The 57,671-nt window shown below is 41.4% G+C and carries 48 protein-coding genes (2 of these 48 cut by a window edge); 34 read left to right on the top strand and 14 right to left on the bottom strand.

Annotated features, from left to right (window positions below; genetic code table 11):
- On the top strand, window positions 1–64 hold the 3' end of the coding sequence (locus ACNKW3_RS15465) for a sialate O-acetylesterase (RefSeq protein ID WP_427400224.1). 1,862 nt of this gene lie to the left of the window's left edge; the window shows 64 of its 1,926 coding nt (coding positions 1,863–1,926); the start codon falls outside the window, past its left edge; its stop codon occupies window positions 62–64.
- Between the two features lie 274 nt (window positions 65–338).
- Here ACNKW3_RS15465 and ACNKW3_RS15460 read toward each other — a convergent pair whose 3' ends face one another.
- Both ACNKW3_RS15460 and ACNKW3_RS15455 read right to left on the bottom strand, forming a co-directional pair.
- Window positions 339–1,367, bottom strand: a complete 1,029-nt coding sequence (locus ACNKW3_RS15460) for a glycoside hydrolase family 43 protein (protein WP_427400223.1) — start codon at window positions 1,365–1,367, stop codon at window positions 339–341.
- Between the two features lie 23 nt (window positions 1,368–1,390).
- Entirely contained in the window at window positions 1,391–2,866 is a 1,476-nt protein-coding gene (locus ACNKW3_RS15455) for an MFS transporter (RefSeq protein ID WP_427400222.1), read from the bottom strand.
- 322 nt (window positions 2,867–3,188) lie between these two features.
- On the opposite strand from ACNKW3_RS15455, the gene ACNKW3_RS15450 reads away from it, so the two are divergent.
- From ACNKW3_RS15450 to manD, 8 genes are all read left to right on the top strand, one after another.
- Window positions 3,189–4,916, top strand: coding sequence for a glycoside hydrolase family 9 protein (locus ACNKW3_RS15450; RefSeq protein WP_427400221.1), 1,728 nt, complete (start codon window positions 3,189–3,191; stop codon window positions 4,914–4,916).
- A gap of 94 nt (window positions 4,917–5,010) precedes the next feature.
- The gene (locus tag ACNKW3_RS15445; RefSeq protein ID WP_427400220.1) at window positions 5,011–7,917 is read left to right on the top strand and encodes a glycosyl hydrolase 115 family protein; all 2,907 of its coding nucleotides are present in this window, start codon (window positions 5,011–5,013) and stop codon (window positions 7,915–7,917) included.
- Window positions 7,918–8,274: 357 nt separating this feature from the next.
- Complete coding sequence (locus ACNKW3_RS15440; protein WP_427400219.1) at window positions 8,275–11,601, top strand: TonB-dependent receptor; 3,327 nt, start codon at window positions 8,275–8,277, stop codon at window positions 11,599–11,601.
- A 93-nt stretch (window positions 11,602–11,694) separates the two neighbouring features.
- Complete coding sequence (locus tag ACNKW3_RS15435) at window positions 11,695–13,251, top strand: tryptophan halogenase family protein (RefSeq protein ID WP_427400218.1); 1,557 nt, start codon at window positions 11,695–11,697, stop codon at window positions 13,249–13,251.
- The gene (locus tag ACNKW3_RS15430) at window positions 13,248–14,510 is read left to right on the top strand and encodes a hypothetical protein (protein ID WP_427400217.1); all 1,263 of its coding nucleotides are present in this window, start codon (window positions 13,248–13,250) and stop codon (window positions 14,508–14,510) included. The genes ACNKW3_RS15435 and ACNKW3_RS15430 overlap by 4 nt, the downstream gene beginning before the upstream one ends.
- A 1-nt stretch (window position 14,511) precedes the next feature.
- On the top strand, window positions 14,512–16,017 hold the full coding sequence (locus ACNKW3_RS15425; RefSeq protein ID WP_427400216.1) for a tryptophan halogenase family protein: 1,506 nt from the start codon (window positions 14,512–14,514) through the stop codon (window positions 16,015–16,017).
- Window positions 15,989–16,693 (top strand): DUF6445 family protein, encoded by a 705-nt coding sequence (locus ACNKW3_RS15420; protein WP_427400215.1) that lies wholly within the window; start codon window positions 15,989–15,991, stop codon window positions 16,691–16,693. Before ACNKW3_RS15425 ends, ACNKW3_RS15420 begins: the two co-directional genes overlap by 29 nt.
- 168 nt (window positions 16,694–16,861) lie before the next feature.
- On the top strand, window positions 16,862–18,067 hold the full coding sequence (gene manD / locus ACNKW3_RS15415) for a D-mannonate dehydratase ManD (RefSeq protein WP_427400214.1): 1,206 nt from the start codon (window positions 16,862–16,864) through the stop codon (window positions 18,065–18,067).
- Between the two features lie 28 nt (window positions 18,068–18,095).
- On the opposite strand, the gene ACNKW3_RS15410 is transcribed toward manD, so the two are convergent.
- Complete coding sequence (locus ACNKW3_RS15410; protein WP_427400213.1) at window positions 18,096–20,276, bottom strand: alpha-glucuronidase family glycosyl hydrolase; 2,181 nt, start codon at window positions 20,274–20,276, stop codon at window positions 18,096–18,098.
- Window positions 20,277–20,795: 519 nt separating this feature from the next.
- Here ACNKW3_RS15410 and petA point away from each other — a divergent pair.
- The 5 genes from petA to ACNKW3_RS15385 all read left to right on the top strand — a co-directional run bounded on the left by petA (window position 20,796) and on the right by ACNKW3_RS15385 (window position 24,610).
- Entirely contained in the window at window positions 20,796–21,428 is a 633-nt protein-coding gene (gene petA, locus ACNKW3_RS15405; protein ID WP_427400212.1) for a ubiquinol-cytochrome c reductase iron-sulfur subunit, read from the top strand.
- Window positions 21,428–22,693: a cytochrome b gene (locus ACNKW3_RS15400; RefSeq protein WP_427400211.1), complete on the top strand. Its 1,266-nt coding sequence runs from the start codon at window positions 21,428–21,430 to the stop codon at window positions 22,691–22,693. The genes petA and ACNKW3_RS15400 overlap by 1 nt, the downstream gene beginning before the upstream one ends.
- Entirely contained in the window at window positions 22,690–23,424 is a 735-nt protein-coding gene (locus ACNKW3_RS15395) for a cytochrome c1 (RefSeq protein ID WP_427400210.1), read from the top strand. Before ACNKW3_RS15400 ends, ACNKW3_RS15395 begins: the two co-directional genes overlap by 4 nt.
- 97 nt (window positions 23,425–23,521) lie before the next feature.
- The gene (gene sspA / locus ACNKW3_RS15390; RefSeq protein WP_427400209.1) at window positions 23,522–24,154 is read left to right on the top strand and encodes a stringent starvation protein SspA; all 633 of its coding nucleotides are present in this window, start codon (window positions 23,522–23,524) and stop codon (window positions 24,152–24,154) included.
- A gap of 36 nt (window positions 24,155–24,190) precedes the next feature.
- On the top strand, window positions 24,191–24,610 hold the full coding sequence (locus ACNKW3_RS15385) for a ClpXP protease specificity-enhancing factor (protein ID WP_427400208.1): 420 nt from the start codon (window positions 24,191–24,193) through the stop codon (window positions 24,608–24,610).
- A gap of 22 nt (window positions 24,611–24,632) precedes the next feature.
- Here the strand turns inward: ACNKW3_RS15385 and ACNKW3_RS15380 are convergent, their stop codons facing one another.
- Genes ACNKW3_RS15380 through ACNKW3_RS15365 form a run of 4 tightly spaced genes read right to left on the bottom strand, consistent with a single transcriptional unit; the run spans window position 24,633 to window position 28,103 of the window.
- The gene (locus ACNKW3_RS15380) at window positions 24,633–25,211 is read right to left on the bottom strand and encodes a BON domain-containing protein (protein WP_427400207.1); all 579 of its coding nucleotides are present in this window, start codon (window positions 25,209–25,211) and stop codon (window positions 24,633–24,635) included.
- Between the two features lie 5 nt (window positions 25,212–25,216).
- A complete protein-coding gene (locus ACNKW3_RS15375) occupies window positions 25,217–25,810 on the bottom strand; it encodes a phosphoheptose isomerase (protein WP_427400206.1) in 594 nt (197 codons plus the stop codon).
- A gap of 45 nt (window positions 25,811–25,855) precedes the next feature.
- Window positions 25,856–26,212 carry a YraN family protein gene (locus ACNKW3_RS15370; RefSeq protein ID WP_427400205.1) on the bottom strand — a complete coding sequence of 119 codons (357 nt, stop codon included), beginning with the start codon at window positions 26,210–26,212 and terminating at the stop codon, window positions 25,856–25,858.
- Entirely contained in the window at window positions 26,202–28,103 is a 1,902-nt protein-coding gene (locus tag ACNKW3_RS15365) for a penicillin-binding protein activator (RefSeq protein ID WP_427400204.1), read from the bottom strand. The genes ACNKW3_RS15370 and ACNKW3_RS15365 overlap by 11 nt, the downstream gene beginning before the upstream one ends.
- A 133-nt stretch (window positions 28,104–28,236) precedes the next feature.
- Between ACNKW3_RS15365 and rsmI the strand changes: the two genes are divergently transcribed.
- Window positions 28,237–29,073, top strand: coding sequence for a 16S rRNA (cytidine(1402)-2'-O)-methyltransferase (gene rsmI, locus ACNKW3_RS15360; RefSeq protein WP_427400203.1), 837 nt, complete (start codon window positions 28,237–28,239; stop codon window positions 29,071–29,073).
- 31 nt (window positions 29,074–29,104) lie between these two features.
- Here rsmI and argR read toward each other — a convergent pair whose 3' ends face one another.
- The gene (gene argR / locus ACNKW3_RS15355; protein ID WP_427400202.1) at window positions 29,105–29,569 is read right to left on the bottom strand and encodes a transcriptional regulator ArgR; all 465 of its coding nucleotides are present in this window, start codon (window positions 29,567–29,569) and stop codon (window positions 29,105–29,107) included.
- 196 nt (window positions 29,570–29,765) lie between these two features.
- Between argR and mdh the strand changes: the two genes are divergently transcribed.
- From mdh to ACNKW3_RS15340, 3 genes are all read left to right on the top strand, one after another.
- The gene (gene mdh / locus ACNKW3_RS15350; RefSeq protein WP_427400201.1) at window positions 29,766–30,704 is read left to right on the top strand and encodes a malate dehydrogenase; all 939 of its coding nucleotides are present in this window, start codon (window positions 29,766–29,768) and stop codon (window positions 30,702–30,704) included.
- A 149-nt stretch (window positions 30,705–30,853) separates the two neighbouring features.
- Window positions 30,854–32,740 carry a M1 family metallopeptidase gene (locus ACNKW3_RS15345; protein WP_427400200.1) on the top strand — a complete coding sequence of 629 codons (1,887 nt, stop codon included), beginning with the start codon at window positions 30,854–30,856 and terminating at the stop codon, window positions 32,738–32,740.
- 257 nt (window positions 32,741–32,997) lie between these two features.
- The gene (locus ACNKW3_RS15340) at window positions 32,998–33,726 is read left to right on the top strand and encodes a hypothetical protein (RefSeq protein ID WP_427400199.1); all 729 of its coding nucleotides are present in this window, start codon (window positions 32,998–33,000) and stop codon (window positions 33,724–33,726) included.
- Window positions 33,727–33,791: 65 nt separating this feature from the next.
- Here ACNKW3_RS15340 and ACNKW3_RS15335 read toward each other — a convergent pair whose 3' ends face one another.
- Both ACNKW3_RS15335 and ppc read right to left on the bottom strand, forming a co-directional pair.
- On the bottom strand, window positions 33,792–34,304 hold the full coding sequence (locus ACNKW3_RS15335; protein ID WP_427400198.1) for an RNA methyltransferase: 513 nt from the start codon (window positions 34,302–34,304) through the stop codon (window positions 33,792–33,794).
- Window positions 34,305–34,307: 3 nt separating this feature from the next.
- Window positions 34,308–36,923 (bottom strand): phosphoenolpyruvate carboxylase, encoded by a 2,616-nt coding sequence (ppc, locus tag ACNKW3_RS15330; protein ID WP_427400197.1) that lies wholly within the window; start codon window positions 36,921–36,923, stop codon window positions 34,308–34,310.
- Between the two features lie 196 nt (window positions 36,924–37,119).
- On the opposite strand from ppc, the gene ACNKW3_RS15325 reads away from it, so the two are divergent.
- The 12 genes from ACNKW3_RS15325 (at window position 37,120) to nqrM (ending at window position 48,623) form a co-directional block, all read left to right on the top strand.
- Complete coding sequence (locus ACNKW3_RS15325) at window positions 37,120–37,740, top strand: FKBP-type peptidyl-prolyl cis-trans isomerase (protein WP_427400196.1); 621 nt, start codon at window positions 37,120–37,122, stop codon at window positions 37,738–37,740.
- A 168-nt stretch (window positions 37,741–37,908) separates the two neighbouring features.
- The gene (locus ACNKW3_RS15320) at window positions 37,909–38,433 is read left to right on the top strand and encodes a TRAP transporter small permease subunit (protein WP_427400195.1); all 525 of its coding nucleotides are present in this window, start codon (window positions 37,909–37,911) and stop codon (window positions 38,431–38,433) included.
- Window positions 38,433–39,806 (top strand): TRAP transporter large permease, encoded by a 1,374-nt coding sequence (locus ACNKW3_RS15315; protein WP_427400194.1) that lies wholly within the window; start codon window positions 38,433–38,435, stop codon window positions 39,804–39,806. The genes ACNKW3_RS15320 and ACNKW3_RS15315 overlap by 1 nt, the downstream gene beginning before the upstream one ends.
- A 20-nt stretch (window positions 39,807–39,826) precedes the next feature.
- Window positions 39,827–40,912, top strand: coding sequence for a TRAP transporter substrate-binding protein (locus tag ACNKW3_RS15310; protein WP_427400193.1), 1,086 nt, complete (start codon window positions 39,827–39,829; stop codon window positions 40,910–40,912).
- Window positions 40,913–41,451: 539 nt separating this feature from the next.
- A complete protein-coding gene (locus ACNKW3_RS15305; protein WP_427400192.1) occupies window positions 41,452–42,792 on the top strand; it encodes a Na(+)-translocating NADH-quinone reductase subunit A in 1,341 nt (446 codons plus the stop codon).
- Window position 42,793: 1 nt separating this feature from the next.
- Window positions 42,794–44,014, top strand: coding sequence for an NADH:ubiquinone reductase (Na(+)-transporting) subunit B (locus tag ACNKW3_RS15300; protein ID WP_427400191.1), 1,221 nt, complete (start codon window positions 42,794–42,796; stop codon window positions 44,012–44,014).
- Window positions 44,004–44,774 carry a Na(+)-translocating NADH-quinone reductase subunit C gene (locus ACNKW3_RS15295; protein WP_427400190.1) on the top strand — a complete coding sequence of 257 codons (771 nt, stop codon included), beginning with the start codon at window positions 44,004–44,006 and terminating at the stop codon, window positions 44,772–44,774. Before ACNKW3_RS15300 ends, ACNKW3_RS15295 begins: the two co-directional genes overlap by 11 nt.
- 9 nt (window positions 44,775–44,783) lie before the next feature.
- Entirely contained in the window at window positions 44,784–45,416 is a 633-nt protein-coding gene (locus ACNKW3_RS15290; protein WP_427400189.1) for an NADH:ubiquinone reductase (Na(+)-transporting) subunit D, read from the top strand.
- Between the two features lie 5 nt (window positions 45,417–45,421).
- Window positions 45,422–46,030 carry an NADH:ubiquinone reductase (Na(+)-transporting) subunit E gene (nqrE, locus tag ACNKW3_RS15285; protein WP_427400188.1) on the top strand — a complete coding sequence of 203 codons (609 nt, stop codon included), beginning with the start codon at window positions 45,422–45,424 and terminating at the stop codon, window positions 46,028–46,030.
- 13 nt (window positions 46,031–46,043) lie between these two features.
- A complete protein-coding gene (gene nqrF / locus ACNKW3_RS15280) occupies window positions 46,044–47,276 on the top strand; it encodes an NADH:ubiquinone reductase (Na(+)-transporting) subunit F (protein WP_427400187.1) in 1,233 nt (410 codons plus the stop codon).
- A gap of 69 nt (window positions 47,277–47,345) precedes the next feature.
- Complete coding sequence (locus ACNKW3_RS15275) at window positions 47,346–48,380, top strand: FAD:protein FMN transferase (RefSeq protein WP_427400186.1); 1,035 nt, start codon at window positions 47,346–47,348, stop codon at window positions 48,378–48,380.
- A gap of 9 nt (window positions 48,381–48,389) precedes the next feature.
- On the top strand, window positions 48,390–48,623 hold the full coding sequence (nqrM, locus tag ACNKW3_RS15270; protein ID WP_427400185.1) for a (Na+)-NQR maturation NqrM: 234 nt from the start codon (window positions 48,390–48,392) through the stop codon (window positions 48,621–48,623).
- On the opposite strand, the gene ACNKW3_RS15265 is transcribed toward nqrM, so the two are convergent.
- Window positions 48,620–49,306 (bottom strand): hypothetical protein, encoded by a 687-nt coding sequence (locus ACNKW3_RS15265; RefSeq protein WP_427400184.1) that lies wholly within the window; start codon window positions 49,304–49,306, stop codon window positions 48,620–48,622. The two genes, nqrM and ACNKW3_RS15265, sit on opposite strands and share 4 nt — an antisense overlap.
- A 104-nt stretch (window positions 49,307–49,410) precedes the next feature.
- Between ACNKW3_RS15265 and dinB the strand changes: the two genes are divergently transcribed.
- From dinB to ACNKW3_RS15245, 4 genes are all read left to right on the top strand, one after another.
- The gene (gene dinB, locus ACNKW3_RS15260) at window positions 49,411–50,481 is read left to right on the top strand and encodes a DNA polymerase IV (RefSeq protein ID WP_427400183.1); all 1,071 of its coding nucleotides are present in this window, start codon (window positions 49,411–49,413) and stop codon (window positions 50,479–50,481) included.
- A 136-nt stretch (window positions 50,482–50,617) separates the two neighbouring features.
- Complete coding sequence (locus ACNKW3_RS15255; protein WP_427400182.1) at window positions 50,618–52,177, top strand: M17 family metallopeptidase; 1,560 nt, start codon at window positions 50,618–50,620, stop codon at window positions 52,175–52,177.
- On the top strand, window positions 52,177–52,404 hold the full coding sequence (locus ACNKW3_RS15250; protein ID WP_427400181.1) for a DUF1653 domain-containing protein: 228 nt from the start codon (window positions 52,177–52,179) through the stop codon (window positions 52,402–52,404). The genes ACNKW3_RS15255 and ACNKW3_RS15250 overlap by 1 nt, the downstream gene beginning before the upstream one ends.
- A 12-nt stretch (window positions 52,405–52,416) precedes the next feature.
- Window positions 52,417–53,265, top strand: a complete 849-nt coding sequence (locus ACNKW3_RS15245) for an MBL fold metallo-hydrolase (protein WP_427400180.1) — start codon at window positions 52,417–52,419, stop codon at window positions 53,263–53,265.
- A gap of 61 nt (window positions 53,266–53,326) precedes the next feature.
- Here ACNKW3_RS15245 and ACNKW3_RS15240 read toward each other — a convergent pair whose 3' ends face one another.
- The 3 genes in view from ACNKW3_RS15240 to ACNKW3_RS15230 are tightly spaced (at most 41 nt apart) and all read right to left on the bottom strand, a layout consistent with a single transcriptional unit that may run on beyond the window.
- The gene (locus ACNKW3_RS15240) at window positions 53,327–54,973 is read right to left on the bottom strand and encodes an amidohydrolase (protein WP_427400179.1); all 1,647 of its coding nucleotides are present in this window, start codon (window positions 54,971–54,973) and stop codon (window positions 53,327–53,329) included.
- A gap of 4 nt (window positions 54,974–54,977) precedes the next feature.
- Entirely contained in the window at window positions 54,978–55,964 is a 987-nt protein-coding gene (locus ACNKW3_RS15235; RefSeq protein ID WP_427400178.1) for a serine/threonine dehydratase, read from the bottom strand.
- Between the two features lie 41 nt (window positions 55,965–56,005).
- Window positions 56,006–57,671: the 3' portion of a DPP IV N-terminal domain-containing protein gene (locus ACNKW3_RS15230; protein WP_427400177.1), read on the bottom strand. 482 nt of this gene lie beyond the right edge of the window; only the last 1,666 of its 2,148 coding nucleotides appear in the window; the start codon falls outside the window, past its right edge; the stop codon is at window positions 56,006–56,008.

Below are 57,671 nucleotides of genomic sequence, written 5' to 3'. Positions count from 1 at the left end.
CGTTGCTGGCTTATACAATTTGTATAACTTACCAGCGGTGCCTTTTGAAAAATCAGTAAACTAAGTTTATTAAAACACCAAAAACCAACCGCTTAAGGTTGGTTTTTTTATGCAAGTTATAAAGGCGCTGTTTAGGTGTTTGCTGGTAAATAATTCGCAGCGTCAACATTAGGATATAAGAAGGCCCCTGATTTGAAAGCTTCGAAATCATGGATGATTTCGCAGAGCGCCCATGGATGGGTTCACAGCATCTTTCAAATCAGGGGCCTTCTTGTATCCTTCACTAGCCAGAATTACCTGCAATCACCTAAACGGCGCCCAACTATGTAGAAACAACCCTAGAGTTCAAATTCTCCGTAGGGTTTAATGGGAATAATAGTGCCATCTTCGTTGTATTGGATTTCCACCATTTTTACCGATCTCAAGTGAGTAATACCACCTGATAAACTGGAATCATGGTAAAACAAATACCACTTACCTTGGTATTCACAAATCGAATGATGGGTAGTCCATCCTAATACAGGTTCTAGTATTTTTCCTGCGTAGGTGAATGGACCATAAGGCGTATCGCCAATGGCGTAACACAAGAAATGCGTGTCACCTGTACTGTAAGAAAAATAATATTTTCCATTATATTTATGCAACCAAGAAGCTTCAAAGAAACGTCTATCATGATCCCCGGCCAATAACGGATTGCCGTCTTGGTCTAAGATTTGTAGCTCTCTGGGCTCCTCAGCAAAAGACAGCATATCGTCGGTTAACTTAGCGGCAATTGGGCCAAGGGCTGGTTCATTGTCAGCAGGCTCACCTAATGAGGCATCGTATTGATTGTTGCGATAGTTTTGTAGCTGGCCGCCCCAAATACCACCAAAATACATGTACGCGGTGCCATCTTCATCAGTAAATACGGCTGGATCAATTGAATAACTTCCCTCGATAGCCGTTGGCTCAGGCGTAAATGGACCCACAGGAGAATCGCCCACAGCAACACCTATTTGGAAAATACCATCGGCTTTCTTGGCTGGGAAATATAAATAATATTTGTCGCCTTTTCGCGCTGCATCTGGGGCCCACATTTGACGTTCGGCCCAAGGCACATCTTTCACATGCAAGGCGACGCCGTTATCGACCGCTGGACTTTCAGGCGAATCTAGACTGATCACGTGATAATCTTCCATACAGAAGTGGTCACCATTATCATTAAAGGGTACGCCGCCTTCAATGTCGTGGGATGGATAAATATAAATTTTTCCATCAAACACGTGCGCAGAAGGGTCCGCGGTATAAATATTGTCAACTAAAGGTTGTGAAATTGCATTTTCACGCAGTTCAGACAATACCTTATTATCGAGTTTTTCTTCAGACATTTAATTCTTTCTCTTCTTTGTTACTAGGCCATAGAAACAGATGCGCCTTGCGCTCTTCTTTCAGCTAAATCAGATTCGATTGTATTTTCCATGGATTTATTTATTTTATAGGCAAACAAGCAAGCGCATGCGATTAAAAATGGTATTGCCGCATAAACACTTACCGCTAATTTAATGCCATTTACCGTTTCAGCGGATTGGGTAACCAAATCAGGGTTGTAGCTAACGCTATCCAAAATACCTGTTACTAAGGCTGAACCTAGGGTTAGTCCAACTTTGAGCCCCATGATCATGGCTGAAAATATAATCGCAGTAGCGCGGCGATTGGTTTTCCATTCTGAAAAATCTGCTACATCGGCAATCATCGCCCATAACAATGGTGTACTGATACCGTAGAAAAAACCGTGCAAAATTTGCGACGTGAACATGGTGCCAATAGCGTCTTTTGGGTAAAAGTAAAAAGCCAATATAAAAATCGTAGAAACAAATAATGAAAGCCCAAACACATTTCTTTTTCCAAACTTATCAGCAAGTGATTTGGAGAAAAATATTCCGATAATCATGAAGATTATGCCACTCGCATTAAACAGTGAAAATGCTGAGGTTGCAGGATCATCTGGCCAGAAAAAGTTAGGGAAGTAATTTTGAACGCCTGCAATAAAGCTATTAAATCCTATGGCCTCTAAAAAACTGACCATTTCAGCTTTATCAGCGTAATCTTTAAAGTAGTACACATAGGTGCCACCTTTAAGGGCAAGTGTAATAAACACCAAAACGGTAACCACTAGCATGATGATCCAAGGAACATTGGTCACCAAGTCCTGTAAATCTTCTTTTATTGTGCTGGCTTTTTCAGATACAGGTAGTACTCGTTCTTTTGTGGTTAAAAAAGTAATAATGAAACAAACCGTACCTATGATAGCGAGATAGGTCATTACAATTTCAAAACCCGCGGCTTTATCCCCATCACCCGCAACCAATACTAAGGGTAATAACAAGGCTTGAATGATAAATTGCGCTATCATAACCGCCACAAAACGGTAAGAAGACATGCTGTTACGGTCTTTCATTTTGCCAGTAATTACGCCACTTAAGGCTGCGTAGGGAAGATTGTTGGCAGAATATACAAACAATAAGAGCAAGTAGGTGACAAAGGCATAGATTACCTTACCATCGGTATCAAAATCCGGCGTAGTAAAAGCAAGCAAAGACAACACACCAAAGGGCACTGACGTCCATAAAATCCATGGGCGAAATTTACCCCAGCGGGTTTTGGTTCGGTCCGCTAAAATCCCGATTATTGGATTAAAAGCAAAAGCGCCCAATAAGCCGCATATAAAAATAATACTGGTGGCTGAACTCGTAGGAATTCGAAACACATCGGTATAATAAAAAGCAATAAAGGTGACCAAGGTTTGGAATACCAAATTAGCCGCGAAGTCACCAAGGCTATAGCCTACCTTTTCTAGCACTGAAAGTTGTTGATTATTATTTTCCATGAAGGCTTCTTTTTTTACATCTTATTCACAGGTGGTCATTGTAAAGAAAATTACTTTTCAAGTTATTGTGATTTTACTTTTCATATTTATTGTTTTTTGCCTGTGTTTCAACAAATAAACAAAATTTCTAAAAACGAAGTGTTTTGTAGACAAGATTTCTAATTTTTCGACCACTTCGGTGCAAAGTTGGATTAATGATAAAGAAAAAAACGCAATCTTATAAATGTGTTTTCATAATCAGGATAAGTTGAAGATAACGCCGGATTAGAATCTAATACAGCAAAAGATTTACACAGTATTAACAAGTTTAAGGCGGGAACAGATGTCGAAAGGCCTAGTAATATGTATTTTTTCATTCGCATTATTAAGCTGCGGTTCAGCTGATAATGCTCAAGATTCCCCTAATGCGATTAGCGGCCAAAAAATAAAAAAATCGGATGGAGAGCAAACTAAGATACTAGTAAATCAAATCGGATTTTTGCCACAACAACATAAATTAGCCGTTATAAAAAGCGAACAATCGCAAAAATTCAGCGTTATCAATGCAGATACTCGAGAAGTTGTGTTTGAAGGCACAAGCAGTGCACCTAAACTCTGGCCCTACTCAGATGAAATAGTCAGTATTGCTGATTTTTCGGAAGTATCTGTCGCAGGGAATTACTTAATCACAGTAAACAATGAGGTAAGTTCGGTAACCTTTGGGATTGAAGAAGAGGTTTATTCAGATATACATGATGCGGGAATAAAAGCTTATTATTTTAACCGTGCAGGCATGGCTTTGGATAAATCCTACGCTGGGAAATGGCAAAGATCTGCTGGTCATCCTGATACCCAAGTAATGGTGCATTCTTCAGCTGCAACCAAAGAGCGACCGGAAGGTACAGTACTGAGTTCCCCCAAAGGTTGGTATGACGCAGGTGATTACAACAAATACATTGTTAATTCGGGCATCACTACCTATACCTTAATGCGCGCCTATATTGATAATCAAAACTTCTATCAAAATAGAGATTTTAATATTCCTGAGTCAGGAGACCAAACACCTGATTTATTAGATGAAATCCTGTGGAATCTCGATTGGATGGCGACTATGCAGGATACCGATGGTGGGGTTTATCATAAACTGACGACATTGCGGTTTTCTCCAGCAGACATGCCAGAAGATACCACAAAGCAACGTTATGTAGTGGCTAAAGGGACTTCGGCTAGCTTGAATTTTGCAGCTGTTTTATCCGTTGCTAGTCGCGTATTTCCAGAAAAGCGTGAGCAGTATTTGCAACAAGCGAGACATGCTTGGCAATGGGCGCTAGCCAACCCTGATGTAAAATTCAAGAATCCGTCAGATGTAAGTACAGGGGAGTACGGCGATAAAACTCTCACCGATGAGTTTGCCTGGGCAGCGGCAGAACTTTTTATTAGCACAGGTGAAGATGAGTATTGGCAAGCTTTTAATCAATATAAAACTAAACTTGCGACGCCTTCATGGTCAAATACCTCTCTCCTTGGATACTTTTCGATATTAGCGGACCAACCAAAAGCACTCGCCGATGCGGACTACCAACTAGTGCAAAACGAATTTTTGTCATTTGCAAAGAGTATAAAAGAAGAAGATCAAGCATCGGCTTATCGAGTGGCAATGAATAAAAAAGACTTTGTTTGGGGCAGCAATGCTGTGGCCTTGAACAAAGCCAGTGTGCTTTGGCATGCATGGCGGTTAACCGATGATACTGGGTACAAAGATGCTGCGTTAAACTTGGTGGATTATGTTTTGGGGCGAAATCCTGTGGATATTACTTATATCACCGGGTTTGGCTCGCGTTCTCCAATGCATATTCACCATCGTCCTTCACAAGCTGATGGTATAGAGGATCCTATTCCTGGTTTTGTCGCAGGTGGCGCGCATAGCGGGCAACAAGACAAATGTTCATATCCCAGTAAGTTACCCGCACTTTCATATTCAGATACTTGGTGCAGTTACGCATCAAATGAAATAGCCATAAATTGGAATGCGCCTTTCGTTTATATGATGTCCTCAATTTTGGCTGACTAGTTCATAAGTCACTATATTTAAGAAGCTGAGAAGCGATAGCCTCTCAGTTTCAAATTCATAAACTCAATTTAACGCTAGTTTTAGGGAAAACATTATGCGCCGCTTATTCATCACACTGGCTTGTATTTTGAGCTTTCAGGTGTCTGCGAACTATTTAGTTGAAACATCTTCTATACAGGATTTTCCGTTAGTTACTCAGCAAAAGGTTGCCCCTATCGTCTTAGAATCTTCTGCTGAAAAAGGTGTCTTGCGTGCGGTCGAAAATTTACGTAGTGACATTGCGGCTGTCACTGGGCAGGTTGCAAAGATCTACAATGAATTACCGGCCAATGCTGATGCCATAGTGCTTATTGGTCAGTTAGGAAAAAGTGATTTGATCCAACAATTGATCGATCAAGGAAAGTTAGATGTGCACGCGATACAAGGGAAATGGGATGGTTATCATATTCAGCATTTAAGATCGCCTTTTAAAGGCATCGATAACGCTTGGGTTATAGTGGGTAATGATAAACGCGGTGCAATATATGGGACATATGATTTAAGCCAAACGATAGGGGTAAGTCCTTGGTACTGGTGGGCAGACGTACCGGTTAAGAAAAAAACTGAGCTGTATTTAAGCGCAAATACTCGGATTGCAGATTATCCGAAAGTAAAATATCGCGGCATCTTTCTTAACGATGAAGCGCCTGCATTGACAGGTTGGAGTACAGAAAAATTTGGTGGCTATAATGCGGAATTTTATCAACATGTGTTTGAGTTGCTACTTAGATTAAAAGCGAACTTTTTATGGCCAGCGATGTGGAACAATGCCTTTGCTGACGATGATCCGCAAAATATTATTTTAGCCAATGAAATGGGCATAGTAATGAGCACCTCCCACCATGAACCTATGATGCGAGCTGACAAAGAATGGAATCGATATGGCAAAGGTCCTTGGGAATATTCAACTAACCCCAAAAACTTATATGACTTTTGGCTACAAGGTGCTAAACGACATAAAAATTTAGAAAGTATTTTCACCTTAGGAATGCGCGGTCAAGAAGATACGCCAATGAGTGAAGGTGAAAATATAGGTTTACTCGAGCGAGTTGTAGAAGACCAGCGCCAAATTCTTAAAGATACGTTTGGTCAAGATAAAATCGAAGATATCCCGCAAGTTTGGGCATTGTACAAAGAAGTACAAAGCTTTTATGAAAAAGGCATGCGAGTGCCAGATGACGTTACTTTATTATGGGCTGACGACAATTTTGGTAATGTGCGTAGATTGCCGACCAAAGGTGAGCGTAATCGCAAAGGTGGCGCAGGTGTTTATTATCACTTTGACTATGTAGGTGGGCCACGTTCTTATCGCTGGATCAATACAGTTCCCTTAGCAAAAATATGGGAACAAATGGATCTATCTTACAGATACGGTGCCGATCGCATTTGGATAACCAACGTGGGTGACCTTAAACCTATGGAGTTACCCATTTCATTTTTCTTGAAAATGGCCTGGGATCCAACAGACATGGACGCCAACAGTAGTTATGAATTTACTCGCGAGTGGGCAGCAGAACAATTTGGCGGTGACTATGCTAGTGGTATAGCAGAATTGTTGGCTCTCTATACTCAACACAATGGGCGACGCAAACCTGAAGCAATTTCACCAGAAACCTACAGCATTTCTCATTACGATGAGGCAAAAAATGTCTCTGACGTTTTAACCGAGGCAGTGAAGGATTCTTATGATATAAAATCAAAACTACCGAAAGATTACCATGATGCTTATTTTCAATTAGTGGGCTACCCGCTTAAAGCATCACGGGTAATCTTTGAATTGAATTACAATCAAGCGCTAAATCAAAGGTATGGAAAACAAAATCGCATCAGCACCAATAAGTATGCCGATGCAGTGAATTATTGGTTTGCACAAGACCAAGTACTGACCGATGAATATCATAACTTGAAGGATGGCAAGTGGAATCGAATGATGAGTCAGTCCCGCATTGGTTATGTGTACTGGAACAATCCGCCAGCCAATATACCTCCGACAGTTGTTCGTCATACTGCTGCTGAGCCTGCAGTTGCCAACATGGGCGTTGCGCTATCTTCAAGTGATAGTTTTTGGCCAGCAGGGGGGCAATTAGTGCTTGATAGCTTTTACCAACATGGAGAACCTGAAAAAACAGTTTCGGTTTTTAATCGTCAAGCTAAACCCTTTGATTATTCTGTTACGGCCTCAGACGATTGGGTTCAGCTTTCATCTACTAAAGGTACTGTTGAGGATGAAATTACCCTAGGCATAAGTATCGATTGGTCAAAACTGTCAGCAGGCACTCATAAAGCTAACGTATTGATAAAAGGTACCGGTTGGGGTGGCGCTCGAGTATATGTAGAAGCAGTCAAACTAGCGCAAACGCCTAAGGGGTTTGCAGAAGCTGACGGCTATATTTCCCTCGATCCAGCCAAGGCACAAATGAAAAACAATACAAAAGAAGTGAAATGGCAGGTAATTCCTGGCCATGGTCGCTTTGGTTCTTCGGTAGCGGGAATTTTACCTCCTTATACGCAGCATTCTGATTGGGAAACGGCCCCCACGTTGCATTTCGATACTTGGTTAATTGAAGCGGGAGAATATGAAGTCCATATCGACGTGGCACCAACGTTAGAGTTTGCACCAGATGCTACAATGGAGTTTGGAATAGGTGTCGACGGGAATCCACCAAAATATCTAGATGCGGGATTGATGACGGATGCTAAGGTCGCAGAATTGCGTCGAAAAGCGAAGTCAGGGGATAAAGAGGCAGTTCATAGTCTGGAGATGAGCTCAGCTTCCTGGGGGGCAAATGTACTTGATGGTATTCGTAGGGTTAAAACCAAGATTTCGATTGCCCAAGGTGGTGCTAACAGTTTGCAATTGTACTTAAAAGATCCTGGCGTCGTAGTGCAGAAAATCGTGATTTACACTTCAGACTACAAACCGAGTTATTTGGGGCCAGAATTTACTCAATATCTAGAATAATTGTATGATAAATTGTTAATTAATTGAAAATTAACACTTGCCCAATTTTATCAAAACAAAATCATTGAAGTATTGATATTTAAGGGATTTAGACTTTACTAATACTAAAGTCGGGTTAAATAATTAACACGTTGATTGTTAAATGTTACAAAAATGTTGCGATATATGGTTTCTGAATTGTGATATTTCCAATGTCAATTGACCGCAAGATATCTCTAACGCATTATCAGCATCGAGGAAACATGGTCAAATGGAGTAATTGTAATACTTTAAAGGCCACACAAAGGGGAAGCTGGCAATTACTTTTTTAAGTAAAAGGGTCACCAGTAAAGCCGTATCATAAATGGGAGCACACAAATGGTGGTTAGCACACGACAACACCAACGAAAAAACCGCATGTTCAATAAGTCGGTAATGGCGGTAGCGCTTATTTCCGCAATGCACACAGCCTATGCACAAGAAACCGAAACTGAAGAAGAGGCCAATGAAGAGGAGTTGGTTGAACAAATTGAGGTTAGAGGCACAAGAGCAAACTTATTAAATGCACAGAATTTAAAACGTAATTCAGAAACCGTAGTAGATTCTATTACAGCATCTGACATTGGCGTTTTACCGGATCGAAGCGTATTAGAAGCTATTCAACGTATACCAGGTGTATCGGTTGAGAGATTTGCAGGTCCAGATGACCCTGATCACTTCAGTGTAGAAGGAAGTGGCGCAATCATTCGAGGTATGACACAAACTCGAAGTGAATTTAACGGCCGTGATTCATTTACTGCAAATAGCGGGCGCGGACTATCTTTCCAAGACGTTTCACCTGAATTAATGGGTGGGGTAGACGTTTATAAAAACCAGACCGCTGACATGATTGAAGGTGGTATTGGCGGTACTGTTAATCTAAGAACTCGTAAGCCTTTTGATTCTCAAGATCGCGTTTTTGCCATTGGTGGAGACTGGTCATACGGGGATATCGCCGAAAAAGGTAGCCCGACGTTTTCTGCTGTTTATAGCGATCGATTTGAACTAGATACTGGTGGTGAAATTGGTTTCTTGGTCAACTATGCTAATTCACAACTTTACGGACAATCACACGGTATTCAGTCTGACGCTTACGTGCAATTTTACGCGCGAGATTTAGCTGGAGCTGAAGAGTTTGTTGGTGAGGATGGCAACGGTACAGTATGGATGCCAAATGCTTCCAACTTATTAAGCAAGTTTGATGATCGAAAACGTGAAGGTTTTGCAACGTCTTTACAATTTGAAAATGAAGACGAAACCTTATTAGGTACCTTTAATTACATTCGTTCTGATGCAAAGCTATCTTGGCATGAACAAGCTGTTAAATATCAAGGTGGTTACTACAACATCGATGCTAGACGAACTCGTGCTTTAGAAGGCACAGAGTTTGAATTTGACGATCAAGGGTTATTTGAATCAGGAACCTTGACGCAAGGTGTTGATGGCTGGCGAGCAGCTGATGGAAACAATGATCGTATTATTCGTTCATGGGAAGCCGGTGGTCGCCCACAATTTGGTTATCCAACTCAGTTTGACAGCCGTGTGAAAGATACTGAAACCCTAGTGGAAGACTTCTCTTTCAATTTACGTTGGTTGGCAACTGATAGTCTTGAATTAACCGGTGATATTCAATACGTTAAAGCCGAAACTGCTGATAATGATATGACTGTTCACACTGCAGCATTTGCTGGTCAAGCTTACGATATTACGGGTAGTACGCCAACAGTCGCCTTATTAGAACCTTATTTCGGTTATAGAGACGCTAACCCTGATGTTTATGCTGGTGGTGTTTACCCTGGCTTTACTGGGGATCCAGCAGGGGATACTAATTACTTCCAAGACCCAACCTCCTATTTCTTAAGAAGTGCTATGGAGCACTATGAGAGATCTGAAGGTGACTCGATTGCGGTGCGTTTTGATGGTAAATACTTCTTAGAAGATGCAGGTATCTTTACCTCAGTTCAAGCCGGTGTGCGATATGCGAAGCGTGAACAAACGGTGCGTTCAACGAGTTGGAACTGGGGGGCATTAGGTCCAGAATTTTCTGGTTCAGCTCCAGCGGCTTGGTTAGATACTATCCCTGACGCGGCAGAAAATTTTGAATTGGTTGATTGGTCTGATTTTCATGGCGGCGGTGTTGCCAACATTCCTGGCGGCCAGACAATCCATGCAACTGAAGATTACGTTCGTGAAATAATGTATGGCGCTATGCCTTATATGACCGCTGGTGGCGATTGGACGCGTTATACGCAAAGAACGCAGTTTCCATTAGATGATGAATTTGGAATTTTTGAGCCAAACGAAATTACGGATATTACTGAAACTAACAAAGCGATTTACCTAAGACTTAACTTTGAAGGTGATGGCGACCTACGTTATAGCGGTAACTTTGGTCTACGTTACGTGCAACTTGACCGTGAATCTTATGGTTTCGTAAATTACCCTGATTTAGTACCAGATTACTTGCCGCCAGAGAACTTGCAAGGAAATCCACTAACACCTGAATTAGTATCTGCCTGGGTAAACGACCAAGTGGCTGCTGGCAATTACGCTGATTTTGCCGCCGCAATACAAGATGAAGCAAATCGATGGATCGGCGATCCACTTAACTATATCAGCAACGCTAGCCGCGCGTTTGGTAATGACTCAGCTTCTGCTTTGGCTGCTGAGCCTAGTTTTAATATGCTACTTCCAAGCTTTAATATCAAAGTCGAATTAACAGATGATGTTCTTTTCAGATTTGCATTATCAAAAGCGGTGGCATTACCCGATATTTCGGCTGTTCGAAATACGGCGTCATTAGGCAACGAATCTGTGCAAACCATTCGTCCTGTGAATCCGGATCCATCAGTTGAGCCGCCTCCCGAAGATAATTTAATTCAGCGTGCATACGTTCCAGCGTTTACCGGAAGTGGTGGTAACCCATTCCTTGAACCTATGGAAGCATGGCAATATGATGTTGCGGTGGAATGGTATTTTGCTGATGTAGGTCAGTTGAGTGCAACCTTGTTCCACAAAGATTTGAAAAACTACTTTGTGCAAGGCGCGTATCCTCGCTCATATACCAATCCTTCTACAGGTGAAACACAAACGGTATTGTTGACTACAACTACCAATGGTGGGGATGGTAAAATGGATGGCTTAGAGCTCAAATATCAACAGTTCTTTGACTTTTTACCAGAACCCTGGGATGGTTTGGGCTTAGAGTCTTCATTTACCTACATTGATGCTGGTGGCGTGCCTAACAACGAAGTCGATGTTGAAGATGAATCTTGGCAGGGGGATGATTTTGAAGATACTGGTATTCGAGTATCTTTGGATAACATTCCACTTCAAGGGCAATCAAAACGTACATTCAATTTAGTCGGTATGTATGAAAAGAATGGCTGGAGTGCACGTTTGGCATATAACTGGCGTAGTCGTTACCTCTTGACCACGCGAGATGTTATATCCAAAGCACCTTTATGGTATGACGATCATGGTCAATTAGATGGCTCTATCTTCTATAACGTTAATGATAATTTCACTGTTGGTTTGCAAGGTACAAACTTGACTAACTCTCAGTCTGAAACCATCATGCAATTGAACAATGAGGGTCAAGAGGCTGGACGTAGTTGGTTTGTTTCTGACCGCCGCGTTGCATTCGTTGTAAGAGCGAATTTCTAGGGGGAAGCAAACGCAACCTCTGGTTACTAAACTAAAACTTGCCCGATACATTCGGGCAAGTTCGTTTTATGAGACAAGGAATTTTGTAAATTGATGAAACAGCAGCATGTGGTCATTCTTGGTGCTGGTACCGCGGGTTGGATGACAGCCGCAGCATTGTCACGCTTTTTGCCGCAACATGCGTTTAAAATCACCTTAATTGCTTCAACAGATATAGGCACTGTCGGTGTCGGTGAGGCAACTATTCCGCATATACGACATTTTAATCAATTGCTAGGCATTGACGAAAATACCTTCATGCAAGCGGTTGGTGCTACATACAAACTCGCGATTCGGTTTAAAGATTGGGGATATAAAGGTGCAGATTATTGCCATGGTTTTGGCTACAGTGGGCAACCCATCAATGACATAGAATTTCATCAATATTATCTTTACGCCAAACAACATGCTGGCCTAGATGAAAAAGACTTTTTTGAAGATTTTGATAAATTTAATCCTGCAGCCTTAGCGGCAAAACAGCACAGATTTGCTTATCCAGTGGCAGACAGTAAGTCGCCTTTATCACAATATGGCTATGCATTTCATTTAGATGCGAGTCAATACGCAGATTACCTAAGAAAATACAGTGTAGACCGCGGTGTCGAACATCTGGATGCAAAGGTAGATGATGTTATTCTGGCAGATAGCGGCGATATCGAAGCTCTAACATTATCAGACGGTAGAAAAATCAGCGGAGATTTGTTTGTCGATTGCAGTGGTTTTAGAGGCCGGTTAATAGCCCAAGTGTTAGAGGTAGGTTACGAAAACTGGCAACATTGGTTACCCTGTGACAGCGCCCAAGCTGTACCTTCAGACCCAATTCAGAACCCACCGAGTTATACCTTATCCCAAGCGCATGAAGCTGGATGGCGATGGCAAATTCCACTTCAGCATAGAACAGGTAATGGCATCGTTTACGCTAAGTCGCATATGAGTGATGATCAGGCTACTTCATTGTTATTATCTGCCCTAGGTGATCAAGCGTTAGCAAACCCTTCGCAAATTCGTTTTATCACGGGTAAGCGAGAAAAAAGTTGGGCCAAAAATTGTGTCGCCATAGGGTTATCGAGTGGATTTTTGGAGCCCCTTGAATCAACTAGTTTATATTTAATTCAGGTAGCCATTGAAAAGCTAATTGAATACTTTCCTGTTTCGGGTCAATCTAAAGTGTTGAGGGACAACTTCAATAAAGTAATTGATACTGAATATGAGCGTATTCGGGATTTTTTGATTTTTCACTACCATCAAAATTCTCGCCCAGAAGCCTTCTGGCAAGCTTGTGCTCAAATGGAAATCCCCCTGAGTTTGCAACAGAGGATTGAACAGTTTACCCAAAACGGTCATTTTCAGGCTTACCGACAGGGTTTATTTATGCCAGTATCTTGGACCGCTTTATCGTTAGGACAAGGTTTGGAACCGGTGCATATAGATCCTCGACTGGTAAAAATTGACGCAAAAGCAGTGTCTAGTCAACTAATCCATTATCAACGTCATATGGCGACCTTAATTGAAAAGCTACCCTCGCATAGTAGCGCAATTCAAGCTAGCAAGAGTGGAGCAGCTCATTATCCGCCGACTAGCTTGAGTCTTTATGGGGCTTACCAACTATGAGTATTCGACACATAGGCGTAGTAGGCGATCCACTGGACATTCATTTATTACTTGTGATGCTAGTTGGTCAAACTTTACCTTATGGGATCAACTTCAGTTTACTTGCATCTCAAATGTCTGAAGATTCCAATGATCTGATCGAGTTTGGAGAGGAGTTTTTGGATATCTGCCAATTATTGAAGGTGAATCCTATTCAACTTGCGCAAAGTGCTCAGGGGACTTTTACCTATGGTGTTAATTGTGATTGGTTGGCGGGAACCGGATTTATAGGTGCAGCTCAATGGGGACTAAATGCAAATCAAAGTGAATTTGAGCATGGTGTTTTTAATAGCTTAAAAATAGACCCCACTACATCCGTTAGTGATTTTAGTATTGCAGGGAAAGCCAATCAGCTTAAACGCTTTGCTATTCCGGCAAAAGAGCAGGCGCAATGGCAACAGGGGATGCTGTTTGGCGTGGTATTTAAGCGTGCAAACTTACTGACTTCACTTAAAAAAATAATGCAAAGTTTGCCGCAAAATCAAGTGCGAATATTCGATGAAGTCAGTGATCTAGATGAAATCCAAAATAAACATAAAGACGTTGATTTTTGGATCCATGTGAATGAAATAGCCGCTTCCTCAAAGACTAGTCATCAACAATCAAACCTAGACTTTGATTCCATTGATAACCGATTGAGTAGGCAAGATGCAGCTATTACTAAGTACATCCACAACGGTTATGCCTATCAAAAAGTAGCCTTTGCAGATGTGAAACAAGCATCACCTAAAGCAAGATTAGACGACAAACATTTAACTATCTATCTCCCCACATTAGCGCCAGTGATTACCAATATTCACTTCTTGTTTTGGGTAGCTGAGCAATTATTAAAACATTGGCCAGCAGTTATGCCTTCAGATTCTATTGCTGACTCCTTTAACCACGGGGTTAAGGTGTTTTCAGAGGAAATTTATAAATTTAATCAAGTGCTTTTCAATGGAATTGAGGGAATAAATGTCGCAGAATTGTTTGCAGAATGTGGACGTTTACCACCAATGGCAACCGATGCAGTATCGAAATGGCAATGGTATTGTTTGTTATGTGGGAATGCAGTGAAGCCTAAGCATATAAGCGTTGCTTTATCTAATACATCAACAACTGAATTACATAATATTGTGCAACAAGTCGCAAAGCACATTGAAAAGGTAGCGAGTCAGATGCCCAATTACAATGCTTTTTATCAAGAGTTTAGTCGCCCCAATATGAGTTCACGGAGCTAAGATGCATCAAAAACTAAGCAAAATCATTATATTAGGTGGAGGAAGCGCCGGTTGGATGACAGCGGCTGCTTTGGGACGCGTATTAAAAGGAAAATACTGCGATATCCAATTAATTGAGTCTGATGACATAGCCACGGTTGGCGTGGGAGAAGCCACTATCCCACAAATTTTACTCTACAACGACCTTATTGGTTTAGACGAAAACGAGTTTGTGAAACGCACACAAGGCACGTTTAAGCTAGGCATTCAGTTTTGTAATTGGGATCAAATTGGCAATAGCTATTACCATGCCTTTGGTGAAGTTGGTAAAAATATGGAAGGCGTGCCTTTTTATCATTACTGGATGAAAATGCGCGCTATGGGAAAAGCTGATCATTTAGACGAGTATACCTTAACCTCACTGGCGTCTACCGAAAAGCGTTTTATGCGCTCAATTAAAGCAGGTAATTCCCCATTATCTAATATTGCCTATGCGTTTCATTTTGACGCTGGTTTATACGCCAAATACTTACGAGAGCTATCAGAACAAGCTGGCGTAGTGCGCACAGAAGGAAAGGTGGTTAGTGTTCAACAGCATGATGATGGTGCAATTAAAAGTTTAACCTTAGATGATGGCAGCGTACATGAGGCTGATTTTTTCATTGATTGCAGTGGCTTTCGCGGCCTTTTGATAGAACAAACATTAAAAACAGGCTATGACGATTGGAGTCATTGGCTACCTTGTGATCGCGCAGTAACCGTGCCCTGTGCGAAAGCGGGAGATCCTTGGCCATTTACTCGCGCGACAGCGCAAAAAGCCGGTTGGCAGTGGCGAATTCCATTGCAACATAGAACAGGTAATGGTCACGTCTATAGCAGTAAATTTATGTCTGACGACGAGGCGAAAGAGATTTTATTGCAAAATATTGATGGCGAACCTTTAGCAGAACCAAGAATTATTAAATTTGTAACAGGAAAACGTAAGAAATTCTGGAATAAAAACTGTCTCGCCATTGGCTTATCTAGCGGTTTTATGGAGCCATTGGAATCGACTAGCTTACATCTTGTTCAAGCTGCAATTTCCAAGTTCTTTAGTTTTTTCCCGGGCAAGCAAATGTGCCCATCTGATGTGGATGAGTTTAATCGCCAGATGGATTTTGATTTTGAGCGTATCCGTGACTTTCTAATATTGCATTACCATGTAACTAAACGTGATGATACGCCGTTCTGGCAATACTGCCGCACTATGTCTATTCCTGATTCGTTGCAGCAAAAGATTGATCAGTTTGAAGAGAACGGGCGCATTTTCCGTTTCAATAATGAAATGTTCAGTGATTTGAGCTGGTTTGAAGTCATGTATGGTCAAGGCCTTAGACCTAAAGGCTATCATTCATTGGTGGACGTATTTTCTGAGCAAGAGTTAGATAAACGGTTAGAGAGTATAAAGTCGGTTATTCGACGTTCTGCCGATTACATGCCACCGCATCAGCAGTATATTGATGAACACTGCAAAGCTGACCCTATGTGATTATGTGATGCAAGCACCAAAAATCTCTTTTAAAACGATTGGAACAGAACAACAACCATTGTGGGTTATAGACAATTTTTTTGCTGAACCCGATAGTCTGTTTTCGTATGCGATGTCTAGTAGTCCGGTGTCAGAAGCAAGTGGTCACTACCCTGGAATGCGTTCGCCAGCGTCCGCGCAGTACAAAACAGCTGTGTTGGCGTTAGTAGGTAAGTTAATAAACCAATTCGATGCCTCAGTAAGACTTCAACGCATTGACGCCTATTACTCACTTGTGGCCACACCACCGGAACAATTGAACATAGTGCAACGAATTCCACATTTTGATAAACCCCTGACCAATGAATACGCGGTAATACATTTTTTATGTGGAGAAGAACAGGGCGGTACTGCATTTTATCAGCATAGAAGTACAGAATTTGAATTTATCACTGAACAACGGCAGAACCGGTATTTGGCGAGTTTAGAAAGAGATATTAAGCAGCAGGGAATGCCTCAAGGATACATTAATGGCGATTCTGATTTATTTCGGCAGATACATAGCGAAAAAGCTTTTTTCAATCGCGCATTAGTTTATCGCTGTAGCAGCTTACATTCTGGATGTATTGCTAGGGACTATGTACCGGTTTTTGACCCAAATAAAGGTCGTTTTACATTGACGTCTTTTTTGGGCTAGTACGTAATTTAGAGATTTTAGGGAAAATTTGTCATCATTTATGATGACCTATTTATGAAAATAAACACTATCGAGGGTGCCGTCTTGCATAGTCACAATAGACTGACTATGCTCGGTTTCACAAAAAATACCTATAGTGAATGGTGCACTATCCTTGTAGGAGATTGAATGAAAATCGTTGATGCAAAAGTTATCCTGTGCAGTCCCGGTCGAAATTTTGTAACCCTTAAAATTATGACCGATGAAGGGGTGTATGGTATTGGCGATGCAACCCTTAATGGGCGAGAAAAAGCCGTAGTTGCTTATCTTGAGGATTACGTGTGTCCTTCTTTGATTGGCAAAGATCCGCAACAGATAGAAGACATCTGGCAATTTTTCTATCGAGGTGTTTATTGGCGCAGAGGTCCTGTCACTATGACTGCCATTGCAGCTGTAGATGTGGCGTTGTGGGATATAAAGGCAAAATTAGCCGATATGCCACTGTATCAACTTTTAGGTGGACGAAGCCGAGATGGGGTTATGGTTTATGCCCATGCTAACGGTAAAGAAATCAGTGAAACCGTTCATGAAGTACAGCAAATGGTGGCGCAAGGTTATAAAGCTGTCAGGGTTCAATGTGGTGTGCCTGGCTTAGATCATGTGTACGGTGTAGCAAAGCAGGGCAGATACGAACCCGCTAGCTCAGATTTACCGGCTGAACATGTGTGGTCAACTGAAAAATATTTAAACCATGTGCCTAAATTATTTCAAGCCGTAAGAGATGCTGTAGGAGAAGATATTCATATTTTGCACGATGTCCACCACAGGCTAACGCCTATCGAAGCCGCTAGACTGGGTAAAGAAATCGAACCCTATCATTTATTCTGGATGGAAGATCCAGTACCGGCTGAGAATCAAGAAGGATTTAAATTAATCAGGCAGCATACAACTACCCCTATTGCCGTTGGAGAAATTTTTAATAGTATTCATGACTGTCGAGAATTGATTCAAAATCAACTGATAGATTACATCAGGGCAACTGTGGTTCATGCTGGTGGCATTACACACCTTAGACGAATTGCAGATTTAGCGTCTTTATACCATGTGAAAACCGGCAGTCATGGTGCTACAGATTTATCGCCAGTATGCATGGGCGCAGCTTTGCATTTTGATACCTGGGTGCCTAATTTTGGCATTCAGGAACATATGGCACACGAAGAAATTACCGATGAAGTTTTTCCCCATGCCTATTCATTCAAGGACGGTTTTTTTACGCCGGGTGAAGTGCCGGGACATGGCGTAGATATTGACGAAAAACTTGCCGCTAAATATCCTTATCAGCGAAAATGTTTACCGGTAAATCGCCTACAAGACGGAACGCTTTGGCATTGGTAGGCTTTCGCCTACCAAACCAAAATTCTGGTTAGCCCCCTTGTCCGGGCGCATAAGGAAAGCTTCTTTGCATATAATCTGCTAAGTTTCCTTGAGGTTTTTCTAAGCCTTCAGGGATAGGGCGGTTCGAAAATGACTGGAAGTAAAGTACACAAGCATTGCGCCACCAAATAGCCTCTTTTTGTTGAATTTCTAATGCCATATCCACTTGCTTAAATTGCAATGGATCGATTTGGCTTTCAAGAGACTGCCACGTTTTGCGCATCTGTTCAACTTGCTGCGCACCTTTGTAATAGCGAATAACGATTTCGTCCCAGAGAGTTCGCCCTGTAGATTTTACTTTGTAATCCCAAGGCAAGTGGTGGAACCAAAGTAAGAATTGTTCGGGGGTTGTTGCTGGATCGTTATATTTTTCTTTGATCGGTGAAAAATATTGCTCTACCGCGTTTACCCCTGAAGTTGAGCGGTCAAAGCCGATACCCTGTTCATTGGCTTTATGATAATAGACAGAAGTCCAGTCATCTCTTCCCAAATCTTTTACCCAAGGACCCGGTCCATAATGGTGGCCTTCTGCCATTATGTGATGCAAACCTAAAGGTGTCATATAGTTCACCGTTACTTCTCTGGAAGCCATCATAAGATCGGTAAGTTCTTCGATCACTTTGGCATCTTTGCTCAAGGTCATCTTGATCCATTCTTGGGCGATTTGCTCTGCTGAAAGATTGTGGTCCCATGCTAAACGACCAAAAACGTACCAATTGGATTGCAAAAATATGTGGCCAGTCCAATTTCTATCTGTGCCTACATTTGAAACCCCTGCGATACCGGAAATTTTATTATTGAATAAGCTACCATCCACAACCTTGGCAACCGAGGAGCCAATTCCTTTGGCATGAGTATCTGCTTTTAGGGCTTCTTCGTACATGGTGCCCAAATATACCAAATGGGTACTGAAACCCAGATACTCCATGGTAATTTGAAATTCCATCATCATAGGAGTTTCTGGTGTGGCGCCAAATAAAGGACTAAAGGGTTCTCTAGGTTGGAAATCAATAGGGCCATTTTTTACTTGCACCAATACGTTATCTTCAAATTTGCCATCTAATGGCTTAAATTCTGAATAGGCTTGTTTTGATCTTTCTTCGTCCTTTTCATTGGCATACACAAAGGCGCGCCACATCACAATACCGCCATGGGGTTGTAACGCCTTGGCTAACATATTGGCGCCTTCGGCATGACTGCGCCCAAAGTCTCCAGGGCCAGGCTGACCTTCAGAGTTGGCTTTAACTAAAAAGCCTCCAAAATCGGGTATATATTCATAGATCTCGTCGACCTTGTGTTTCCACCACTGAGCGACTTCTGGTGCGAGAGGATCAGAAGTATCCAAACCACCGATCAATTGAGGTGAGCTGAATTTAACCGATAAATAAACCTTAATACCGTAGGGGCGGAAAATATCAGCTAATGCAGCTACTTTTTCTAGATAATGCGGTGTAATGATTAATGGATCGGCGTTGACATTATTGAGAACAGTGCCATTGATGCCTATGCTGGCATTCGCACGGGCGTAATCGTAATAACGTTGATATTTATATTCAGGCAGTTTATGCCAGTCCCAGATGGATTCACCGCTATATCCTCTTTCTACGTGCCGGTCGAGATTATCCCAATGATTCAGGGTACGAACATCAATTTTTGGAATTTCGACAATATTTAATTGCTCAATGTTTTGTCCAGTCTGCATAAGCCTGATCAAATGAAAGCTTCCGTAAAGCGTACCTACATCAGTATTCGCCGCTATCACAGTAAGGTTTCCGCTTTTATGCGCTATAGTCTTGATGACATAGCCTTCAGAACCTAGCTGAAGGTTATTAACAATATTTGATTGTTTGATGAATTCTGAAGTATCTGGCGTGCCAATTACTAATGATGCTTGCTGTACCTTGTCGCTTAACGGCAAATGGGTATCTAAAAGATTTGCATAAGCATGTTGCCACTCTTTCAGTAGCACCTTATTGGTATCGGAACTATGGGGAACATGAATGCTTCGCAAGGTTTGACGATAGTTTTTTTTTAGCGACTCATCGGTCAGACTGTCGTACTTTAGCCATAATCTATAGCCATCTTCTCCTTGTATCAGAGGTTCTGCATGGGCCAAATAAGGCAATAGCAGGACTAAAGCGAATATGAGTTGGCAGGTTTTTTTCAACATTTACTGCTCCTATGAACAATTTGAACAAGCTGTATTTTCAGCAGGAATTTAGTAATGCCCTGTATACTAGTATTTGTTAATTGTTAACATTGATTAACAAGATTTTTTCATTCGATTAAGAAAAAAAATAAAGCAACGCTAGCAAACTGTTCTTTGTTCAATTCGTAGGTGAAGATTTTCTAATATCATCTTATACTTACACAAATAAGGTCGACTTAGATTATTAGCTTTTTTCCATTAAAAACGCCTAAATTGGGTACAGAAGACTAATGTCGAATAGTCTGAAAATGGTTAACTGTGGACAATTGTTGACTTAAAACAATAACAAGTATGGATTTTTAAGAGTAATTCCTTGTGTTTACTAGGGGTTTTCTTTTACCATACGCGATAATTTTTATGTTGGGTAATTAACAAAGATCTGCTTAGTATTCATGATGCTTGTGAAGAACGCCGATAACACACTGATTACCAAATATTTTTAAAGGTATTTATACCTGTATAACTCTCGGAGAACAGTTGATGAGTGAAGTATCAGTAGATGCGAATCAATCAGCACAAGACAACTCTGCACCTGAAAATAGCAATAGACGTAAGTTTTTAACCGTTGCTACTTCGGTCGTGGGCGCAGTGGGTGTTGTGGGAGTCGCGGTGCCATTTATAGCATCGTGGAATCCAAGTGCAAAAGCGAAAGCAGCTGGGGCTGACGTTGAAGTCGATATTAGTGGTGTACAAGTTGGTCAGCTAATACGCGTTATGTGGCGAAGCAAACCTGTGTGGATTGTAAGACGTTCACAAGAAGTACTTGAAGCGCTAGGTGCTCATGAAGGTCAGCTAAAAGATCCAAATTCAGAAACTGCTCAACAACCCCCATATGCAACGAATCAATACCGCTCAATAAAGGATGAGTTACTTGTTCTCGTGGGTATTTGTACGCATTTAGGATGTTCTCCTCAACACTTAGCAGATGGTGAGTTTGCACAATATGCTGAGGGCGTACAGGATGGTTTCTTCTGTCCTTGTCATGGTTCAAAATTTGATATGTCAGGACGTGTTTTCCAAGGTGTACCCGCTGGATTGAACTTGCAAGTACCACCTTACTACTTCATTGATGATAATACAGTACTTATCGGTTCAGATGGGGAGGCAGCTTAATGAATGCTTTTCTAAATTGGATTGAACAACGCATTCCTATGATGCGAACGGCAAACATGCATGCTATTCAATACCCAGCACCTAGAAATATGAATTTCTGGTATGTGTTTGGTTTCCTAGCCACCATCGTGTTGGTTAACCAAATAGTGACGGGTATTTGGATTACCATGAACTTTGAACCTTCTGCAGAGCGAGCGTTTGCTTCTGTTGAATACATCATGCGTGAAGTTGACTATGGTTGGTTAATTCGCTACATGCACAGTACGGGAGCTTCAGCATTCTTCGTTGTTGTGTACTTACACATGTTCCGCGGCATGATTTATGGTTCTTATCAAAAACCACGAGAGTTATTGTGGATTTTTGGTATGTTAATTTACCTAGCTCTTATGGCCGAAGCTTTCATGGGCTATGTATTACCTTGGGGCCAAATGTCCTATTGGGGGGCTCAGGTTATCGTATCTCTCTTCAGTGCAATCCCGGTTATCGGCCCTGACTTAGTTGAATGGATCCAAGGCGACTATGTTATCTCAGGCGCCACACTGAATAGATTCTTTGCATTGCATGTAATCGCATTACCTCTAGTTATCGTGATTCTAGTGTTCTTGCACATAGTTGCATTGCACGAAGTGGGTTCAAACAACCCAGACGGTGTACCAATCAAACATAAAAAAGGTAGCTTATCAGAAAGCGAAAAAACTAAGTTCAAAATCCATGAATATTACACTAGCAAGTACGATATTATTGATGACGTGGTACCTTTCTTCCCGCACATAGTGTTGAAAGACTTAGTCGCTTTCTCTGTGTTCTTATTTGTATTCTGCTATATTCTGTTCTTCGCTCCAGAAATGGGCGGTAAGTTCCTAGAGCATCCAAACTTTGAAATTGCAAACCCGTTGAAGACGCCAGAACATATTTTCCCAGTTTGGTACTTCACTCCTTTCTATGCAATTCTTAAAGCCGTTCCCGATAAATTATTCGGTGTACTTACTATGTTCGCAGCAATTGGAGTTTTATTTGCATTGCCTTGGTTTGACCGCAGTAACGTGCGTTCGTGGCGCTACAGAAGTGGATTGCATAAAACTAATCTAATTGTGTTTGCGATAGTCTTTATCTTCCTCGGTTACTTGGGTGGTACACCGCAGGAAAACTGGAAAATCATTGCATCACGTATTGGCACTGTTATTTATTTTGCATTTTTCTTCTTGCTGTTCATTTACTCTAAGAGTGAAAAAACTAAGCCTGTACCGGAGAGGATTCCACGATGAAAAAATGGTTAGCACTATTATTATTTGTACCTAGTGTCGCCTTTGCAGCAGGTTCTGGTTATCACTTGGATGAAGTTGAGATTGATTTGACTGACAAGGTATCTTTGCAAAACGGTGCAAAGATTTTCATGAACTACTGCTTAGGTTGCCACCAAATGCAGTACCAACGTTACCAGCGAACTTTCACTGATCTTGGGATTCCTGATGAACTGGGTCAAGAATACTTGCAGTTCACAGGTGAAAAGGTATCAGACTACATTACAACGCCAATGCCTAAAGAGGCAGCTGCGAATTGGTTTGGTGCTCCACCACCAGATTTAACCTTGGTAGCTCGCGTAAGAGGTCCTGAATGGCTTTACACTTATCTTCGAACGTTTTATGTTGATGATTCTAAAACCTTTGGGGTTAACAACTTGGTATTTCCTAATGTAGGTATGCCACACGTACTTGAACCTCTACAAGGTACACCTCGACGAGTATATAAAGAGCAAATGGTAGATGGCGAAATGGTCGAAACTGACGTATTTACGCTTGAAACTGATGGTAATGGCGCTCTTGATAAAGAAGGTTATGATGCAGCGGTTCGTGATCTTGTCAACTTCTTGGAATATACAGGTGAACCTTCTCGTTTGCAGTCTGAATCAATAGGTCGCGGCGTATTGATCTTCATTGTGATCCTATTCGTCTTCGTATATCTACTGAAGAAAGAATACTGGCGAGACGTGAAGTAATAGTATACAATTCACGACCGTTTTTAAGGGGCTATTCAGCCCCTTTTAACCATTTATAATGTAATTTATATCTAAGCTTGAGCTTTCGGAGGTTTTAATGGCAGTGGCCACTAACAAACGTTCAATTATGACGCTGTTTTCTGACAATATTGATATTTATAGCCATCAGGCACGTATTGTGTTGGCAGAGAAGGGTGTAGGTGTTGAAATCGTATTTACAGATCCAACACAAATTAACGAAGAGTTGTTAGAGTTAAATCCTTACGGCACTGTTCCTACTCTAGTAGATCGTGAGCTAGTATTGTATAAATCACACATCATCATGGAATATCTTGATGAGCGATTCCCGCATCCTCCATTAATGCCAGTTTATCCTGTATCTCGTGGTCAAAGTCGCCTCATGATGCACCGAATTGAACAAGACTGGTATAGTTTAGCGGGTCGTATTTTCCGTAACGAAGAAGGTGCGGAAGAAGCAAGACAAGAATTAAAAGAAGCTATTCTTTCTTTAGCGCCGGTATTTTCTGAAACGCCTTATTTCATGAGCGAAGAGTTCAGCTTGGTGGATTGTTATTTAGCACCTCTTTTATGGCGCTTACCAGCTCTTGATATTTCGTTAAGTGGTGCAGGTAGTCGTGAAGTTAATGCTTATATGAAACAAATTTTTGAGCGTCCATCGTTTAAAGCTTCTTTGACCGACCAAGAAAGAGAAATTCATAATCCTCTTTAAGTCAAACCAGAGCGAGAGACTAGAAAATTGCAAGGAATGACGCCTAATCAGCCTTACATGTTACGCGCTTTTTATGAGTGGATCGTCGATAACGGGCTTACACCTTATGTGGTTGTAAGCACCGATTGGCCAAGCGTAGATGTGCCTACACAATACGTAAAAGACGGTCAGATAGTACTCAATATATCGCCTTCAGCCTGTGTTAATTTTTCTATGGATGTTGAAGCCATTTCATTTCAGGCTAGGTTCGGTGGTCAGCCGATGCAAGTTTATTTTCCTTGTGAAGCGGTGGGAGCTATTTACGCCAGAGAAAATGGCGCAGGCACTGTGTTCACTCAAACTCCGCCAGAACCTTCTCCAGACGGCCCTAAAACAGAGTCTTCTGATGTTTCCGATGAAGTACCGTCTAACCCAAGCAAACCCGCTAAGAGGGCGACTCTGCGCGTTGTAAAATAGCGCTAATCGCCTGTTTTTATTTTTAGTCGGTAAGTTCAAGTACTCTAAACACGCGGGTAACGCCGTCTACATTGCGGGCAACATCTACTGCCGCACTTGCTTCTTCGCGACTTAACATGCCCATGATAAAGACTTCACTATCTTCCACAATTAAGTCGAGTTTCAGTAAAGGCACTTTCTCATTAGTGCTCATAAGAGTACGTATTTTCGTGCCTAACCAAATGTCGTGCATGGTTGAACTGGCAGGGATTGGTTGTCCCAATCGTATTTGATTATGCACACGTCCGACATTTTCAATGGTTTTGGCTTTTTCACCGGCCAAGTCAATAATGGACTGTTGATTTGCTTGCCCTGTTAACAACACTTGGCCATTGTAAACATTGATACTAATAGAAGCATTTTCATCTACACCTGCAATTGAATCAATTGCATTACTGACTCTGGCATGGGTTGTTTTATCATCAATTTGTGTACCTAGGGTTCGGCGATCAGATGCAGAGGATGCCGCTGTTCCGGCAGCGCCGACCGCAACAACCGAGGCACAGCCAGATAAACTAACGAGAATTCCAAGAAGAATTAAGTGGTTGGTCAATTTACCCATATAAACTACTCCGATGATGCAATGGGAAATAAGGTACAGTCAATAGATTCACAAAGGCTATGAATAACCAATAGATGGACTTCTTGTATTCTTGCAGTTCTTGCAGAGGGCACTCTGATTTCCACATCATTTTCGCCAATAAGCCCAGCCATTTCACCGCCGTCTTTGCCGGTCAGAGCGACTATCGTCATATCTCTGGCCAAGGCTGCCTGCATAGCATTAATTACGTTTGCTGAGTTACCACTGGTGGATATTGCTAATAGAATATCACCTTCCTGGCCCAACGCTTTTACCTGTTTAGAAAAAACTTCGTCGTAAGAATAGTCATTGGCGATTGACGTAATAGTAGAACTGTCAGTAGTAAGGGCAATCGCAGGAAGAGAAGGTCTGTCTCTTTCATATCGATTAAGTAGCTCTGAGGAAAAATGTTGAGCATCGCCAGCGGAACCACCGTTTCCACAGGATAAAATTTTGTTGCCTCGAATTAGGGCCTGAATCATCATGTTAGCAGCTTTGTCTATGGACTCTGGTAACGCTTCTGCTGCTGCAATTTTAGTTTGAATGGATTCAGTAAAGTTCTTTTTAATTATTTCTAACATGGGGTTCCTATGTTGTCCTTAATAAACACCGCTTGAAAACAAACGTCAGACATTTTTAAACCATTGTAATTGGTCGTCATCGATGGCGACTAAGTCTAATCTAAGTGGCTCATGATGTATATTCTTACCTAAATCGGTAAAGAAACAGGCAATGGCCCTTAGCATTTTTGCCCGTTTACTGGGGGTAAAATACTCAGCGGCGAAACCAAAGTCGCTATCTTGTCGATATTTGACCTCAACAAAAACCCAAAGTTGCTCATGTTTGAAAATAAGATCAATTTCACCGGATTTAACTTTGTAGTTTTGTTCGATAAAGGTTAAGCCAGCTTGCAGTAAATATTCTTTTGCTTGCTGTTCTGCTTGTTCACCTGTTTTCGATGCTAGCCACTGTTTAATCGCCATCTTGCAGATTATCTTGGTTATCTATTCGAATACTAGACAGTGTTCGGTTCACATCCGATTGATTATCAATGGTGAGTTCCCCGGTAAGTCCCGGCTGACGTATTTGGGTGAACAATTTAAGTTGCAGTGAATTATTTGCTATGTTGAAGGCGTCATACCCAAAAGCAAACAAGCGTAAAAAGGTTGTTGGCGGATCATTGAACACCTTATTTACCGTTTGCGCCAATTCTGTTTGTTGTCCTTCTGGTTGAACAAAAGGCATGTCGATAAACACCAAGTTTCTCAAGTCGCGAAGAGAATTTTTGTTCTGACGGTGGTTGTAACTATAGGAGGTAGCATAAACCGGAATGGTTTTATTGCTGAATAAACTTATGCTGGATTCGATTATAGGGTTGATCAATTCTACATCTTGAGGATTGGCCAATACCACGAAAGCATCAATATCTCGTCGATTTCGGGTAACACTGTGGATAGTTTCAGGTGTTAAATTAGAAAGTTGTTTGATTCTCTTTTCGCTTTGTAACACACCCAAGGCATCAGTGATTCCGACACGCATACTTTTGTTGTCAGTAAATCCAACAGTACTGGGCATGACTGCTTGCTCATCCAGCTTAACTAAATTTTCCCATTGGGCTAAGAAGGCGTCCTTCATTCTCTCCACACGAGCATTGCGTTCAAATACCAAAATAGGATTTCGAATTTGGTTTTCAAACATTAATCGAGCGAGTTGTTGAGCTTCTTGTTCAGGAGAAAGGGCAAAAGACGTAGCTAAAGGACTTGTTTCAGGCTGATCATTTTGATTCAAGTGAACACGAGTCACAGTATTAGCAAGTAAAGCTTCAGTTTGAGTGATATGACTTTTTAATAGTGGTCCAATAACGATATTAAATCCAGAGTAATCCGTATTTACAGCGCCTTCGGCCATGGTATTTTCTGAGCCAGTATCCACAAATACCAAGCTGGGTATTTGATCGGTCATACTCGGAGATATGCTGCCTAAACGTTTGTAGTAGGCAGCTAAAATACCTTGTTTAATTACATCCCCTTGATTCGCAAGGCGTCCAGAAAGTGGTAACAATACGGCTATAGAATTTGCCTGAGAAAAATCAGCCTGCACAAATTGCAGTAATTCTTCTGGTAGGTTATTGGCTAAATTAGATTGCTCGTAGGTCAGCAACCATTTCCTTATCTCAGTTTGGCGAGTTTTATCGTCTAGCACATCATCAGTGACAATCTCAAATAATTGCTGATACATAGACAATTCAGGATATAAAGCGACGAATCTGCGGCGATCATTTTGATCAAGACTGCTTAAGGTTCGCCAAATTAGAGGTTCTTTATAGGCAAGAAGAACAGAGTTGATAGCTGGCGCTTCAAGTAAGGTAAATATAGCAGGTTCAAGTTCATCATTCAGAATGTTTAAAACAGCTTTAGCAATATTCAAGCGCTGGGTTAGATTGCCAAAATCTACCGAAGTATCACTAGCCTGTAATACCCAGTCTTGCAGCAATGCTATTTGTTCTGGTGAATTGGCTGTTTTGTGCTGCAAAATACCTTCTAGCTGGCATTCTAGGCGCAACAAGTTAGCATGTAACCTTTGGGTAGAACCATTTAACACAGGCAAGGTTTTTGCGACAATGATATTGGTTTTATTGCATTGTTCTTGATGTTGAAAATTATCCGCAAGTTGCAATAATTCGTTTAGCACAAGGTCAGGATTGTTATTGGAATTATAATTCGCAATGATCTTTTCAATGTCACTGAGTTCAGGCGCTTGCTGTTTAACTGGGGTATTATTTTCGGCTTGGCGCTGAGGTGTATCAGGAGTTCCACCACAGCCTGATAACAATACCGTTGCCATTAGATAAACCAAAATAGACTTAAAATTCACAAAACATCCTTAATCAACCCACACCTAGCATAGTCTACCTGCAAACCGAAAAAATTCTACCATTGAGTAAAGAATCTGATCTAAAGTCGGTATACTATCGTCCTTGATAATAAAAACAAATTTGGAGTGTAAAATGTCTGCTGGCACTTTATATGTTGTACCTACACCCATTGGCAACTTAGGTGATATGACGCCTAGAGCAATCGAAGTGTTAAATGAGGTTGATTTAGTAGCGGCAGAAGATACAAGGCATTCCGGTAAGTTGTTTCAGGCCTTTGATATTAAAACCCAAGCCTTTAGTTTGCATGATCATAACGAAAGGCAAAAAACCGATTATATTATCGAGCAATTAAAGCAAGGAAAAAATATAGCCTTGATTTCAGATGCGGGTACTCCGCTTATCAGTGATCCAGGCTTTGGTTTGGTTCGCGCCTGTCGACAACAGCAGCTCCAGGTCACAGCCTTACCTGGCGCTTGTGCTTTAACTACAGCTTTAAGTGGCGCAGGTCTGCCAACGGATAGATTTACATTCTCTGGTTTCTTGCCGGTAAAACAGCAAGCAAGATTACAAGCGTTAGAGCAAGCAGTGAACTCGGGAATGACTTGTGTATTTTATGAATCCCCTAAACGCATACTGGGGACGGTTGAAATGATAGATTCCCAATTCGAAGATGTGCAAATAGTGGTCGCCAAAGAATTATCCAAGACCTTTGAACGTTATGTGGGTGAAACACCGACTGAGGTCTTGTCTTGGTTAACGGCGTCGGCGAGCCATCAAAAAGGAGAGTTTGTTGTTATTCTGTATAAGGCTAAAACCCAATTGGAAACCCTGCCTCCAGAAGCCTTAGCACTTATGCACAAGCTTGCTGACCTGTTACCGCCGAAAAAAGTCGCAGAGATAGTAGCAGAGCATTATCAACTGAATAAAAAGGAAATCTACTCGCAACTCATAGCCAGTAAAGATAGTTAGGTATACCTACAATTCTATGCTGAGAGTACAGCTATACATTATCGAATAGGTCTTGCACTCGTTGCCGTATGGTTTCAATCTTGGATATGTCTACTGGTGCAATAAAAATCGTATCGTCACCAGCTATTGTGCCCAAAACGCCATCAGCCGTACCTAACGAATCTAAAAGGCGTGCAATTAATTGAGCGGCGCCTGGACTGGTACGAATAATGATCATGGCGTTGTTGTGGACTATATCTAACACTAACTGTTTTAGCGGACTCTTAGCGGTCGGCATGCCAAGTTCTGGTGGTAAGCAATAGACCATGTCGCCTCTAGCATCTCTTGCCCTTACAGCGCCAAATTTGGACAATAATCGGCTGACTTTAGATTGACTAATGTTATCAAAGCCTTGGGCTTTTAGGGCACTAACAATATCACCTTGAGAGCCATAACTCTCTGAATTCAACATCTCTTTAAAGGCTTTTATTAAAGTGTCTTGTTTGTTAGTACTCATAAACTGTTATGCTCCGCAACAGTACAAAAAGAAGAGTTATTCTGCCCGATGGATGCTGTTTAGGCAATCGCAAAGGCATTCTATTGGTATCAAATGGATAAAAATTTTCAATCAGACTATTGGGTGATTGAGATTTATCCCTATTTAGATTAATCTCACGCACAAATTTTTTTGCCGTTAATTCAGGAGAGGAAACATGAAAGTAGCCGTATTAGGCGCAGCAGGTGGTATTGGTCAAGCATTATCATTGTTGCTTAAAACCCAACTACCCGCAGGTTCAGAGTTATCTTTATATGACGTAGCACCGGTTGTACCTGGTGTTGCAGTAGATTTAAGCCATATTCCAACTGACGTTGCGGTTAAAGGTTACGGGAAAGATGAGTTAGCAGATTCCCTAACAGGTTGTGATATTGTATTAATTCCTGCTGGCGTACCTCGTAAGCCAGGAATGGATCGTTCTGATTTGTTTAACATCAACGCTGGTATCGTAAAAAATCTAGTAGAAGCTTGTGGTGATAACTGCCCAGACGCTTGTATCGGAATTATCACTAACCCAGTAAATACTACTGTGGCAATTGCCGCTGAAGCATTAAAAGCAAAAGGCGTGTACAACAAAAACAAACTTTTTGGTGTAACAACCCTTGACGTTATTCGTTCTGAAACCTTTGTTGCTGAATTAAAAGGTAAGAGCACATCAGAAGTTCATGTACCTGTAATTGGTGGACACTCTGGTACTACTATTCTACCTCTTCTATCTCAAGTAGAAGGCGTTAGTTTCAGTGACGACGAAGTTGCTTCATTAACCAAACGTATCCAAAATGCAGGTACAGAAGTTGTTGAAGCCAAAGCTGGTGGCGGTTCTGCTACTTTGTCTATGGGTCAAGCAGCTGCAAGATTCTGTTTGTCTTTGGTTAAAGCAATGCAAGGTGAAGCTGTAACTGAATATACCTATGTTCAAGTTGATGGAAGCGATGATGCTCCTTTCTTTGCTCACCCAGTACGTCTTGGTAAAAATGGCGTAGAAGAAATTTTACCATATGGCGAATTAAGCGCGTTTGAACAAAAAGCGAAAGAAGACATGCTTGATGGATTACGTGGTGATATTCAATTAGGCGTTGATTTCGTTAATAACTAATCAGTACTTAGCCTTATAAAAAGAGCCAGCATAGATTGCTGGCTTTTTTGTTTTAAATCGTCAACTATATCTTCCAGCAACGCAAAATCCGCAAGCTAGGTAAAAAGAAAAACAAGCAGTAAATAAAAAATAAATAGGACAGAGAAATAATGAATAAGCATATAATTGCCGGCCTGATTATGGCGGGGAGTTTATTTGGATGCTCAGATGTAACAACATCTGAAAGCCAAGTTGAAAAGGCAGTAGAACCCTTAGAGCAACATATAGAATCTGGTACGGATTATCATTCTTTTGCAAACCCAGATGAAATGATAGTGCGTCATATCGATTTAGATATTAGTGCTGATTTTGATCAAAAGCAGCTCTACGGAACAGCAACCTTAACTTTTGAGCGCGTAAAAGAAAACGCCCATCAGCTAATCTTGGATACTCGAGAACTGGACATCAAGCAAGTTTCTGTAAATGATCAATCCGTAGATTTTTCTATTGGTGAAGAAGAACCTGAATTAGGTCAAGCCCTTAATATAGAAGTAGGCACCAGTGCTAATCAGGTTACCATTGAATATGCGACTTCACCGGATGCCTCAGGTGTGCAGTGGTTAACGCCAACTCAAACAGCAGGCAAACAACATCCATTTTTGTTTACACAAGCACAGGCTGTGCATGCGAGAAGTTTTATTCCGCTACAAGATACACCTCAGGTTAGAGTTACTTATGCAGCAACTATACGTACACCGACGGAACTTTTAGCTGTCATGAGTGCGGCCAATGACCCTGAAACTGAACGCGATGGCGTGTATAACTTCAATATGCCGCAACCAATTCCATCGTATTTAATTGCGTTAGCCATAGGCGATCTTGAATTTAAAGCCATGGGACAACGCACCGGCGTATATTCAGAACCCGCCATTTTAGACGCAGCTGCTGAAGAGTTTGCTGACACTGAAGCTATGTTAGAAGTGACAGAAAAAACCTATGGTGATTACAGTTGGGACAGATATGACCTACTGATTCTACCTCCTTCTTTCCCGTTTGGCGGCATGGAAAACCCTAGATTATCTTTTATTACCCCCACAGTAATTGCGGGCGATAAAAGTCTTGTTGCCTTGATAGCCCATGAGTTGGCCCATAGTTGGTCTGGTAATACAGTGACCAACGCGACTTGGCGCGATTTGTGGTTGAACGAAGGTTTTACCACTTATTTAACCTACCGCATCATGGAAATGATTTATGGAAATGACAGATACAACATGGAAGCTGTATTAGGTTATCAGGATCTACAAGCGGATATTGAGAGTTTGCCTGAGAATGACCAGATTATGGCGATTGATCTTCGGGGGCGTAACGCTGATGATGTGTTCTCAAATATCCCTTACGAAAAAGGTGCTTTGTTTTTACGAGAGATCGAACAAAAAGTGGGTCGAGATAACTTTGACCAGTTTTTACTCGATTATTTTGCTCATTTTGCCTTTCAAAGTATCACCACGGACCAATTTATTGACTATTTAAATCAGACCCTGATTGCAAAATTCCCACAGCAATTAAGTAAAGAGCGTATCCATCAATGGATTTTTGAACCAGGAATTCCTCAAGGTGCACCTGTACCCGTATCCGATGCTTTTGAAAAGGTAGATCAAGCTAGAACCGCTTGGCTTGCCGGCGACCTTCAAGCCACAGACATTGAAACAGACAATTGGACAGTGCATGAATGGCTATATTTTTTAAATAATATGCCAGAAGTGTTAACAGCGGCCCAATTGGATGCACTTGATAGCAGCTTTCAATTAACCCAAAGCAGGAATAATGAAATTGCACATAGTTGGTTAATGATCGCGGTGGCGAATGAATACAAGCCCGCTTACGACCGTTTATACACTTACCTTGTATCTATAGGGCGTAATAAACTAGTGAAACCGCTATATCGTGAACTAGCTAAAACGCCTGAAGGTAAAGCTTTCGCAAAACGTGCGTTTGAAGAAGCAAAGCCGGGATATCATCCCTTAACGGTAAAAGCGAATGAAGACTTTTTTGAATAATTAGCTTTTTTCTAAACCGCCAAGCCAATACCTATCCAGGGTATTAGCTTGGTCTAGGTTTATGACGATAACTAACATTTATCGTTTAGCCTTCCACCTGCAATCTGTTTGGTAAAAGGCCTTTATTACAATTTAATCAGTAATATTTGCATTATTGGTTTTTCTTAAAATTTAACCCACTGAAATATATAATAATTATTCAGGCACTCTTTGTGCATTCTGGTCCTTGATATTAACGCGTTAAATGGATCACAAATATGAAGATGTACTGTAAGATGTTATTGAGTTGCTTTTTGTTGTCGCTTATTTCAGTTGCAAACGCAGCTTACCTTACCTATGACAACATAGCCGGAGGAGAAAACGGCATTAGAGTGTCAGGGCCTGTTAATTATACCTTTGGCTATTCTGAACCTAAATATAAGGGAGCGGTAAATACATCTGGTCCTGACGACAAATTTTTCGACAAATCCCACGAACAAACGGCCATGGCGTCAATTGCACTAGCACCTCTCAATTCGTCTTTTTATGATGGAGTAAATGAAACTATAACGGGCGTGAGCAGTTTCAAGGTAACTGATACAGGGCTAAACTGGAGTAACACAGATTCACAGTCTTTTAGTTCACAAGCTTTAACCTTTTTAGACACTAGTTCCCTAAGCAACTCTGGAAATTCAAATCTGACAACCGAACTACAGGAGAGCAGCAGCTTTGAGAAAACTAATCTGGCAAACGATAATTCGCGTGTTGAAACAAGCTCTGAATTAAATAATGGTGCACTCAGTCGGGACAATCCGCAAAGAGATGGTGAAGTCATCATTTCTCAAAAACAAGCATTAGATTTAGTGTCTAAAGAAAAAGCGGATGACATTAGGGAGTTTCAGGTTGAAACTAGTTCCCAACAACTTCTAGCTTCAAGCGTAAATGCACCAACGGCACTATTTTTTGTGCTAACTGCGTTTGGCATCTTGTTCTTAAGAAGAATCTGAGTCAGCTTTTTACCTGTTAAAGACTTAACTTGGATACTAATTTGGCCTAGTGGCTAACTAGGCCTTTAGTCTTTACGCCAAGTCAAATTATTATTATTGTCTCTGGCCTTATCCATCGCATCTTTTGAATTATCGTAACCTAGTTTTACTGATCTATCATAAAACAAAACACTGGCTGTGGCTGCAAGATTTAAATTACTGCGGCAGGGGATATAAACAACGGCATCAGCTTTGTTGACAATGGCTTGAGACACGCTTCCGTCTTCCGGGCCTAAAATATAAAAAGCATTTTCGGGGTGAGAGAATTCAGGTAAAGGAAGTGCATTTTCGACCAATTCTACCACTACAATTTTGGCGCCTGCGGGCACAAAATCGAAAAGGTTTTCAACCCCTACGGTGGGAATTTTTTTGCGAAATTCTTTGGTATCTTGCGCAAACTGAGGATGATTATCTTTAGCAAATCGAAACCGAGTGCCAGTGTAAAAAATCGCACTAGCACCGAAACAGCCTGCTGCTCGAAGAATAGCGGCTACATTGGTAGCCGCTTTAGGATTTATTAAACCGATACTAAAAGGCATAGGTTAACCTGTGTTTCGAATTCCCACAGCAATACCCGTAATCGCTACCATCATGGCGCGCTCTAGAGTGGTCACATCATCATCGGTGTAATTTGATGCTTCAGCTTTACGGATGCGATCAAGTAACTCGATTTGCAGATAATGCAGAGGTTGTAAGTATGTTGCTCTAATATTCATTGATGTGCGACCGTGAGGATCATCTTCCATCATATGCTCGTGACCAGTAATGGTCAGCAAGGTTTGCATACTTTCTTTTAACTCTTCGCGCAAAGCTTCGCCAAAATGAGCGAGTTCTTTTGGCACTAATCGCTTGTCGTAGGCTTCAGAAATACTAGGCGCGGCTTTTTTGAATACCATGTCGAGCATTGATAATCGAGAGGCGAAGAATGGCCATTGCTCAATCATTTCTTGAACCGTAGCTGCATTCTCTTCAGTGTTAACGGCTTTGACTGCACGCATAACGCCTAGCCAACTTGGCAGTACTAAACGGGTTTGTGCCCAAGCGAAGATCCAAGGGATCGCTCGAAGACTCTCAATTCCGCCTTGGGGTTTGCGTTTTGCCGGGCGACTACCTAAGGGCAGCTTACCCAATTCTTGTTCAGGCGTCGCGACGCGGAAATAGGGCACGAAGTCCTTGCTCTCTCGCACGATGCCGCGATAGTTGTCGCGCGCCTTATCTGCCATTTCGCCAATGATTTCACGCCATTCCTGTTTAGGTGCAGGAGGCGGTGAGGTTAAGGCTTCAACCACTGCAGATGCATATAAGGATAGACTTTTCTTGGCTAATTGTGGCATACCGAATTTATAGCGAATAGTTTCACCTTGCTCCGTTACCCTAAAGCCACCATCCAGAGAGCCTGGTGGTTGAGAATGAATGGCAGCTTTTGCTGGTAAACCCCCACGACCAATAGTGCCGCCGCGACCATGGAAAAGGGTTAGTTCGATATTCTGCTGTCGGGCTAGATTAACTAAAGCTTCTTGTGATGTGTACTGAGCCCAGCCGGCAGCAAGTGAACCCGCATCTTTAGCTGAATCCGAATATCCTATCATCACATATTGACGACCGTTGATATATCCGCGATACCAATCAATATCCAATAAAGACTGCATTACACGTGGAGAATTATTTAAATCGTCCAGTGTTTCAAATAATGGTGCTACTGGCATCGGCCAGTCGACGCCTGCTTCTTTCAATAAAAGTTGCACGGCTAATACATCAGAGGGCTCACTGGCCATGGATATAATATAAATACCAAAACCAGCCTTATCATTTTTTGCGATTACTCGGCAAGTATCTAATACTTCTTGGACTTCTTCAGAAGGCGTCCATTTTTGGGGTATCAATGGGCGACGAGAGCTTAACTCTCGTAACAAGAAAGCTTGTTTATCAACCTCCTCCCACTGATTGTAGTCGCCTAGACCCAGGTATCTAGTCAATTCACTAAACACGTCGGCATGACGCTGACTGTCTTGTCGAATGTCGAGTTTTAATAAGTTTGTGCCGAAAGCGTAGGCACGTCTAATGGTGTCTAGCAGCAGTCCGTCTGCAATCACACGCATGCCACACTCGCATAACGACTCATAACAAAGAGTCAGCGGGGTTAATAGTTCATCATTTGATTGCACCCATTCACTTGCATCAACGCGCCCTTCGCGCGTAAGTTCAAATTTATCAATCAGGGGTTTAATTAATTCTCTGTAAGGTTCTTTTGCGTCACCGACTATTTCTCGAACACTAGCATTGCATTTATTCATCGATAGCTCGACAAACAATTGGTTGAGGTCTTGTAAGAACAACTTCGCCGCTCGACGTCTTGCTCTAAAGAGTACTTCTTGAGTCACTGTAGATGTTACGAATGGATTACCGTCGCGGTCTCCACCCATCCAAGAACCAAATTGTACAGGTTTCGCGTCTAACGCTAAAGATTGTTGAAAATTCGTTTGCAAGAAATCATCTAGATCACGCATAAAATCAGGAACGGCTTCCCATAGTGAATTTTCAATGACTGAAAATCCCCATCTAGCCTCATCTACAGGAGTAGGGCGCACTGAGCGAATTTCTTCTGTATGCCAAGATTGTGCAATTAAATCGCCTATTCGAGATTTCACTCTGCGCTGCTCGACTTCGGTTAATTCGCTACTGTGGAGTTTCAATAATTGACTGGCTAATTGTCTGTGCTTATGAATATTGGTTCTTCGCGTCACCTCCGTTGGGTGAGCTGTTAATACCAGGTCAATATTAAGCTTATTAATTGCCGCTTGAATTTTATCCGCTGGAATATCGTCTTTGCGTTCGATGAGCTTGTCTAAATAAGTTTTTAAACTTTGTTCTTGCTGGGCTTCAGTATTAAATTCCTGCTCAGCAATATTGGCCAACGTCAAAAATTGGGCAAAGGCTCGTGCTATGGTTAACAGTGATTGGTTATCCAATGATGAGATAGTAGCAGCGAGCTTTTTAGTGCAATCTTCGTTGCCATTAGAGGAGGCTCTGCCATCGTGGCGAATTGCTTCTATTCGTTCAAGCCATTCAGTACCTAATTCAGCTTCTATAGTTTCACCTAAAGTGGCGCCTAAATACTTAATAGTATCTTTTAATTGAGCGACGAGATCTTGCTTCATAATGACTAAATTTCCTTTTTTATTGGCGCTGATTGTCTTAATTTAGCCTGTTTTGTAGGCCTTTTGCAATTAAGACAACAAGCATTAAACTGCGAAATTTTCGTAATATTACTACATTTTTGTTCGAATTAGGATTGAATTTCAGAATATGGTATTCTTATATCTTTAAACTTTAGAAAAACAATCAAGGATTTTTGTGAGCGAAAAATATTCTAGTATCGAAGAGCATGCCAGTTATGGTATCGGTTATCAAATGGGTCAACAACTAGCATCTAATCCATTTGAAGGTATGGCTTTAGAGGTAGTTATTGCGGGTATACAAGACGGTTTTGGCGGTCAAGCGCCTCAAGTAAGCAATGATGAGCTACGTGTTGCCTTTAATGAAATTCATCAACGCATGCAAGCGGCAAAAGAAGAACAATTTGCTGCTGTGGTTGCCGAAGGTGAGTCTTATTTAGCGGAAAATGCTAAAAGAGATGAAATTACAGTAACCGAGTCTGGTCTTCAATACGAAGTGTTAGAAAAAGGCGACGGCGCCAGCCCTTCTGCTGCATCTACAGTAACCACTCATTATCATGGCACCCTAATCGATGGAACCGTGTTTGATAGCAGTTATGACAGAGGTCAACCTGCTCAATTTCCAGTAAATGGTGTTATTAAAGGTTGGACGGAAGCCCTTCAACTTATGTCTGTTGGTGATAAGTGGCGCTTGCATATTCCTCATCATCTCGCTTATGGGGAGCAAGGTGCAGGTGCTGCAATTGGTCCATATTCAACCTTGGTATTTGATATAGAACTATTGGAAGTAAACGCCTAGTTTTATTATTTTAGAGTTAGCAAGCGAGAGCTTGCTGACTCAGTCTGACTCAAATATTCAACAATCTACACAATATCATTCTGATTCTAATTAAAACCCCTTTCTAAGATTTTCAAGTGTTTAACTTTGTGACACAATGCGGCTACAAAAAAATAACACTAATTCATTATGTTACTTAAAATATCTGCGTTCATAGACAGTATTAATAGTCTCATGGGGCGGTTTATTAGTTATGCCACTATTGTGATGGCGCTATTAATGTTCATTATTGTGGTATTGCGTTATGGCTTTAACCTCGGATGGATTGCACTTCAGGAATCGGTGACCTATCTTCATGCCGCAGTATTTTTACTCGGCGCAGCTTATACCTATCAACAGGATGGTCACGTAAGAGTCGATATATTTTACCGCAGGTTCACTAATCGCAAAAAAACTTGGGTAAACTTACTCGGTAGCTTGTGTTTTATGTTGCCTGTAAGCCTGTATATTGCAATTGTGTGTATTGATTATGTTGCCGAATCTTGGTCTCTGCTTGAAGGGAGCATGGAGCCTGGAGGGCTACCTTTGGTGTTTTTACTTAAAACCTTCATATTTTTATTTTCCTTGAGTTTGGTGATCCAAGCTGTTTCTGAAATTATCAAACACACCTTGTCGCTTTTAAATACGCCAAGCGTAATCAAGGAGACACCTTAATGGAATGGTTATCTCTACTCCTATTTGTCGGTGTCTGTGGTGCATTACTTTTAGGATACCCTGTGGCATTAACATTGGCTGGCGTGTCTTTGATATTTGCCGGACTAGGTGCTTTATTTGGGGTTTTCGATGCAAATTATCTGTTAACTGCACCCTCTCGATTATTCGGAATTGTTAGTAATACTACCTTGATAGCAGTGCCGCTCTTCGTGTTTATGGGGATAGTGCTAGAGCGCGCAAAAATAGCAGAAGATCTATTAACCTCGATGTCAGCGTTGTTAGGTCGATTCAAAAGCGGTCTGGGCGTTTCCGTAGTCATCGTAGGTATGTTGTTGGCGGCAAGCACCGGCATAGTGGGCGCAACCGTGGTCACTATGGGGTTGTTGTCCCTTCCAACCATGTTGAAACGTGGCTATTCACCTGCCTTAGCAACAGGAAGCATTTGTGCTACAGGCACCTTAGGGCAAATTATCCCGCCGTCCATTGCACTGGTTTTATTGGGGGATGTGCTAAGTAGTGCATATCAAAAAGCCCAATTAGATATGGGAATATTTTCACCGGATAGCGTATCTGTGGGGGACTTGTTTGTTGGAGCAATAATTCCAGGATTAATTTTAGTCGTAATGTACCTTTGTTATTTATGGGGAGTCAGCGTTTTTTCTCCCCACCAAATCCCTGATAAAGGACAAGAAAACGAACATGGCTCACTGGCTAATTTATTAAAAGCTCTTGTGCCGCCGCTGTTACTTATAGTGACGGTTTTGGGTTCAATACTCTTAGGTTATGCTACTCCGACAGAAGCTGCTGGTGTTGGCGCTGTTGGAGCTCTCGTCTTGGCTGCATTTAAACGTGCATTAAACAAAGAAAATCTTAAACACGTCTCCCTAGAAACGACTAAAGTAACTTGCATGGTATTTCTGATTTTAATTGGTGCCAGTATCTTTTCGTTGGTTTTTAGAGGCTTTGGTGGTGAGCATTTGCTCAAAACCTTCTTTACGCAGATGCCTGGTGGGGTAGTCACGGCAACCTTGTTGGTCATGCTAATCATATTCTTACTAGGATTTATTTTAGATTTTATCGAAATCACCTTTGTTGTAGTCCCAATTGTAGCACCTATACTAATTGTCATGGGTGTAGATCCTTTATGGCTGGGCATTATGATAGCGGTTAATTTACAAACCTCCTTTTTAACACCTCCGTTTGGTTTTGCTTTGTTTTATTTGCGAGGAGTTGCAACCGAGGTAGTGAAAACAGAACACATTTATAAAGGTGTAATCCCATTTATCATCATTCAATTAAGTTTGCTTATTTTATTAGCAGTATGGCCAGAATTGGTGACTTGGCTTCCAGATAAAATTTATCCGGATAACTAGGCAATAGAAGGAGTTAGGTAATGAAAAATATTCTTAAAATAATTAGTCTTGTAATGCTAGTTGGAATGCTATGGGCTTGTGGTGGTGACGAAAAAGCAACACCCACAGCAACAGAAACTAAAGTTTATAAATGGAAGTTAGTCACTTCTTGGCCTAAGAACTTTCCCGGTTTAGGCAGGGCCCCAGAAACATTTGCTACCTATGTGAATGAAATGTCAGGGGGAAGGCTTCAAGTTACCGTTTATGGTGCAGGTGAGCTTGTACCAGGGTTCGAAGTGTTTAACGCTGTGTCTAGTGGCAGCGCTGAAATGGGACATGCAGGTGCCTATTATTGGAAAGGAAAGATTCCCGCTGCGCCAATATTTTCTGCGATTCCTTTTGGTATGAACGTAACTGAAATGAATTCATGGTTACAGTATGGCGGAGGAATAGAATTATGGCGCGAGTTATATGAGCCCTTTGGCGTCATTCCTTTCGCCGGCGGTAGCACTGGGGTGCAAATGGCGGGTTGGTTTAAAAAAGAAATTAACTCTATAGACGATCTCAAAGGATTAAAAATGCGGATTCCTGGTTTAGGAGGAGAAGTATTTAAAGAAGTTGGGGGCTTGCCCGTAACTTTGACCGGAGGAGAAATTTTTACTGCTTTGCAAACAGGTGCTATAGATGCAACAGAATGGGTAGGACCCTACAACGATCAAACTTTCGGTTTATACAAAGCTGCCGAATATTATTATCACAGTGGCTGGCATGAACCAGGAACTACGCTAGAATTTATCGTTAACAAAGCTGCATATGAAGGTTTGCCTCAAGACCTCCAAAAGATTATTGAAGTTGCGACCCGAGCGGTCAACCAAGATATGTTAGATGAATATACCCAGGCCAATTACAAAGCAATGCAGCAACTGCAAGATGAGCATAATGTGGATGTAAGACCTTTGCCAGCAGACGTAATCGAAGCGTTAAAAGTGGCAACAAAAAAAGTCATGCAGGAAAAGCGAGCTGAAGATCCTATGTTTGACAAAGTATACACTTCATATGAGGCGTTTTATCAAGGCGTGAAAAAGTATCACCAGATGTCAGAGCAAGCCTATTATGAAAATCGTTAACTTTGGTTGGCGTTTTTTTTAAGGGACTGTCTACAACAAACCTTGTGAATTAGTGATAAACGAATTTGAGTCTTTAGCGAATAATGAGTGCGTATTTAGGGGAAAACCTAAGGTTTTATGAAACGGCTACTGATTTTTCAGTTGGCCGTTTACATAATTGCAACAAATTCAAGAATTTTAGTGATTTCCTTTGTAACTCTTGTGGCAAAACGGCAACTGGAATGTAAACTTAACAAAATTGTCAGAAATATTAAGCTATTGGTATAATTCCGTTAGCGTTTTATGCTTGGTTAGTGCTAAAATCGCGCCACTCAAACGCCCAATGCGTTTCCACGCTTTCATTTTCTCGCGGAATATTGGCGTTGGTGTCAAAAATGTAATTAAAAACAACAGAGAAGCAGTTTGTTTAGGGAGCTATACTTAGACAAGTGTTTTTATGTGTGTAGGCTAAAATATCTAATGGAATAGGTGCTAATTTAAACGCGCTTAATGTGTAGGCACGTTTAAATTGGTTTCTATTTAAGAGTAGTCAATTGCGTATGATAAAGATAAAGAAAGGTCTAGACCTTCCAATTACAGGCGCGCCAGAACAAAAAATCGTAGACACAGTCTCGGTTTCTAAGGCAGCCATACTTGGAGAGGAATATAATGGTATGCGTCCGACTATGCACGTGCAAGTCGGTGATATGGTTAAGAAAGGGCAGTTAATATTTGAGGATAAGAAAAATCCTGGTGTCAAATATACTGCTCCTGCTTCTGGTGAAGTTGTAGAAGTTAACCGTGGCGCAAAACGTGTTTTACAATCAGTAGTTATTGGCATTAAAGGTGAGGAATCAGTCGAATTTAAAAAATTCGAAGCTGCTAGCCTAGCGTCTACAGATCGCCAAGAGATTGTGGATGTTTTAATAGAATCAGGCTTATGGACATGTATTCGAACTCGTCCATACAGTAAAGCCCCTGCCGTTGATTCTACTCCACATTCTATTTTCGTTACCGCGATAGATTCAAACCCCCTTGCAGTCGATCCTGCTATTGTGATTGCTGAACGCCAACAAGACTTCGATAACGGCATTGCTGCCTTGTCGCGTCTTACAGATGGTAAGGTGTTTGTAACTAAAGCAGCTGGCACTACTGTAAATGTGGCTAGCGATAAAGCTGAAGTTCATGAGTTTTCAGGTCCTCACCCAGCAGGGTTAGTTGGAACTGCAATCCATCACTTGGACCCTGTAGGTCAAAATAAAAAAGTTTGGCATGTTAACTACCAAGACGCTATCGCTATAGGCGCTACGCTAACTTCTGGTGAGTTAGACGTGTCTCGTGTGGTGTCTATTGCAGGCCCAATGGCGAGCAAGCCCAAAATTGTAAAAACACAAATTGGCGCTCATGTTGTTGAGCTAACGCAGGGACAATATGAAAATGCACCTGTACGCGTGATTTCAGGTTCAGTGCTAAACGGTGTTAAAGCTGCAGGACCTCACGCCTATCTTGGGCGTTTCCACTTACAAGTGTCTTTGATAAAAGAAGATACTGAGAAACACTTCCTTGGATGGATAACGCCAGGCTCTGATAAACATTCAGTAACTCGCGCTTATCTTGGTCACTTGGCAGGTAAGAAGAAATTCGACATGACGTCTACCACTAATGGTTCTGAGCGTTCTATGGTACCTATTGGTAATTATGAGCGAATCATGCCATTAGATATCTTACCGACGATGCTGTTGAGAGATATTATTTCAGGTGACACTGATAGTGCCCAACAAATGGGTGCATTGGAGCTTGATGAAGAAGATTTAGCGCTTTGTACTTACGTTTGCCCAGGCAAGTATGACTACGGTCCGATCTTGCGTGATTGTTTAACCAAAATTGAAGCAGAGGGTTAAGATGGGTTTAAAAGCATATTTAGAAAAAATCGAACCCCAGTTTGAAGCTGGTGGTAAGTACGAAAAATTCTATGCCCTTTACGAAGCGGCAGCGACTATCTTTTATACACCGGGTAAAGTAAATAAATCTACTACCCACGTAAAAGACAGTATTGACCTTAAACGTATCATGATTATGGTATGGATGGCGACTTTCCCTGCGATGTTCTACGGCATGTACAATGTTGGTGTTCAAGCACAAGATGCAATTGCTCTTGGTGGTGCATTACCTGATATGTGGCAAGCATCATTGTTCACAGCATTAGGTGGCACTCTAGACGCCAGTACGGGAGTGTTGGGTGCTATGTTCTATGGCGCTTGCTTCTTCATTCCAATTTATGCAACAACATTCATTGTGGGTGGATTTTGGGAAGTACTTTTTGCATCAATCCGTAAACATGAAGTCAACGAAGGTTTCTTTGTAACCTCGGTTCTGTTTTCATTGACATTGCCAGCAACTATACCTTTATGGCAGGTAGCCTTAGGCATTACCTTCGGTGTAGTTATCGCTAAAGAAATCTTTGGTGGAACTGGTCGAAACTTCCTTAACCCAGCGCTTGCTGGTCGCGCGTTCTTATACTTTGCTTATCCTGCACAAATTTCAGGTGATAAAGTATGGATTGCTGCGCAAATGCCTGACGGTGTTTCTGGTGCAACTTGGTTAAGTAAATTTACTGCCGCTGAAACTGGCTACGTTAATGGCGAACCTGCGTTAAACTTCTGGGATGCCTTTGTAGGTTACCTTCCAGGCTCAGTTGGTGAAGTGTCTACCTTGGCTATTATGCTGGGTGGTCTATTTATAATATACATGGGAATTGCTAGCTGGCGTATCGTGAGTGGTGTTGCCTTAGGTGTAGCTTTCTTCGGTGGACTTCTGAATATAGTCGGCTCAGAATCCAATGTAATGTTTAACCTGCCTTTCTATTACCATTATGTCATTGGTGGTTTGGCGTTCGGTATGTTCTTTATGGCAACAGATCCGGTGTCAGCATCTTTCACCAATAAAGCAAAATGGATGTATGGTTTCTTCATCGGATTTATGACAATCCTTATTCGCGCAATAAACCCTGCTTTCCCAGAGGGCATTATGCTTGCGATACTGTTCGCTAATTTATGGGCGCCTCTATTTGATTATTTTGTTGCCCAAAGCAATATTAAACGGAGGGTTGCTCGTGTCGGCTAAAAAAGAAACTTTAGGAAAAACTATCGGCGTTGTCGTTGCAGTTTGTCTGGTTTGTTCAATTATCGTTTCGGGTTCTGCTGTTGGTCTTCGCTCATTGCAAGAAACAAACGCAGCCTTGGATAAAAAAACCAATATACTAACAGCTGCTGGACTAATTGACTTGGCAAGTAACAATGAACAAGTCGCTGAAGTGTATAGCAACCGTGTAGAAGAGAAGTTCATTGATATTGCTACTGGTCAATATGTTGACGAGCCTTTCGATGACTATGACATGTACAAAGCGGCTAATAATCCTGACTACACAGTAAGAGTTGAAAATAGTAATGTCGGTTTCCAACGTCGTGCAACAGTTGCTAGTGTTTATCATATAAAAGACGAAAATGGTAATATCACTCGCATCGTTTTGCCAGTACATGGCAGTGGACTATGGGATTTGATGTACGGATTCTTAGCGGTAGATAACGATGGCGAAACAATCCGTGAACTGATTTATTATCAACACAAAGAAACGCCAGGATTGGGTGGTGAAGTTCAAAACCCTGATTGGCAAGCCAAGTGGGATGGTAAAAAGTTATATGATGATTCTGGTGATGTAGCTATTTCTGTTGATAAGAGTATCCCTGATAGTCGCAAGCAATATGCTGTGGATGCACTTTCTGGTGCTACCTTAACCAGTAACGGTGTTGAAAATACGTTAAGATACTGGGCTGGTGAAAACGGCTACAAAAGCTATTTAACTAACCAATCTTGGAAATCATAGGGCACGAACATGGCTGATACTAAAGAAATGAAAAAAGCCCTCTTCGGGCCAATAATCGATAGTAACCCCATTGCATTGCATGTACTTGGTATTTGCTCTGCGTTGGCGATTACAACTAAACTTGAAACTGCTTTGGTTATGTCATTGGCACTAACTTCAGTAGTTGCGTTTTCAAATTTGTTTATTTCAATTATCCGGAATCATATTCCGTCAAGCGTACGTATCATCGTGCAAATGACCATAATTGCATCCTTGGTAATTGTTGTTGACCAAATTTTGAAAGCTTATTCATATGAAATCTCTAAGCAGCTGTCTGTATTTGTTGGTTTGATTATTACAAACTGTATAGTAATGGGACGTGCTGAAGCTTATGCAATGAAGTCCCCTCCTATGATGAGTTTCTTAGATGGCATAGGGAACGGCTTGGGTTATTCATTTATCCTAATCGTAATTGGTACCATTAAAGAGTTATTTGGTTTTGGTACTATCCTTGGATTTGAAATCCTTCCTCTTGTTCAAAATGGTGGGTTCTATCAAGGTAACGGTTTGTTGATTCTACCTTTCAGTTCGTTCTTCTTAATCGGTCTGATGATTTGGTTTATTCGTACCATTCGTCCAGAACAAGTAGAACCTAAGGAATAGTTACTATGGAACATTATATTGCATTAGCTATTAGAGCTGTTTTCGTTGAAAACATGGCTTTGTCTCTGTTCTTAGGTATGTGTACTTTTCTCGCGGTATCTAAGAAAGTCAAAACATCAATGGGTTTAGGCGTTGCTGTAATCGTGGTACTAGGTATTTCAGTACCGGTTAACCAGATTATTTATGTAAACATCTTAGCTCCTGGCGCATTAGCATGGGCTGGATTCCCTGATGCTGATTTAAGTTTCTTAAACTTCTTAACCTTTATCGGTGTAATTGCCGCCTTGGTACAAATTCTGGAAATGTTACTTGACAAGTTTTTCCCTGCTTTATACAACGCGCTAGGGATCTTCTTGCCGCTAATCACCGTAAACTGTGCAATATTCGGTGGTGTGGCGTTTGCAGTTCAACGTGAATACACCCTAGGTGAGAGTGTTGTTTACGGCGTTGGAAGCGGTTTAGGTTGGGCAATTGCTATTGTTTTATTAGCATCTGTTCGTGAGAAGTTAAAATACGCAGATATACCGGATGGCCTTCGCGGTCTAGGTTCAGTGTTTATGATTGCTGGTCTAATGGCATTAGGCTTCCAGTCTTTCACTGGTATATCGTTGTAAGGGGGATTAAATCATGAATCAGTCTGAAATCTACCTTGGCGTAGGTATGTTTATCGCAATAGTGTTGGTACTTGTACTTATCATCACTTTTGCAAAATCAAAATTAGTGCCCAGTGGTGATGTTCAAATCATCATTAACGACGATCCAGATAAGGCTATAACAGCTTCTCCTGGCGGTAAGTTACTTGGTGCGCTAGCTGACGCTGGTATCTTTGTATCATCTGCTTGTGGTGGCGGTGGTTCTTGTGGTCAATGTCGTGTCGACATTAAAGAAGGTGGCGGTGAGATTCTGCCTACCGAACTCGATCACATCACTAAACGTGAAGCTAAAGAAGGTTGCCGTTTGTCATGTCAGGTAGCGATTAAGCAAGACATGAAAATCGAACTTCCAGAAGAAGTATTTGGTATTAAAAAATGGGAGTGTGAAGTTATTTCTAATAATAACGAAGCTACTTTCATTAAAGAACTTAAACTTGGCATTCCAGACGGTGAAAGCGTGCCTTTCCGTGCCGGTGGTTATATTCAAATTGAAGCTCCACCTCATCATGTGAAATACAAAGATTTCGATATTCCGCAGGAATACCGAGGTGATTGGGAGCGCTTCGGCTTCTTTGACATTGAATCAAAAGTAGACGAAGAGACAATTCGTGCATACTCAATGGCGAATTACCCAGAAGAAGAAGGCATTATCATGCTTAACGTGCGTATCGCTACGCCGCCACCGAATAATTTGAGTCTACCTGCGGGTAAGATGTCATCTTTCATTTGGTCGCTTAAGCCAGGTGATAAAGTGACGATTTCAGGTCCATTTGGTGAATTCTTCGCCAAGGATACAGACGCTGAAATGGTGTTTATTGGCGGTGGTGCAGGTATGGCGCCTATGCGTTCACATATCTTTGACCAATTGCGTCGACTTAAATCTAAGCGTAAGATTTCATTCTGGTATGGTGCACGCTCATTACGTGAAATGTTCTATGTAGAAGATTTTGATACCCTACAAAAAGAGAATGACAATTTTAATTGGTATGTGGCTTTGTCTGATCCTCAACCGGAAGACAATTGGGAAGGGTACACAGGGTTTATTCACAACGTATTGTTAGAGAATTATCTGAAGGACCACCCAGCACCAGAAGATTGTGAGTTTTATATGTGTGGGCCACCTATGATGAACGCAGCTGTTATTAACATGCTTAAAGATCTAGGTGTAGAAGACGACAACATTATGTTGGACGACTTCGGCGGTTAACGCGTATAATATAACGCTAAGTAACTTTAAAAGGGGCAATCGCCCCTTTTTTATTGATTAAGTTGTGAGATGAGTATCAGATTTTTTCTAGTTCTAATAACATTATGTTCATTATTGAGTGTTACTGGTTGTGCACCTAAAAGCCCTGAGATGATTGCTTTTTCAGGACCAACCATGGGCACCATGTATAACGTCAAGTTCGTGCTCGATGATATTCAAGCAGAACGAATTAACACAGAGCAGATAGATCTAGAAATTAAACAAAGTCTTCAACAGATTAATAATTTAATGTCTACCTATATTAATGATTCAGAACTATCGCGATTAAATAAAGCACCTGCTGGCGTTCCTTTTAGGATTAGTGCTGAAACGGAATTTGTGCTAGCTGCAGCCATAGAACTGCATCACATGAGCATGGGTGCGCTAGATATTACCGTTGGTCCATTGGTTAACCTTTGGGGATTTGGTCCTACAATGAGGCCTAATAAAGTGCCTACAAACGAAGACGTGGAAGAAGTTAGGCAATTTGTAGGTCTAGATAAATTCCAATTAAATGATAGAGCTGTAATTAAATCACATCCTGATGTGTATATAGATTTATCGACTATTGCCAAAGGTTATGCGGTAGATGAAATTGCTGCTTTACTTGAGTCTTACCATATTACTAACTATTTAGTGGATATTGGTGGGGAAATGCGCATTTCAGGAAAGAAATCCGAAGATAAAGATTGGTTAATAGCCATCGAAAAGCCTGTGACCAACCAAAGAGCAGCTCAGGTTATTATTTCTATCGGTGACAATGCGATAGCCACATCTGGAGATTATCGTAACTATTTCGAAAAAGACGGTATTCGATATTCTCATTTGATCGATCCTTCTACTGCTAAACCCATACAGCATAATTTGGCAGCTGTAAGTGTGATTCATAAATCCAGTATGATGGCAGATGGACTGGCCACGGCATTAATTGTGATGGGAAAAGAAAAAGGTTTAGCTTTCGCTGAATCAGAGAATATTCCGGCATTGTTTGTTGTTAAGGAAGGCGAAGATTTCGTAGAATATCATTCGACTGCCTTTGACAAGACAGTGTCAGTAATGCATTAGAGGCAAATTTTGAGTACATTCATTTTAGCGTTTGTTTTCTTTCTACTTATGGTGTTGGCCATGGGTGTTGGTTATATTTTTCAGAAAAAAAGCATTTCTGGTTCTTGTGGTGGGCTTGGCGCTTTAGGCGTTAGTAAAGCTTGTGATTGCCCTGAGCCCTGCGATCGTAAAAAAGCAAGGCTAGCTAAACAAGAGGCTAGAGAAGAAAAGCTTAAAGAATGGAAAGATAATCAGATTCTTTAGTCTGCTGCTCTTACCCAGCGAGAATTGACCAACGAGATAAGTTTATCGTGTTCTTTGCTGCCCTTATTAACAGCAATGAAGGCATCTATGCTATCCACTTCTTCTATTATTATGTCTTTAATGGGCGGTGTGTCTGACAATTCAAGTTTCTGTTTAAAATGCTCATAAGGTCTTTTATAGGCAAGTAAGTACTCTGTTCTACCTAACAGAAAAGCATTGGTTACAACTTCGACTGAATTAGAATGAACAGGCGCCACCCCACTGTCTATTAAACGCTTAGCGTGTCCGTTATAGTCAAACCCATACAATAAAGAAACCGTATTTTTTTCCTTAGCATTTGGATTACGACCTTGAATGATGGTCAATCTAGAAAATGGAATTTCAGAGTAACTCAAAAGCCCTTCGAGCATTTTTGTGGTTTTTACATTAATAGAAAGATCTAACGAGTTATTCGTAATACTTCTATAGATGCGTTTAGGCGATGCACAGGTAAGATGGAAATTATAGGTAGACTCTTTGAAAACGTTTGTCATCAGATCATTTAAGGTGCCCTGACAACTGCCACCGTCATCCACGATAGTGAAAGGAGGAAATATAACCATACCAAGTTGCATAGTACTTTCCGGCGGTTTTGCGAAAACCGCACCACTAACAAGAACTAAGGTTAAAAGTAGTGTCTTCATAAAAACTTGGTTATAAGTTATTCAAAAACTATAGCATAAAGTCGTAGATTGACAAATACAAGTTGTTTTGTTTTACTGTATGTATGAACAGTGTAGGTGCGAGAATGAAAAAGTTTATTCATGTTGATATGGATGCGTTTTACGTAGCTGTAGAGATCAGAGATGCACCAGAACTAGCTGATAAACCGGTAGCTGTTGGCGGACGTTCACGCACCCGCGGTGTGCTATCCACTTGCAACTACATTGCTCGGCAGTACGGTATTCACTCAGCAATGCCGACGGCAATTGCTGTGAGAAAATGCCCAGAGTTGATTATAGTGCCGGGCAGAATGCAAGTTTATAAGGAAGTAAGTCAGCATATTCGCAGTATATTCAAGCGCTACACCGACCTTATCGAGCCCCTTTCTCTAGATGAAGCCTATTTAGATGTGACTGATACGATGCACTGCAATGGTTCTGCGACTCTGATTGCCCAGGAAATAAGGCAGTGTATCCAAGATGAACTTAATTTAACCGCATCTGCTGGCGTTGCACCACTGAAATTTGTGGCTAAAGTGGCGTCAGATATGAATAAGCCTAACGGGCAATATGTTGTAACCCCAGAGAACCTGCAATCCTTTATTGATAATTTACCATTAAATAAAATACCAGGGGTGGGGAAGGTCACTTTTGAAAAGTTAAAAACCCTTGGTTGGTTAACGGGCAAAGATATTCGAGAGCTAGAACAAAAGGATGTTATCGCTCGATTTGGCAAATTTGGCGCTTCGCTGTGGCGCAAATGCAATGCTATCGACAACAGAGGTGTCGAAGTTTCGCGGATAAGAAAGTCAGTTGGAGTAGAACATACATTTTCGGAAAATCTCAATAATGAACAAGCCTTGAGTGAGTACATGTCCGAACGCTTAATACCTGAACTTAAGAAACGCGCTAAAAACTATATAAACGAAAACCGAATTGATAAATTGGGGGTTAAAGTAAAGTTTGCTGACTTTCATCAAACCACTAAGGAACAGAAATTTAACAGCATTAACCTCGACATCTTTTCCAGCCTTTTACATGAAGCATTTAAAAGAGGAAATGGTAAATCAGCCCGTTTATTAGGTGTACATATTGGTCTGGTAGACGCAATACCAGAAGATTCCCATCAACTTACTTTTGATTTAGAAAAAGTGTAAATTAAACGAAGTTATTTAAAGCGTGTTTAGCGTTAACTTCATAACTGAAGTTTCTGAATTATCTTTAGATTCGGATAATTCATTACAGTTAAAATTTGTCTATACTATTGTTTAACTTATCTACACAGGAGATTTTATGTCTTTTCCTGCTCCGATTGGCTTAGCGTCATCGGGTCCTTTTTCTTCTTTTGATTTATCTATTGTTGTGTCAGACCAATCGAGTTCTGAGGTGTTTTCTGAATTATCTAATGTAATGGATGAGCAGCATGCCCTAGACCCTAGAGTGGGTGATAAAGTGTCATTGTTACTAGATTCTAGTTTTCCCGGGGGACGCTTGTTACATATACCAACGGGAAAGCTAACCCGAGACTATGATGATGTAAGGCGAATATTTGATTTAGGTAGGCAACATGCGGATTTATTGATTGAACTGAAATCCACAAAACCAGTGGTTTCCGTTGAGCTTAATAATTTACCCGATCATAAAAAAGACCTTTTTGCTAAAGCATTAGGCGTGTTTTACTTGGGGTTGTGCCAAGGTCTATACCAACCATTGGAAGCTAGACAATCACTCGGTGAAGATAGTCTTGAACCCGTGCAACAAATCGCATTAATTGGTGCCGACGAGGTTTTAATTAAACAACTTATAGCGACTGAAGCGGGAAAACGTGTTGCACGAGATTTATGTGGTACAGAGCCAGAGCGTATGGCACCACCCGGCTTTGCGGATTATTGCCAAGCATTGTTCTCGCATACTGATGTAGATATCACTATTATTGATGATGAAAAGCAATTGTTCGATCAATATCCCGCCCTGCATGCAGTTGCGCGAGCTTCATTACATGTTCAGCGCCATCAACCTAGAGTTATTCAATTGACTTATACCGGACAAGGAGAAATCTCAGAAACCCTTATGTTAGCCGGAAAAGGCATTACTTTTGATACCGGTGGAGTCGATTTAAAAGTTAATGGTCACATGGCGGGAATGAGTCGAGATAAGGGCGGTGCAGCAGCGGTTGCTGGTTTTATGTATGCCTTGGCTTTATTGAAACCCAAAGGCATTAAGGTGATGGCTGAAATAGCCGCGGTACGAAACAATGTTGATGCGGAAGCCTACACCCCAGATGAAATTATTACTGGGCATTCAGGTGTAAGAGTACGTGTTGGTAATACCGATGCCGAAGGCAGACTTGTAATGATGGATATTTTGTCTCACTTTAGGGAACAGGCTGCCAACGAAATAAATCCAAGTGTGTTCAGTTTTGCGACTTTGACAGGGCACGCAATGCTTGCACATGGACCTTATACCGCAGTGCTAGAAAATGGTCCTGCATTGGCATCTGGAGTGAACGAAAAACTGTGTTCTCAAGGTCTTCTATGGGGAGATATGTGTCATCAGTCCCTGGTACATCGTGAAGATTATGAATTTGTCCAACCAAGAACAAAAGCTGATGATGTATTGTCTTCGAATAATGCTCCATCAGTGTCTACTGTTAGAGGACATCAATTCCCGATGGCGTTTTTAGCTATAGCGTCAGGATTGGATAAGCATGGCTTAGATTCGCCTGCACCTATACCATTTACACATGTGGATATTGCAGGCTCAGGTGTCGAAAACATGAGTTGGCAACATGGCAAGCCAACAGCTGCACCTGTCACTAGTTTATTGGCAAGCTATATTTTTGGTAACAGCTGATGCAACTAAAGAAAGGGCGTTATCAACATTATAAAGGCAATTACTACGAAGTGATTGATTCTGTAAGACATTCGGAAACCGAAGAAGTACTGGTGTTATATCGACAACTTTATGGTGATCGAGCTCTTTGGGTTAGACCGTATAATCATTTCTGTGAAATGGTAACCGTCAACGATACAAAAGTTTCGCGTTTTAGATTCGTCGACGACAGTGGTGAAACAACTTAATAAAGGACAATTATGAAAAGAATACTGGTGATAGCAGCTTTGGTCTCAACGAGTCTGGTAGCGTTTTCACAAGATAGATTTGCCGATGTTGAAGTAACGTCTCAATCTGTATCAGGCTCTGTATATATGTTAACTGGGGCAGGAGGAAATATTGGCGTTTCTGCGGGTGACGATGGATTATTAATTATTGATGATCAGTATGCACCATTAGCTGACAAAATCGCCGCCGAATTAAAATCCATTAGTGACATGAAAACCAAGTATGTAGTAAACACCCACTATCATGGCGACCATACTGGTTCTAATGCATTTTTTCATGAAAACCAAGGCGCAACTATCTTTGCCCATGAAAACGTAAGAATTCGATTAGCTTCAGCAGAAGATGCTGATCAACAATCGTTACCGGTCATTACCTATAAAGATGGCATTAAATTTCATATAAATGGTGATACAGCACATGTATTTCATTTACCCAGTGCGCATACCGACGGCGATAGCGCCATATGGTTTGAAAAAGCCAATGTATTGCATACAGGGGATATTTTTTTCAACGGCATGTTCCCATATGTTGATTTAGGCGCTGGTGGTGATGTAGAAGGTTACATTGAAGCGATTAAAGTGCTGTTGGCGAAGATTGACCCGACCACTAAGATTATTCCTGGCCATGGTAAATTAGCCAATAAACAAGACCTGATGCGTTTTGTTGATATGATTGAGCAAACACATCAATATGTTCAGGCGCAAAAAGCCAAAGGCATGTCCGAAGCTGAAGTGGTTGAAGCTGGGCTAGAAGAAAAATGGAAATCTTGGGCTTGGCAGTTTATCAATGAAGAGCGTTGGATTAAGACCCTATATCAATAAATAGGGTTTTGCTTGCAACGCTCATGTTGACCTTGTTTATAAATGGTGTTTACAGGCGAGATTAAAAAACCTGCTTCCCATTCACCCAAGTTTGCTGTACCTGAATATCTCTGATTTGAGAAGCAGGTATAGCAAACATGTCTTTATCGATAATAATGAAGTCGGCTTTCATACCTGGTGAAAGTTGGCCGATACTATCTTCTTGAAATGCTGCATAAGCTGCATCAATGGTAAAGCCTCTAAATGCCTCTAAAAGGGTCACAGATTCTTCAGGGATCCAACCGCCTTGAGGTTGATTATCCCCATCTTGTCTAGTAACAGCCGCATGCAACCCATGAAATGGATTGGCCAACTCCACTGGAAAATCGCTTCCAAACGCAATGCGAGAACCCTGATTTAAAAACGTTCGCCATGCATAGGCGCCTTTTAAACGTTCTGCGCCAAGCCTGTCTTCTGCCATATTTTTATCACTGGTGGCATGAGTAGGTTGCATAGAGGGAATGATGCCGTACTCCACAAACAGTGGAATATCTTCTACCGCAATGACCTGAGCATGTTCAATCCGGTGACGTTGCTTGTTATCTGGATACTTTTTAAATGCTTTAGCAAAGTGTTGCAAAACCAAACGATTTGCTCGATCCCCTATTGCATGAAAATTAAGTTGAAAATCTTCTCCAATGACTAAATCAAACACTGCTGGCAGCTCTTCTAGCGGGGTTACCAGTAAACCTTTATTATCTGGGTCATCTGAATAGGGGGCCAAAAGCGCAGCGCCACGACTGCCCAAAGCACCATCGCCATAGGCTTTTACTGAGCGAATGGATAAAAATTCATCTTCATCTTGATAATGCCCTTGGGCTAACATTTCTGTGATATTAGGATCTGTAGCGGCTAACATCGCATAAATTCTAAGATTGAGCCGATGGGCTTCTGCTTGCTCAACATACATATCTCTAACGCGTTGACTGATACCGGCATCATGCATACTAGTCACGCCTAAAGACAGCAAATGCTGTTGTGCAGTATCTAGCTGATTTCTAAGTTGTTCTAGGCTTGTATCAGGGATGTGTTGCCATACTAGATCCATTGCATTATCGATAAGTACGCCTGTTGGATTGCCATTTTCATCTTTTACAATCTCGCCACCTTCAACGGCAGGAGTGGACGCATTAATTCCTGCAACTTCTAGGGCTTTAGAGTTCACCCATGCAGCATGACCATCTATTCGACTTAAATACACCGGAACGTCTGCAAATTCCTTGTCTAATGAATCTTTTGAGGGGAATTGTTTTGATGGCCAATTAACTTGATTCCAGCCTCTACCCATTACCCAGACTCCGGTTTTATGGGCACTGACAAACTGAGTAATAGCTTTAACAGCGGCTTGTTCTGATTCACTTGTTCTGAGATCGACTTGGGTGAGATTTTCCCCAAGACCCAGCAAATGGCCATGGGCGTCAATGAGGCCAGGGATAAGGGTCTTGCCCTGTAAATCAACGACTTTGTCTACAGAAGTGGTGTTAGGTTTGCCGATAGAGACGACTTTGTCATCCTCAATTAGCATCTCATCGAATTGTACTAATTCACCTTGCTGATTAAGTGTATAACCATTGATATTGGTAAAGTGAGTGGTTTTCGCGCTCAGAGAAACGGGAACAAAAACTAAGGATATTAGTAAGGGTAAGGTAGTAATTGCTTTCATTTTCATTCCTCTAGTTCAAACTCGGTAAAGTATTTAGGTTATCATTAAGCCAGATTTTATGCATTGAGGACGAACTGATGTTACCTCCGCTTAAAATAACTAACACGCGTTGTTTTTTGTTCTGCGTTGACAACCATCGAACAACTGCATCCATCGCCAAAGCACTTGTAGGTTCAACATGTAATTTTAATAAATGTTGTAACCATTGTGTCCAATAAATGATCCCTTGTTCATCAACTTCATAAAAATCGTCAACTTGCTGAATAATTGGGAAAGTGTGTTCGCCCACACTCGGTGTTGCGGCACCATCTGCCAATGTTTGAGCAGGCCCGTCGAGGGCAATGATTTTGCCCGCGCGACGAGATTTTGCCGCATCATTGGCTTGCAAGGGTTCGGCACCAATGACTTTGGCATTGGGCGCTAATGCTCTTGTAGCTACGTATGAGCCTGATAGTAATCCGCCACCGCCACAAGGTGCAAATACAGCATCTACATCTGATATTTGTGCTAGAGCTTCTGCTGTTGCTGTGCCTTGCCCGGCAATAATGTCAGGATGATTGAAAGGAGGAATCCATACAATACCCTCTTCTTGGGCTGCGTTTTGTATAGCAGCATCGGCCTCTAATCTAGTGTCGAATAAATGAAGCTCTGCGCCATAATACTTAGTCGCATTTGCTTTTACTGGCGAAATATTTTGAGCCGCATAAATCTCAGAAGGTATTGAAAATATTTGACTGGCAAGCGCTACTGCTTGTGCATGATTGCCAGAAGAATTAGCCACAACTTTATTCACCTCGTCACCACTTTCTCGTAACTTGGCAATAAAGTTGGTCGCCCCTCTTATCTTAAAAGCGCCTATTTTTTGCAAACATTCCGCTTTAAAAAATATCTCATGTCCCAACCACTGATTTAACAAATGAGAGCTTACAATGGGCGTTTTGTGGACGTATGGCGCAATACGTTGTTGCGCCATTTGAATATCATGATATGTGACCATTTAACCCCTCAGTTTTCATTATTAGAGGCTCTTTCTTCGATCTACTTATTCTCTAAGTGTTGGTCGAAAAAGCGGGTAATAGTTTTGTACATGTGTATGCCTGTAGCTTTTCCTCGCAGACTATGTTTCTTGCCAGGGTAATCCATTGTATGGAAAGGAATAGCAAGATCTTGCAAATGCTTATATAACTTGGTGCTATGACTAAACAATACGTTATCATCTGCCATGCCATGATAAATGAGTAGCTCACCAGTTAAGTCCTTCGCATAAGGGAATACGCTTGAAGCAGTGTATTTGTCATCTACTTCATTCGGGTTACCCATGTAACGCTCAGTGTAGTGGGTATCGTAAATTCTCCAGTCAGTTACTGGGGCGCCTGAGACGCCTACTTTAAAGTAATCGCCAGCTTGGAACATGGTCATCAGGGTCATGTAGCCACCATAGCTATGGCCATAAACGCCAATACGCTCAGGATCGACATAATCGAGTGTTTGTAAGAACTTAACCCCAGATACCTGATCAGTGACTTCAATGCTTCCCATGGCTTGATAGATAGGCTCTTCAAACGCTTTGCCTCGATAGTTCGACCCGCGGTTATCTATGGAGAAAACGACATAACCTTTTTGTACCCAATGCTGGAATAATAAACCTCTATTTCCGGCCCATGCGTTGGTGACTACTTGCGCATGAGGTCCACCGTACAAATAAACGATCACAGGGCGTTTGCTATCGATATTTTCTGGCGTATATAAACGGTAATACAAGTCAGTGGACTTATCGTCTGATTTAATTGTGCCAAAGGTTGGCTCAATCCAATTTGCCATATAGGGATACAACGGATGACCTTCTTCCACTTTGTTATGGTCTAACCAAGTGAGTTGTTTTCCATTGGCATCATGCAAAGATACTTGAGGTGGAGTATTGATGTTAGAACTGGTTTTAACAAAGATCGAACCGTCTTTACTAAAGTTGGTGTTGTGGAAGAAACCTTTTTCTGTCAATCGCTCAATCTGAGAAGTTTCAAGATTTAACGCATATAAATGACTTTCTAACGGTGTATCTTTGCGACCTTCAAAGAAGATGGTATGGGTATTTTTATTAAAGCCTTTTATGCTTTCTACTACCCATTCACCTTTTGTCAGTTGTTGCTTAACTTTGCCGTCACTGCCGATTAAATAAAGATGCTTATAACCATCTCTTTCAGAAGCCCAGATAAAATCGCCATTATCTAAAAATTTAATATCGTAGTGCAGGTTTATCCAAGTATCACTTTGTTCAGTCAACAATGTATAAGTTTTAGTTTTGGCGACATCATAGGCATTTAGTGCCAAGTGTTTTTGATCTCTAGTTTGTACCTGATAGGTGAGGGTATTGTCATTTTTCCAATCCACTCTTGCCAAATAGATATCTTTGTTCTCGCCAAGATCAATCCATTGCAATTCATCAGTGTCTAAGTGGGCAACGGCCAGTTCAATTATGACATTGTCGGTTCCCGCTTTTGGATATTTTTGCTCGATCATCTTTATGCTATCCGCATAAATTTCAGAGCGCGTAATATTCATCACGGGGGCTTCGTCGACTTTGGTTAGGGCAATATAGGATTCGTCTGGTGACCACCAGTAGCCTGTCATACGTGACATTTCTTCTTGAGCAACAAATTCCGCCATGCCGAATTTAATATCGCCAGCACCTTCAGTGGTGATCGCT

It is taken from the genome of Glaciecola sp. 1036, from assembly GCF_050306235.1.
In the GTDB taxonomy this organism is placed as follows: domain Bacteria; phylum Pseudomonadota; class Gammaproteobacteria; order Enterobacterales; family Alteromonadaceae; genus Glaciecola.
The sequence above is the reverse complement of the archived record's forward strand: the minus strand, read 5'-3'. Positions and strand labels throughout refer to the sequence as shown.

What these genes read in the sequence shown, in the direction of transcription:
- ACNKW3_RS15460 (WP_427400223.1), bottom strand. Translation starts at nt 1,367, where the DNA reads ATGTCTGAAGAAAAACTCGATAATAAGGTATTGTCTGAACTGCGTGAA.
- ACNKW3_RS15455 (WP_427400222.1), bottom strand. Translation starts at nt 2,866, where the DNA reads ATGGAAAATAATAATCAACAACTTTCAGTGCTAGAAAAGGTAGGCTAT.
- ACNKW3_RS15450 (WP_427400221.1), top strand. Translation starts at nt 3,189, where the DNA reads ATGTCGAAAGGCCTAGTAATATGTATTTTTTCATTCGCATTATTAAGC.
- ACNKW3_RS15445 (WP_427400220.1), top strand. Translation starts at nt 5,011, where the DNA reads ATGCGCCGCTTATTCATCACACTGGCTTGTATTTTGAGCTTTCAGGTG.
- ACNKW3_RS15440 (WP_427400219.1), top strand. Translation starts at nt 8,275, where the DNA reads ATGGTGGTTAGCACACGACAACACCAACGAAAAAACCGCATGTTCAAT.
- ACNKW3_RS15435 (WP_427400218.1), top strand. Translation starts at nt 11,695, where the DNA reads ATGAAACAGCAGCATGTGGTCATTCTTGGTGCTGGTACCGCGGGTTGG.
- ACNKW3_RS15430 (WP_427400217.1), top strand. Translation starts at nt 13,248, where the DNA reads ATGAGTATTCGACACATAGGCGTAGTAGGCGATCCACTGGACATTCAT.
- ACNKW3_RS15425 (WP_427400216.1), top strand. Translation starts at nt 14,512, where the DNA reads ATGCATCAAAAACTAAGCAAAATCATTATATTAGGTGGAGGAAGCGCC.
- ACNKW3_RS15420 (WP_427400215.1), top strand. Translation starts at nt 15,989, where the DNA reads ATGAACACTGCAAAGCTGACCCTATGTGATTATGTGATGCAAGCACCA.
- manD (WP_427400214.1), top strand. Translation starts at nt 16,862, where the DNA reads ATGAAAATCGTTGATGCAAAAGTTATCCTGTGCAGTCCCGGTCGAAAT.
- ACNKW3_RS15410 (WP_427400213.1), bottom strand. Translation starts at nt 20,276, where the DNA reads ATGTTGAAAAAAACCTGCCAACTCATATTCGCTTTAGTCCTGCTATTG.
- petA (WP_427400212.1), top strand. Translation starts at nt 20,796, where the DNA reads ATGAGTGAAGTATCAGTAGATGCGAATCAATCAGCACAAGACAACTCT.
- ACNKW3_RS15400 (WP_427400211.1), top strand. Translation starts at nt 21,428, where the DNA reads ATGAATGCTTTTCTAAATTGGATTGAACAACGCATTCCTATGATGCGA.
- ACNKW3_RS15395 (WP_427400210.1), top strand. Translation starts at nt 22,690, where the DNA reads ATGAAAAAATGGTTAGCACTATTATTATTTGTACCTAGTGTCGCCTTT.
- sspA (WP_427400209.1), top strand. Translation starts at nt 23,522, where the DNA reads ATGGCAGTGGCCACTAACAAACGTTCAATTATGACGCTGTTTTCTGAC.
- ACNKW3_RS15385 (WP_427400208.1), top strand. Translation starts at nt 24,191, where the DNA reads ATGACGCCTAATCAGCCTTACATGTTACGCGCTTTTTATGAGTGGATC.
- ACNKW3_RS15380 (WP_427400207.1), bottom strand. Translation starts at nt 25,211, where the DNA reads ATGGGTAAATTGACCAACCACTTAATTCTTCTTGGAATTCTCGTTAGT.
- ACNKW3_RS15375 (WP_427400206.1), bottom strand. Translation starts at nt 25,810, where the DNA reads ATGTTAGAAATAATTAAAAAGAACTTTACTGAATCCATTCAAACTAAA.
- ACNKW3_RS15370 (WP_427400205.1), bottom strand. Translation starts at nt 26,212, where the DNA reads ATGGCGATTAAACAGTGGCTAGCATCGAAAACAGGTGAACAAGCAGAA.
- rsmI (WP_427400203.1), top strand. Translation starts at nt 28,237, where the DNA reads ATGTCTGCTGGCACTTTATATGTTGTACCTACACCCATTGGCAACTTA.
- argR (WP_427400202.1), bottom strand. Translation starts at nt 29,569, where the DNA reads ATGAGTACTAACAAACAAGACACTTTAATAAAAGCCTTTAAAGAGATG.
- mdh (WP_427400201.1), top strand. Translation starts at nt 29,766, where the DNA reads ATGAAAGTAGCCGTATTAGGCGCAGCAGGTGGTATTGGTCAAGCATTA.
- ACNKW3_RS15345 (WP_427400200.1), top strand. Translation starts at nt 30,854, where the DNA reads ATGAATAAGCATATAATTGCCGGCCTGATTATGGCGGGGAGTTTATTT.
- ACNKW3_RS15340 (WP_427400199.1), top strand. Translation starts at nt 32,998, where the DNA reads ATGAAGATGTACTGTAAGATGTTATTGAGTTGCTTTTTGTTGTCGCTT.
- ACNKW3_RS15335 (WP_427400198.1), bottom strand. Translation starts at nt 34,304, where the DNA reads ATGCCTTTTAGTATCGGTTTAATAAATCCTAAAGCGGCTACCAATGTA.
- ppc (WP_427400197.1), bottom strand. Translation starts at nt 36,923, where the DNA reads ATGAAGCAAGATCTCGTCGCTCAATTAAAAGATACTATTAAGTATTTA.
- ACNKW3_RS15320 (WP_427400195.1), top strand. Translation starts at nt 37,909, where the DNA reads ATGTTACTTAAAATATCTGCGTTCATAGACAGTATTAATAGTCTCATG.
- ACNKW3_RS15315 (WP_427400194.1), top strand. Translation starts at nt 38,433, where the DNA reads ATGGAATGGTTATCTCTACTCCTATTTGTCGGTGTCTGTGGTGCATTA.
- ACNKW3_RS15310 (WP_427400193.1), top strand. Translation starts at nt 39,827, where the DNA reads ATGAAAAATATTCTTAAAATAATTAGTCTTGTAATGCTAGTTGGAATG.
- ACNKW3_RS15305 (WP_427400192.1), top strand. Translation starts at nt 41,452, where the DNA reads ATGATAAAGATAAAGAAAGGTCTAGACCTTCCAATTACAGGCGCGCCA.
- ACNKW3_RS15300 (WP_427400191.1), top strand. Translation starts at nt 42,794, where the DNA reads ATGGGTTTAAAAGCATATTTAGAAAAAATCGAACCCCAGTTTGAAGCT.
- ACNKW3_RS15290 (WP_427400189.1), top strand. Translation starts at nt 44,784, where the DNA reads ATGGCTGATACTAAAGAAATGAAAAAAGCCCTCTTCGGGCCAATAATC.
- nqrE (WP_427400188.1), top strand. Translation starts at nt 45,422, where the DNA reads ATGGAACATTATATTGCATTAGCTATTAGAGCTGTTTTCGTTGAAAAC.
- nqrF (WP_427400187.1), top strand. Translation starts at nt 46,044, where the DNA reads ATGAATCAGTCTGAAATCTACCTTGGCGTAGGTATGTTTATCGCAATA.
- ACNKW3_RS15275 (WP_427400186.1), top strand. Translation starts at nt 47,346, where the DNA reads ATGAGTATCAGATTTTTTCTAGTTCTAATAACATTATGTTCATTATTG.
- ACNKW3_RS15265 (WP_427400184.1), bottom strand. Translation starts at nt 49,306, where the DNA reads ATGAAGACACTACTTTTAACCTTAGTTCTTGTTAGTGGTGCGGTTTTC.
- dinB (WP_427400183.1), top strand. Translation starts at nt 49,411, where the DNA reads ATGAAAAAGTTTATTCATGTTGATATGGATGCGTTTTACGTAGCTGTA.
- ACNKW3_RS15255 (WP_427400182.1), top strand. Translation starts at nt 50,618, where the DNA reads ATGTCTTTTCCTGCTCCGATTGGCTTAGCGTCATCGGGTCCTTTTTCT.
- ACNKW3_RS15250 (WP_427400181.1), top strand. Translation starts at nt 52,177, where the DNA reads ATGCAACTAAAGAAAGGGCGTTATCAACATTATAAAGGCAATTACTAC.
- ACNKW3_RS15245 (WP_427400180.1), top strand. Translation starts at nt 52,417, where the DNA reads ATGAAAAGAATACTGGTGATAGCAGCTTTGGTCTCAACGAGTCTGGTA.
- ACNKW3_RS15240 (WP_427400179.1), bottom strand. Translation starts at nt 54,973, where the DNA reads ATGAAAATGAAAGCAATTACTACCTTACCCTTACTAATATCCTTAGTT.
- ACNKW3_RS15235 (WP_427400178.1), bottom strand. Translation starts at nt 55,964, where the DNA reads ATGGTCACATATCATGATATTCAAATGGCGCAACAACGTATTGCGCCA.